This window comes from Paenibacillus sp. RC73, assembly GCF_044908085.1.
Classification (GTDB): Bacteria; Bacillota; Bacilli; order Paenibacillales; family Paenibacillaceae; genus Paenibacillus; species Paenibacillus terrae_A.
On sequence record NZ_JBIYCV010000005.1, the window covers coordinates 115,343 to 173,013 of the forward strand.

At 44.4% G+C, this 57,671-nt stretch carries 50 protein-coding genes and 3 pseudogenes (2 of these 53 running past the window's edge); 20 read left to right on the top strand and 33 right to left on the bottom strand.

What is annotated here, in order from left to right:
* The 8 genes from ABH897_RS13720 to katA all read left to right on the top strand — a co-directional run.
* A protein-coding gene (locus ABH897_RS13720) for a non-ribosomal peptide synthetase (RefSeq protein WP_404592216.1) crosses the window boundary here: on the top strand, nt 1-1,649 show its end. It extends 1,783 nt beyond the left edge of the window; only the last 1,649 of its 3,432 coding nucleotides appear in the window; its start codon lies off the left edge, out of view; the stop codon is at nt 1,647-1,649.
* Nucleotides 1,650-10,172, top strand: coding sequence for an amino acid adenylation domain-containing protein (locus ABH897_RS13725; RefSeq protein WP_404592218.1), 8,523 nt, complete (start codon nt 1,650-1,652; stop codon nt 10,170-10,172).
* A complete protein-coding gene (locus ABH897_RS13730) occupies nt 10,169-11,050 on the top strand; it encodes a glycosyltransferase family 17 protein (protein WP_404592219.1) in 882 nt (293 codons plus the stop codon). Before ABH897_RS13725 ends, ABH897_RS13730 begins: the two co-directional genes overlap by 4 nt.
* 234 nt (nt 11,051-11,284) lie before the next feature.
* The gene (locus ABH897_RS13735; protein WP_404580369.1) at nt 11,285-12,190 is read left to right on the top strand and encodes an NUDIX hydrolase; all 906 of its coding nucleotides are present in this window, start codon (nt 11,285-11,287) and stop codon (nt 12,188-12,190) included.
* A 29-nt stretch (nt 12,191-12,219) separates the two neighbouring features.
* A complete protein-coding gene (locus ABH897_RS13740; protein WP_404592221.1) occupies nt 12,220-12,711 on the top strand; it encodes a riboflavin biosynthesis intermediates N-glycosidase in 492 nt (163 codons plus the stop codon).
* Nucleotides 12,708-13,613, top strand: a complete 906-nt coding sequence (locus tag ABH897_RS13745) for a TIGR02452 family protein (RefSeq protein ID WP_404592223.1) — start codon at nt 12,708-12,710, stop codon at nt 13,611-13,613. Before ABH897_RS13740 ends, ABH897_RS13745 begins: the two co-directional genes overlap by 4 nt.
* Before the next feature lie 62 nt (nt 13,614-13,675).
* Nucleotides 13,676-14,278: an adenylyl-sulfate kinase gene (cysC, locus tag ABH897_RS13750; RefSeq protein ID WP_404592225.1), complete on the top strand. Its 603-nt coding sequence runs from the start codon at nt 13,676-13,678 to the stop codon at nt 14,276-14,278.
* A gap of 197 nt (nt 14,279-14,475) precedes the next feature.
* Entirely contained in the window at nt 14,476-15,933 is a 1,458-nt protein-coding gene (gene katA / locus ABH897_RS13755) for a catalase KatA (RefSeq protein ID WP_044647621.1), read from the top strand.
* A gap of 510 nt (nt 15,934-16,443) precedes the next feature.
* On the opposite strand, the gene ABH897_RS13760 is transcribed toward katA, so the two are convergent.
* The 7 genes from ABH897_RS13760 to ABH897_RS13790 form a co-directional block, all read right to left on the bottom strand.
* Nucleotides 16,444-17,754 (bottom strand): MATE family efflux transporter, encoded by a 1,311-nt coding sequence (locus tag ABH897_RS13760; RefSeq protein ID WP_404580363.1) that lies wholly within the window; start codon nt 17,752-17,754, stop codon nt 16,444-16,446.
* The gene (locus ABH897_RS13765; protein WP_283657949.1) at nt 17,721-18,563 is read right to left on the bottom strand and encodes an ABC transporter ATP-binding protein; all 843 of its coding nucleotides are present in this window, start codon (nt 18,561-18,563) and stop codon (nt 17,721-17,723) included. The genes ABH897_RS13760 and ABH897_RS13765 overlap by 34 nt, the downstream gene beginning before the upstream one ends.
* Nucleotides 18,556-19,389: an ABC transporter ATP-binding protein gene (locus tag ABH897_RS13770; RefSeq protein WP_404580361.1), complete on the bottom strand. Its 834-nt coding sequence runs from the start codon at nt 19,387-19,389 to the stop codon at nt 18,556-18,558. Before ABH897_RS13770 ends, ABH897_RS13765 begins: the two co-directional genes overlap by 8 nt.
* 7 nt (nt 19,390-19,396) lie before the next feature.
* On the bottom strand, nt 19,397-20,251 hold the full coding sequence (nikC, locus tag ABH897_RS13775; RefSeq protein WP_404580359.1) for a nickel transporter permease: 855 nt from the start codon (nt 20,249-20,251) through the stop codon (nt 19,397-19,399).
* A complete protein-coding gene (gene nikB, locus ABH897_RS13780; protein WP_283656084.1) occupies nt 20,248-21,192 on the bottom strand; it encodes a nickel ABC transporter permease in 945 nt (314 codons plus the stop codon). Before nikB ends, nikC begins: the two co-directional genes overlap by 4 nt.
* 1 nt (nt 21,193) lies before the next feature.
* Nucleotides 21,194-22,735, bottom strand: a complete 1,542-nt coding sequence (nikA, locus tag ABH897_RS13785) for a nickel ABC transporter substrate-binding protein (RefSeq protein WP_404592227.1) — start codon at nt 22,733-22,735, stop codon at nt 21,194-21,196.
* A gap of 206 nt (nt 22,736-22,941) precedes the next feature.
* Nucleotides 22,942-24,405, bottom strand: coding sequence for a DHA2 family efflux MFS transporter permease subunit (locus ABH897_RS13790; RefSeq protein WP_404580413.1), 1,464 nt, complete (start codon nt 24,403-24,405; stop codon nt 22,942-22,944).
* A gap of 128 nt (nt 24,406-24,533) precedes the next feature.
* Here ABH897_RS13790 and ABH897_RS13795 point away from each other — a divergent pair, with 128 nt between their 5' ends.
* Together ABH897_RS13795 and ABH897_RS13800 are read left to right on the top strand one after the other, a co-directional pair.
* Nucleotides 24,534-25,103 (top strand): TetR/AcrR family transcriptional regulator, encoded by a 570-nt coding sequence (locus ABH897_RS13795; RefSeq protein ID WP_283656082.1) that lies wholly within the window; start codon nt 24,534-24,536, stop codon nt 25,101-25,103.
* A gap of 183 nt (nt 25,104-25,286) precedes the next feature.
* Nucleotides 25,287-25,538, top strand: a complete 252-nt coding sequence (locus ABH897_RS13800; protein WP_014281611.1) for a YolD-like family protein — start codon at nt 25,287-25,289, stop codon at nt 25,536-25,538.
* 190 nt (nt 25,539-25,728) lie between these two features.
* Here ABH897_RS13800 and ABH897_RS13805 read toward each other — a convergent pair whose 3' ends face one another.
* Nucleotides 25,729-26,058, bottom strand: a complete 330-nt coding sequence (locus tag ABH897_RS13805) for a DUF3817 domain-containing protein (RefSeq protein WP_283656080.1) — start codon at nt 26,056-26,058, stop codon at nt 25,729-25,731.
* Between the two features lie 438 nt (nt 26,059-26,496).
* Here ABH897_RS13805 and ABH897_RS13810 point away from each other — a divergent pair, with 438 nt between their 5' ends.
* Both ABH897_RS13810 and ABH897_RS13815 read left to right on the top strand, forming a co-directional pair.
* Entirely contained in the window at nt 26,497-28,518 is a 2,022-nt protein-coding gene (locus tag ABH897_RS13810) for an NAD(P)/FAD-dependent oxidoreductase (protein ID WP_283656079.1), read from the top strand.
* Between the two features lie 178 nt (nt 28,519-28,696).
* Complete coding sequence (locus tag ABH897_RS13815) at nt 28,697-29,095, top strand: phosphotransferase (RefSeq protein WP_404580356.1); 399 nt, start codon at nt 28,697-28,699, stop codon at nt 29,093-29,095.
* 253 nt (nt 29,096-29,348) lie between these two features.
* Here ABH897_RS13815 and ABH897_RS13820 read toward each other — a convergent pair whose 3' ends face one another.
* Both ABH897_RS13820 and ABH897_RS13825 read right to left on the bottom strand, forming a co-directional pair.
* Nucleotides 29,349-29,777: a hypothetical protein gene (locus tag ABH897_RS13820; protein ID WP_404580355.1), complete on the bottom strand. Its 429-nt coding sequence runs from the start codon at nt 29,775-29,777 to the stop codon at nt 29,349-29,351.
* Between the two features lie 14 nt (nt 29,778-29,791).
* Nucleotides 29,792-30,235, bottom strand: coding sequence for a VOC family protein (locus ABH897_RS13825; protein WP_044647599.1), 444 nt, complete (start codon nt 30,233-30,235; stop codon nt 29,792-29,794).
* 183 nt (nt 30,236-30,418) lie between these two features.
* Here ABH897_RS13825 and ABH897_RS13830 point away from each other — a divergent pair.
* The 6 genes and pseudogenes from ABH897_RS13830 to ABH897_RS13855 all read left to right on the top strand — a co-directional run.
* Nucleotides 30,419-30,751 (top strand): annotated as a pseudogene (locus ABH897_RS13830) (hypothetical protein); the annotation flags it as partial.
* Nucleotides 30,752-30,822: 71 nt separating this feature from the next.
* Nucleotides 30,823-31,809, top strand: a complete 987-nt coding sequence (locus ABH897_RS13835; RefSeq protein ID WP_404580354.1) for an ABC transporter substrate-binding protein — start codon at nt 30,823-30,825, stop codon at nt 31,807-31,809.
* Nucleotides 31,810-31,843: 34 nt separating this feature from the next.
* Complete coding sequence (locus tag ABH897_RS13840; RefSeq protein WP_404592229.1) at nt 31,844-32,869, top strand: FecCD family ABC transporter permease; 1,026 nt, start codon at nt 31,844-31,846, stop codon at nt 32,867-32,869.
* Nucleotides 32,866-33,879: a FecCD family ABC transporter permease gene (locus tag ABH897_RS13845; protein WP_404592231.1), complete on the top strand. Its 1,014-nt coding sequence runs from the start codon at nt 32,866-32,868 to the stop codon at nt 33,877-33,879. The genes ABH897_RS13840 and ABH897_RS13845 overlap by 4 nt, the downstream gene beginning before the upstream one ends.
* Before the next feature lie 383 nt (nt 33,880-34,262).
* Nucleotides 34,263-34,457, top strand: coding sequence for a DUF3934 family protein (locus ABH897_RS13850; protein WP_044647596.1), 195 nt, complete (start codon nt 34,263-34,265; stop codon nt 34,455-34,457).
* Nucleotides 34,458-34,547: 90 nt separating this feature from the next.
* On the top strand, nt 34,548-35,240 hold the full coding sequence (locus tag ABH897_RS13855; RefSeq protein WP_283656071.1) for a pseudouridine synthase: 693 nt from the start codon (nt 34,548-34,550) through the stop codon (nt 35,238-35,240).
* A gap of 394 nt (nt 35,241-35,634) precedes the next feature.
* On the opposite strand, the gene ABH897_RS13860 is transcribed toward ABH897_RS13855, so the two are convergent.
* The 15 genes and pseudogenes from ABH897_RS13860 to ABH897_RS13930 form a co-directional block, all read right to left on the bottom strand.
* Nucleotides 35,635-36,081: an MFS transporter gene (locus ABH897_RS13860; RefSeq protein ID WP_404520136.1), complete on the bottom strand. Its 447-nt coding sequence runs from the start codon at nt 36,079-36,081 to the stop codon at nt 35,635-35,637.
* Between the two features lie 75 nt (nt 36,082-36,156).
* The gene (gene xerS, locus ABH897_RS13865; RefSeq protein ID WP_404592233.1) at nt 36,157-37,227 is read right to left on the bottom strand and encodes a tyrosine recombinase XerS; all 1,071 of its coding nucleotides are present in this window, start codon (nt 37,225-37,227) and stop codon (nt 36,157-36,159) included.
* A gap of 477 nt (nt 37,228-37,704) precedes the next feature.
* On the bottom strand, nt 37,705-37,800 hold the full coding sequence (locus tag ABH897_RS13870; protein WP_404580062.1) for a stalk domain-containing protein: 96 nt from the start codon (nt 37,798-37,800) through the stop codon (nt 37,705-37,707).
* A complete protein-coding gene (locus tag ABH897_RS13875) occupies nt 37,758-38,015 on the bottom strand; it encodes a hypothetical protein (RefSeq protein WP_404520133.1) in 258 nt (85 codons plus the stop codon). Before ABH897_RS13875 ends, ABH897_RS13870 begins: the two co-directional genes overlap by 43 nt.
* 49 nt (nt 38,016-38,064) lie before the next feature.
* A complete protein-coding gene (locus ABH897_RS13880) occupies nt 38,065-38,580 on the bottom strand; it encodes a flavodoxin (RefSeq protein WP_404592362.1) in 516 nt (171 codons plus the stop codon).
* Between the two features lie 248 nt (nt 38,581-38,828).
* On the bottom strand, nt 38,829-39,917 hold the full coding sequence (locus tag ABH897_RS13885; protein WP_404592363.1) for an MFS transporter: 1,089 nt from the start codon (nt 39,915-39,917) through the stop codon (nt 38,829-38,831).
* Nucleotides 39,905-40,042 (bottom strand): annotated as a pseudogene (locus tag ABH897_RS13890) (aldo/keto reductase); the annotation flags it as partial. The gene ABH897_RS13885 and the pseudogene ABH897_RS13890, both read right to left, overlap by 13 nt.
* Nucleotides 40,043-40,774: 732 nt before the next feature.
* On the bottom strand, nt 40,775-41,809 hold the full coding sequence (locus ABH897_RS13895) for a zinc-binding dehydrogenase (RefSeq protein WP_404520129.1): 1,035 nt from the start codon (nt 41,807-41,809) through the stop codon (nt 40,775-40,777).
* 66 nt (nt 41,810-41,875) lie between these two features.
* Nucleotides 41,876-42,865: an aldo/keto reductase gene (locus ABH897_RS13900; RefSeq protein ID WP_404592235.1), complete on the bottom strand. Its 990-nt coding sequence runs from the start codon at nt 42,863-42,865 to the stop codon at nt 41,876-41,878.
* A gap of 56 nt (nt 42,866-42,921) precedes the next feature.
* Nucleotides 42,922-43,779, bottom strand: coding sequence for an aldo/keto reductase (locus tag ABH897_RS13905; RefSeq protein ID WP_283656064.1), 858 nt, complete (start codon nt 43,777-43,779; stop codon nt 42,922-42,924).
* A 327-nt stretch (nt 43,780-44,106) separates the two neighbouring features.
* Nucleotides 44,107-44,514 carry a cupin domain-containing protein gene (locus ABH897_RS13910; RefSeq protein ID WP_404592237.1) on the bottom strand — a complete coding sequence of 136 codons (408 nt, stop codon included), beginning with the start codon at nt 44,512-44,514 and terminating at the stop codon, nt 44,107-44,109.
* A 40-nt stretch (nt 44,515-44,554) separates the two neighbouring features.
* Nucleotides 44,555-45,397 (bottom strand): SDR family oxidoreductase, encoded by an 843-nt coding sequence (locus tag ABH897_RS13915; protein ID WP_404592238.1) that lies wholly within the window; start codon nt 45,395-45,397, stop codon nt 44,555-44,557.
* A gap of 87 nt (nt 45,398-45,484) precedes the next feature.
* Nucleotides 45,485-46,243: a carboxymuconolactone decarboxylase family protein gene (locus ABH897_RS13920; protein WP_404592240.1), complete on the bottom strand. Its 759-nt coding sequence runs from the start codon at nt 46,241-46,243 to the stop codon at nt 45,485-45,487.
* A 21-nt stretch (nt 46,244-46,264) separates the two neighbouring features.
* Nucleotides 46,265-46,738 (bottom strand): NAD(P)H-binding protein, encoded by a 474-nt coding sequence (locus tag ABH897_RS13925; RefSeq protein ID WP_404559597.1) that lies wholly within the window; start codon nt 46,736-46,738, stop codon nt 46,265-46,267.
* A gap of 76 nt (nt 46,739-46,814) precedes the next feature.
* Nucleotides 46,815-47,873, bottom strand: a complete 1,059-nt coding sequence (locus tag ABH897_RS13930) for an NAD(P)-dependent alcohol dehydrogenase (protein ID WP_283656059.1) — start codon at nt 47,871-47,873, stop codon at nt 46,815-46,817.
* A 392-nt stretch (nt 47,874-48,265) separates the two neighbouring features.
* Here ABH897_RS13930 and ABH897_RS13935 point away from each other — a divergent pair, with 392 nt between their 5' ends.
* Nucleotides 48,266-48,814: a TetR/AcrR family transcriptional regulator gene (locus ABH897_RS13935; RefSeq protein WP_404520123.1), complete on the top strand. Its 549-nt coding sequence runs from the start codon at nt 48,266-48,268 to the stop codon at nt 48,812-48,814.
* Between the two features lie 24 nt (nt 48,815-48,838).
* Here the strand turns inward: ABH897_RS13935 and ABH897_RS13940 are convergent.
* From ABH897_RS13940 to ABH897_RS13970, 7 genes and pseudogenes are all read right to left on the bottom strand, one after another.
* Nucleotides 48,839-49,111, bottom strand: a pseudogene (locus ABH897_RS13940) (transposase); the annotation flags it as partial.
* 648 nt (nt 49,112-49,759) lie between these two features.
* Nucleotides 49,760-51,253, bottom strand: coding sequence for a glycoside hydrolase family 1 protein (locus tag ABH897_RS13945; protein WP_283656055.1), 1,494 nt, complete (start codon nt 51,251-51,253; stop codon nt 49,760-49,762).
* A complete protein-coding gene (locus ABH897_RS13950; RefSeq protein WP_283656054.1) occupies nt 51,240-52,541 on the bottom strand; it encodes a PTS sugar transporter subunit IIC in 1,302 nt (433 codons plus the stop codon). Before ABH897_RS13950 ends, ABH897_RS13945 begins: the two co-directional genes overlap by 14 nt.
* Nucleotides 52,542-52,558: 17 nt before the next feature.
* Entirely contained in the window at nt 52,559-52,849 is a 291-nt protein-coding gene (locus ABH897_RS13955) for a PTS sugar transporter subunit IIB (protein WP_283656267.1), read from the bottom strand.
* A gap of 2 nt (nt 52,850-52,851) precedes the next feature.
* Nucleotides 52,852-53,190 carry a PTS lactose/cellobiose transporter subunit IIA gene (locus ABH897_RS13960; protein ID WP_283656053.1) on the bottom strand — a complete coding sequence of 113 codons (339 nt, stop codon included), beginning with the start codon at nt 53,188-53,190 and terminating at the stop codon, nt 52,852-52,854.
* A 15-nt stretch (nt 53,191-53,205) separates the two neighbouring features.
* Nucleotides 53,206-55,071: a BglG family transcription antiterminator gene (locus ABH897_RS13965; RefSeq protein WP_404520121.1), complete on the bottom strand. Its 1,866-nt coding sequence runs from the start codon at nt 55,069-55,071 to the stop codon at nt 53,206-53,208.
* Between the two features lie 210 nt (nt 55,072-55,281).
* The gene (locus tag ABH897_RS13970; RefSeq protein WP_404580349.1) at nt 55,282-55,563 is read right to left on the bottom strand and encodes a hypothetical protein; all 282 of its coding nucleotides are present in this window, start codon (nt 55,561-55,563) and stop codon (nt 55,282-55,284) included.
* Nucleotides 55,564-55,626: 63 nt separating this feature from the next.
* Here ABH897_RS13970 and ABH897_RS13975 point away from each other — a divergent pair, with 63 nt between their 5' ends.
* Complete coding sequence (locus ABH897_RS13975) at nt 55,627-56,931, top strand: pectate lyase family protein (protein WP_283656051.1); 1,305 nt, start codon at nt 55,627-55,629, stop codon at nt 56,929-56,931.
* Between the two features lie 585 nt (nt 56,932-57,516).
* Here ABH897_RS13975 and ABH897_RS13980 read toward each other — a convergent pair.
* Nucleotides 57,517-57,671 carry the final stretch of a glycoside hydrolase family 3 C-terminal domain-containing protein gene (locus ABH897_RS13980; protein WP_283656050.1) on the bottom strand. It continues 2,152 nt past the right edge of the window, so the window shows 155 of its 2,307 coding nt (coding positions 2,153-2,307); its start codon lies off the right edge, out of view; the stop codon is at nt 57,517-57,519.

The following is a 57,671-nucleotide window of genomic DNA, read 5'->3' on the forward strand; positions in this document are numbered from 1 at the left end:
CCTTGAAGCAGCAGGGCACCATAGAAACCAAGCAAGAGTTGATTTCCTGGCTGCACCAAGAAACAGATGGTGTGTACGATCTGGTGAAGTATCAAGTGCGGGATTTTCTTCACGAAGTGAGAGATATTCGGGTGCTTTACTTCAACTCCGTGGACAACGTTAATCCTATCATGCGGATCATGAACGGGAAAGTCGCTAAAGAACTGCAGCCGCATTATATTGTACCACTGCATCAAAAAGTAAAAATGGATAATCAATACCAGGTCATCGATGAAGAGGAGTTTGTCCAGCGTCTGGGCTTGAAAACTATGGACACGGATCAGGCGGCGAGGTTACGCGAGCAACTAGAAGACGATTATTTAAAAAGAGATCAGTGGGTTAAAACGGGGCAAGTGGCACAAGAATATCCGCTAAGTGGAATTCAACAAATGCAAATTTCATTTCATACACCGCCGAGTATTGGCCTATTTAGGCTGGACGAGTATGTGAATTATGATTTCTTGAATCAGGCTTATGCTCAATTTGTACAAAGTCAAGGATTACTGAGAAGCATTCCTGTGCAAAGAGATGAATGGACGTATTGGAGGGAATACGTACTTCCCGACGCCGATTTGCCAACACTCACCATCCTCGACGTAACGGACTGCAATCCATATGGCCCCTTTATGGAAATGATAAACGATTACATGACAAATACCCGATACACGGGAGAGCGTACTTTGTTTCAGATGTTTGTGCTAAAACGAAATCTGCGTGAGCATGTTGTTATAACGCTTTACCATCATGCGATATGCGATCGGGTGACCTCTGAAGTGGCAGAACGACAGGTGCTTGCTTCCTATAGAAATCTGCTTCAAAACCAATCCCTTCCTACGGATAAAGTGAAGCCCTATATAGATTATGTAGAACAAATCCAAAGCGGACCCAGCGGAATCACTGAACAGGCATTGATATCCGACTTTCATCTGGAAGCGTTCCAGCAAAGCAAGCAGGACCTGTTACAAACTCCGAAGCTAAGAACGAGCACAGAAGCCTATCTGTTTAGCGTGAGCATCCCGGCTGAAAACCCATCCTTGGAGTTTGCGCTCTCTGTCTTTACAAGGGGCTTGCAAATTTATTTAAGTATGGACCAGTTGCCATTGTTATTTTTATATGATGGAAGAAGGTACGATGAGGCGACGTATTATAACACGGTCGGTGAGTTTATTGATTTTGTGCCTATGCTGATGGATATGGAGCAGAACCCGGATGAAATGCTGCTGTCTGTCAGAAGCAGGCTAGATTTATTAAAACGCCACACGATTAATTTTATGAATCTGCTTACAGGACCAGCCTACAAAAACAGGTGGGAACGTGCCAGAACACTTGTACAGTTTGGGAAGCAGTATGAGCAGCTAGATGTATTCATGTTCAACTATTTGGCCAATAGCGCAAAGGAAGGGTTGAAGTGTAGCCAATTTTACGATGATACGGTCATAAAGCAACCGAATCCGCTGCCGATCTATTCGCTGTTCAACTGCATCGCTTCCTCCTACACAGACGGTCTTATTTTTTCAATGCGGTGCAGTTACGAGATTGGGGTTGAGGACGTCAGGGCTGCTTTTTATCAGGCTGCCAGTATAGCATCTCAGAAAGGGGAGGTTCAATAAGTGATCCAACCTTACTTGCCTTTATTTTCCCATCGCAGAGGGGATGCCGGACAGACTGAAGACAAAGATCAAGTCCTTTACCATATTCGTTTGGAAACAAGACAGGTCAAAACGATCATGGAGTTTGTACAGCAGCATCAGTTGGGTATGCCTTCTTTTATCGCTGCCATATGGTCTGTGCTTTCATCCCATTACGCCAATCAATATACAGTACCTCTTTTATATTCCATGTTATCAGACAAAGAGGGGACACAATGTCGTCAGGACTATCCGCTTTTTATCCATATTCAGAAGGAAGATCATCTTTTCTCCTTGATACAAAGAATAAAGGCAAATTGGGATAAGCGAGATAGCAGCAGTGAGTGGAGTGAGGATCTTTCGCAGTACATGAAAGTGGATTCCCCACCAGAAATAGATGGAGATTTTTTCAATGTGGGCATCGTAGAAACTTGTGGTGATCTATCGCATTCAAGTTCGAGCACAAAAGCACTAGCTCCTCTATATGGTATAAATCCGCCAGAGATTGCGCTCTGCTACCGTTATGGTTCGGAAAGATTAGAATGCGCAATACACTATGATAGCAGGTATTTCGGTAAAAAGCAGATCGCTAATCTCGCAGGCCACTTTCAGATACTACTGGCAAATGCACTCCATCTTCCGGAGAAAGCGGTACTCCTTCACCCCATACTGACAACGAAAGAATACGAGCAGATACAACAATGGAATGATACGGAACAAGCATATCCTTTGGATAAAACCGTGGTTCAATTGATTGAGGAGCAGGCTGCCAGAACTCCCGATGCAATCGCATTGGAGTTTGAAGGGCAGAAGCTGACCTATTCGCAGTTAAATCAGCGGGCTAATCAAATCGGCCGCGTGATTCTAGAGTCGGTTTCCACAGGAGAGGATGGCGCTTTACAACCCGGCACGCTGATTGCCATCTTTATGGACAGAAGCGCAGATGTAATCCCGGCAATGCTAGGAGTTATGAAGGCAGGGGCCGCTTATCTTCCGGTCGATCCCCAATATCCTGGAGAACGGGTTCGATTTATTTTAGAAGATGCTCAGGCCAAAATGATTATCACGCACAGCCAACTGGTAAATAAGCTAAATCCATCTATGAATCAAATGAATATGAAAGCGAATTCGCTTATTTGTGTAGATGAATGCCTGGTGCAGCAGTATGATCATCCCGACGAGAATTTGAATATTCAGGTTAAACAGAACGACCTGGCCTATGTCATCTACACATCCGGCTCCACTGGAAATCCGAAGGGGACGCTTATTGAGCACGCCGGACTGGTTACGTTAATCCCTTACCTTGTTGAAAAGTTTCGTATTACCCCTGACTCCAGAGTTATGCAATTCGCTTCCATCAGTTTCGACGCTTCGGTCTACGAATGGATCGGAACGTTAACAGTAGGCGGGACACTTGTTGTGCTGTCGAATGAAGAACTGCCTCCTTATGCGGATATTTCAGATGTACTCGAAGAGAAAAATATCCACATTGCCATGCTGACGCCGTCTGTGCTGCGAACCATGAAACCAAGAGAACTGTCTGAACTGCATACAATCGTATCCGCGGGAGAACCCTGTACGCCTGATATTGTAAATTATTGGGGAAGAGGACGACTGTTTGTGAACGCTTACGGACCGACCGAAGTGACGATTTTATGTTCCACCTCGGTATGCAAACCAGAGGCAGAAATCACGATTGGCAAACCCGCCTATAACAAACGATTGTTTGTATTCAATCCATTTGGTAATTCTGTGCCGGTCGGTGTTCCCGGTGAATTATGGGTGGGTGGCGTAGGGCTTGCCAGAGGATACCTGAATCGTGAGGAGCTGACCCAGGAGCGTTTCGTTCACAAAGAGATGATCATCGGACAGCGAGAGCGGTTATATCGAACCGGAGACGTCGTGAAATGGACGCCAGATGGTGAACTGGTATTTATCGGCCGTAGTGATGAACAGATTAAAATCAGAGGCTACCGTATCGAACTGGGTGAAATAGAGCATCAGCTTCGCCAGCACCCTGACATCCGTCAATGTGTCGTTCGAGCCTGGAAGGATGAGTCCTTCCATAAACTGGTGGCTTACTATACTGCCTTAAAAAGGCTGACTGAGGCTGAATTGGCCCAGTATGCAGGCTCTATTTTACCTGCTTATATGGTTCCTGCTTATTTTTGTCAGTTGGATTCAATCCCCGTAAATACAAACGGGAAAGTTGATCGTCAAGCTCTTCCCGATCCGACCACATTATTTGTCTCTGCTGACAATGCTGCGGAAGCAGGGGAGGGCAGTTTCGAAAAGCGACTGCTTTGCATTTGGCGACAAATTTTAAAAAGAGGCGATATCGGTGTAAACGATCATTTTTACGCGGCCGGGGGAGATTCAATCCTGGCCATTCAGGTCGTCTCTATGGCCAGAGATCACGGTATGATGCTGACCCCAAGACAAGTTGCAGAGCATCCAACTATCAAGGAATTAGCTGCTGTGGTTACTTGGACAGAACGTGAGAAGAAGGAAGATAGTATGGTTGATTTGACAGGCGAATTTGGTCTGACGCCGATCCAGCACTGGTTTTTCGAGCAGCAGTTCAAAGAACCGCATTATTTCAATCAATCCCAGCTGTTTCTACTCCGTGATTGTGATCCCGTAAAGCTGGAAACGGCCATCCAACAATTGATCAGACTTCATCCAGAGCTTTCAATGGAGATTGTAGCTGGCAAGCATGGATATACGCAGCGCTACCGAACGGGTACCACCATTCAACTTGCCAGTCACACCATTCAGCAAATCGCTGATCCCGAATCTGAAATTTCAAGCATATGTGATGCATGGAACAGACAACTGAATTACGCGACAGGCCAGATGGTTTATGCAGGCGTAATCCAGGGTCACCCTGACGGTCAAGTCCGCTTATTTATAACGATTCATCATTTGGTTATTGATGGCGTGTCCTGGAGAATATTGGTTCAGGAATTGGATCAATTGTATCAAGGTACCGAGTTGTCTCCTGTTTCAAATCCGTACAAAAAGTGGCAGTCCGTAATGATGAATTATGCCAAAAATGAAGTTACTTTAAGTCATATAGATTACTGGAAAAAAGTGCAGCTCCAAAATGCAGCATTTGTGCTGCCGGTAGACCATTACGCGGATTATAAAATGAGCAGTGAGTCTTCGGAATTGGTTACAATGCTTACTACCAACGATACGCAGCTACTCTTGTACCATTGCTCCCAGGCATATCATACCGAGATCAACGACCTGCTGCTTACGGCCTGGTCGCTGGCGCTCTCCGTTTGGTCCGGACAGGAGACGGTTGTGTTTCGGCTGGAGGGGCATGGACGTGAACACTCTGTATCCGATATGGATCTGACAAGAACCATCGGTTGGTTCACCTCGATGTTTCCGGTATGCATCCGGGTTACGGACACTCACTCCTTGGGAGTTACGATCAAATCCGTTAAAGAGCAGTTACGTTCTATTCCTCATCGCGGCATGTCATACGGTGCTTTGAGATACTGCCATCCGAACGAAGAAGTCCGTTCCGAGCTAACAACTTCCGAGCCTCAGGCTCTATTCAATTATTTGGGTCAATTCGATCAGACAAATACGAGCGGGCTAGACCAGTGGTTAAGTTTTACACGTGACGCAGCACAGGACCATAGCTCACCGCTTAATCATGGAACAAGCCTGTTGGAACTTAACTGTTCCATCGTTCATGGACAACTGCATTTGTTCATGAAATATAGCAAACGCCACTATGAAGAAACGACCATTACTCAGTTGATAAATACTTTCATATCACGTTTGCTTTCTATCATCGAGCATTGCAGCCAAGCTAATTACGAAGAGTTTACACCAAGTGATTTTCAATCGGTGTCACTGGAGCAGCATTCGCTGGATCAGATCGTAAAGACCTATTCTAAGCAATATGGTCTCAATAAAATGATGCATTTAAGTCCGTTGCAGGAAGGTCTGCTATTCCATTATTTAGATCATCCATCTTCCGATCAATACTTCGTACAGGTTAGCTGGAAATATCACGGCAGGCTGGAGGTAAATCGTTACCAGGAAGCATGGAGCCACGTCATTGCTGAAAATGATTGCTTGCGGACATGTTACGTTTGGGATGAATTGGACAAGCCCATACAATGTGTCCTTCGAAAAGTAGAATTGGATTGGACTTTTTTGGATTTTAGAACAGAGTCTCCAGATCGGCAACAGAAGTATATCGAACAATGGGCAACGTCGGATCGTAATCGGCGTTTCGATCTGCATCAGCCTGCGTACCGTATAACACTGATTCAGACTACCCCAGAGGAATGGACAATGATCTGGAGTTACCATCATATTTTGCTGGACGGTTGGAGCCTGCCGCTGCTGCTGAATCGGGTTCATGAAATCTATGCTTGCAGCTTAAAAGGCATGGTGCCGCAGCATAGCCTGTCCCGCTCTTTTGAGACTTACATTCGTTGGCTGAACAATAAAGATCGAACAGAAGCTGAGTCATTCTGGAAAGATTATTTGTCCGACCTAACGGAGCCGACCCTCCTGCCGATGGGGAAGAGAGGCATGCTTTCTGATGTGCATCAACCGATTGAGAAGCAACAGATTGAGACCATTCATATCGATTCAAGCATGACCAAGCGCATGGCGGCATTTGTACAACAAGCGCAAATTTCACTAAACACCTTGGTGCAGTTCGCTTGGGGGAAAGTGCTGCAAGTCTATCATGATGCAGATGTAACCGTATTCGGCATGATCGTGTCCGGTAGAGGATCCGATCTGTCAAAAGCGGACCACATCACGGGCCTGTTGATCAATACGCTTCCTCTGGTTATGCATTGGAATGTGGAACAGACCATTACCGAATATGTTAAGGAGCTTCACCAAACGATTCAAAAGCTGAACGATTACTGCTATGTGAGCCTGAACGAACTGAAGGGCTGGAGTGCCATCCAAGGACATACATTTTTTCACAGCATCGTGGCCTTCGAGAATTATATGAACGACTACCGTCAGCCTGAACATGGGTTGGAGATGTCAGCTATGAAGGAACGAGAGAAAACCAATTACCCGATGACTATCACCATTGCCAATGACGGGGAACAGATCGCTCTCAAGTTGATTTACGATGCAGATCGCTTGAAGCAAGCAACGGTTTGTCGCCTAGCTGAGCATCTGCTAAATACATTGCAATATGCACTGCAATATCCGGATCGCGCGGTTGGAGACGTTTGTTTAATAGATAAGAACGAATATGATCGAGTCGTCTACGATTGGAACAATACGTATACAGAGTACCCTAGGGAGAGTTCCATTGTTGACTTGTTCCATGAACAAGCGAAGCTACGGCCTTCACAGCCCGCTGTAATTGAGCACAACCAGGTAATGTCTTACCACGCCCTCAACCAAATGTCCCAGTACATGGCCAATAAGCTAACGGATGATACCGACAGTCATGGGAAGTTTATCGGGGTTTACTTGCCGCGCTCTCTCGAATTCATTGTCTCCATCCTGGCGATCATGAAAGCGGGATGTGCCTATGTTCCCATAGATCTCGATTTTCCGGCAGAAAGAACGCGCGAATTGATCAAGGATGCCAGACTGGACACCATCATCACCTCACAGAAAGGGGCAGAAAGTATCTCGGAAGCCTGTAAGGGAATCCGTTTAAAACTGATTTATACGGAGCATATTGACCAGTCTGGAGTTGTACCACAAGAAGAGAAGGAGAACATGAATGCTCCAAGCGACCTTGCTTACCTGATGTATACATCAGGCTCGACGGGAAAACCCAAAGGCGTGATGGTAGAACATCGCAATGTCGTCCGCTTGGTCAAAAACACCAACTACTTCCCGTTTTCCTCTGACATCAGGTTGCTCTATACGGGTTCGCCTGTTTTTGACGCTTCTACGTTTGAAATTTGGGGAACATTGCTGAATGGAGGCCATCTGTATGTAGTTTCAAAAGATGATCTTCTAAATATCTATATGCTGGAGCATCGAATGAAGGAGTGGAAAATTAATACACTATGGCTAAGTTCCGCATTGTGCAATCAATGGATTGAAGAAAATGAAAAGATGTTTGCTGGGCTCAAATGGCTGGCTGTAGGTGGGGAAGCTTTATCGGTTAAACATATAAACCGTATCCGGCTTGCCTATCCAGAGCTTTCGATTCTCAATGTATATGGTCCAACGGAGAACACCACGTTTTCGACGAGCTACCGGATCGAAGAGCCTTTTGAGCAGGATATACCCATTGGCAGGCCCATTAGTAATTCAACTTGTTATATTCTGGACAAACGGGGCTGTGTCCAGCCTGTCGGAGCAGTCGGGGAATTATATGTGGGAGGAGACGGGGTTGCAAGGGGATATTGGCTGCAAAACCAGCTGACACAGCAAGCGTTTACTCCAAATCCATATACTTCTGCCAAAGATCGCGAAAGAGGAGTAAATCCAGTTCTCTACCGCACAGGAGATCGGGCGAGATGGTTGCCGGACGGTAATATCGAATATATTGGACGGGTTGACGATCAGGTGAAGCTGCGCGGCTATCGAATCGAACCCGGAGAAGTCGAGTTCCGTCTTGGCGGCTACCCTGTCGTAAAAGATTGTCTGGTCGTTGCCCGCGAGATTTACGGGGATATGCAGCTGATCGCTTACTATACAGCGGAAGAGGAAGAGCGGGAGGAGCAGCTTCATACTTTTATGGCTGACGGTCTTCCATCTTATATGCTACCCTCTCGTTACGTTTGGCTGAAGTCGTTCCCATTAACGGTCAACGGGAAAATCGATCGTAAAAAGCTTCCTTTGCCAGAAATCCATAGGGGCGATAAAAAATCAAATTCTGGACCAAAAACTGAATTGGAACAAATAATAGAAGAGATTTGGGGCAGGGTTCTGAAGCTTGATCACATCCGCAAGGATGAAGACTTTCACGCGTTGGGAGGACATTCGCTTTCTGCGCTGCGTATAGCGAGTCTACTGCAAAAAAATGGCTATCCGGTTACAGTCAACCGGATATTTCGCGAGCAGACCATCGAACGCTTGGCCCTTTCATTGAGCAGGGGAGTGACGGATACAGCCACTGTTCTTAGTCCGAATATGGATATCCCAACTATTCAGTCTACAACAAAAGTATACCCGGATGATGGATTTCCGCTGTCTGCCGTACAAAAACGTTTTTTTCAAAGAGATCTGGCGAATCGCAACATGTTTAATGTGCCTTACCTGGCTCTGCTCAAGAAATATATTCCCAGAGAATTGCTGAACGCTTCGCTGGAGGTACTATTGAACAAACATGCGGCCCTACGGCTGTCATTTGCTCAACTGGATCATGATGAATGGTACCAGTATGAGCAAAAAATGAGTGTGGAACAGGTTGTTTCTTACGTGCAGCTGCAAGCGATCCCAGGGTCACATGATACCTACATTTCGGAATACTGCGCGAAGGTTCAGCATGAATTTGACATCGAGGAGGGCCCTTTATGGAAGGTCGTGCTGTTTGATCACTATTGCGAAGAGAGACGGCAGGTGATATTGCTCCTGTTCCATCATTTAATTTTTGACGGCATATCCATAAACATTTTTTTAGAGGATTTGAAGCATCTTCTCTTGCCGGGGATGGGGAGTGATTTGGCGTTACATGGTGAGGAGGAAAGCAGTTATCGGGATTGGTGCATGGCGTTGACACAATATGCGGCGAAAGACGTTTCTTCTAAAGCATCAATCTACTGGAGAAAGGTTGTAGAAGGTGGTGAGTCTTTTCAGGTCGACAGGGATTCGGAGATCCAGCCTCTCCACCGCCACATGACAACAATAACGCAAGATTTGCTTGAAGGAGAGGAACATATTAGTCTTTTAAAAGAATTGGCTGTGAAGCAGCATACTACACCGCTTAGCATGATACTAACAGCATTGTCACAGGCTTGCTACCAATTGAAAAAGCAATCCGATTTGCTGCTGCATGTGATGTCTTATCAACGCGAGTCTTTTTTATCGGGGGTTGTGATTGATCGTACGATTGGTTTTTTTGCCGGAGCTTATCCCATTCTAATCCAGATTCCCGAAGAGGAGTCGTCAAAGAATTGGGGAATACTTCCTGAACATGTCAAACACACGTTGCAGCATATTCCATCTGAAGGACTGGATTACTTTATTTTACGATATATGATACAGGATACTTATCCCAATATGGAGCCACTAAAAGACGAAACACACATGCTTTTCCATTACCAATCAGAGGAAATAAATGGGCTAGCCGACGATTTTTATGAGCCTTTGGCTATTCCCTTCGGAAATACCAATGCGGCCGACAATCCCTCCGCCTACTGGTTAAATATGACGGCAAGCTTAAAACACGACAGATTAAGTTTAACCTGCTATTACAGTTCACTGCACTATGAAGACCAGACCATCGCCGAGCTTGTACGTTTAATTTCCGGGCATCTTTGTCGCAGCATCAATGTTCATCCGTACACTACGATAGTAGAGGGGAGCTTCCGGTTATGAAAATATACGAATTTTGTCCTTTTTTTAATGAAAATCGGATTGCAGATATTAAAATAAGAGAAAATGACCGCTGGATTGACGAGCTGCATGTGGTCGAAGCTAACAAGACTTTCAGTTATTTAGATAAGCCACGCAACTTCAATTCAAATTATCTTGGCCCGAAGGTGATTCATCATCCATTTCATGCTGATGATCTGTTTCGTGAACCCGTGAAGCATCAATTGTATTTTGATGTGACTACCTGTGGTGCGGATCACTTTGACCGTTGGTATTGGCGTCTGCTCAGCTACAACAGCGCATTTCATAACGAAGCTTGCCAAAGAAACCAAAGTGCCTCTATTTTGCGGGATAAGGTTGAGGACGATGATATAATCATTTTGGCTGATTTCGATGAGATCATTGATAGCCGGATGGCGGATCGTTTGGTTTCAGAAGTGAAGAAGCATGAGATTATTACGATAAAAATGCACTACTCTGTATTCTTTCTGAACCTTTTTTGCCAATCTAATCACGGTGCTCCTCATTGGAGCTATCGTGTGTTCGCGATGACGGGTCGTTACTTCAAAAGTATGCCTTTCTCATCGGACTATCTCAGGAAGAAGGGAATTGCCGAAGCCCTGTATCATGACATCTATTGCTTGGACGAACCAGCCGGATTCCATCATTCATGGCTTGAATATCGGAAAACCGCGCTTCCCAAGTTGCAGGCATTCGCCGCCAATGTAGAGGATAAAAGTATATTGAATGCAGATTATATTGATCAATGCTTAAACGATAAAAAACTGTACTATATCGATACCGAACTTTATGTTGACAACTCAAAATCGTTTTTGAGCAGTCTTCAAGAAGTTGAAACGAATGATCTTTGGTATGAATAAAGAAGGCTTTACTTAGCTTGTCGAGAAACCCAGTCTATACAAGACCAGGGTTTCTCTTTTTGTTTTTTGAGACATAGGATTGCTGTTGACGAAGCTGAAATTATATATTACTGTATTGATATTAACATTTTGTTTTTATCATTGAGTTAAAATAAAGGAATGCTACATAGGCTGTTTTCGCTGCTTGATTTAGAAAGCAACTATTACCCAAATATGAACAGGTAGGTGACGCAAGTGACAAATACATCGAAGCACAATCATAACGGTTTGACGGAGGAACAATTTTTGGCTGCATATGATGCCAATCAGTATGAGCGTCCATCAGTAACGGTGGATATGCTGCTTTTTACCGTGATGGATCAACTCCAGCACAATTACCGCAAGCTGCCGGAGAAGACACTCCAGCTACTTCTGATCCAGAGGGGAGAGCATCCGTTTCTGGGTCAATGGGCGTTGCCAGGCGGCTTTGTAGGGATGGATGAAAGCCTGGAGGAGGCTGCACGACGTGAGCTTAAGACTGAAACGAATGTAGACCGGATTTATATGGAGCAGCTATATACATGGGGAGATGTAGCACGTGATCCACGCACGCGGGTCATCAGCTGCGCTTACATGGCATTGGTAGACCACGATTCATTGGAGGTACAAGCTGGAGATGATGCTGCGGATGCCCAATGGTTTGAGCTGGACTACAGTGTGGCTCAGGAGACACGGACGAATCAGCCGGAAGGTTACAGATGGGAACAAAACATTGACATTACATTGAAGCATGGGGACATTCACCTGTCAGCCAAAGTAAAAGTGACTGAAATTCTCAAGGGAAAGACCATTGAGGTCAAGCGAGAAGTGCTGGAATCACAGGGGATTGCTTTTGACCATGCCCAAATTATTGTGTACGGCATCGAGCGTTTGCGCAGCAAAATAGAATATACAGATATTGCTTTTCACCTGATGCCATCCCTGTTTACATTGAGTGAGCTTCAACAGGTATATGAAATAATTCTGGGTAAGGAACTGTTGGCTGCAGCCTTCCGACGCAAAATAGCTGAACTTGTGGAAGAGACGAATGAATATAGAAAGGCGGCCGGACATCGTCCGTCCAAGTTATACCGCTTCAAGCCACGGTCGCGTTTTATGTAGCATGAAGTAATATGAAATGAGGAATTAACGTGGAAAAGTTTACATTTTTTTATCGCAGTCAGTCGCCATTTTCGCAATGGTATCCCTCTGTGTTTACCGTAAATGAATTGGAATTCAACTGCGCGGAGCAATTTATGATGTTTAAAAAAGCACAGCTTTTTGGAGATGAAGAGGCGGGCAGTGAAATTATGCAAGCCCCTACCCCTCGGGAGCAAAAAGCACGCGGCCGTAGTGTGCGCGGATTTGATCAATCCTTGTGGGAGGCGAATTGCCGACAATTTGTGTATGACGGTAACTACGCCAAATTTACACAAAATCCGAATTTACTTAAGCATCTGCTCAAAACGAAAGGAACTACACTGGTTGAGGCCAGTCCGACGGACACGATTTGGGGGGTAGGATTGGCTGAAAATGATGCCCGCATACGGAACCGCAAATCATGGCGAGGCACGAATTGGCTTGGGGAAATACTGACGAAACTACGTGAGGATGTACAGAAAAAGGAGGAATATCCATCATGAAACATACCATGAACACCCGGAGCAACCGGGATACTCGATCACATATGGCGCAGGAAACGTTATCTATTTTGGAGAATGGATATTATACGAATACCAAACAGGCACAAGTGAATATTGCACAAGAGGTAAGCAACGCCATCACAGGTTCGAAGCTATATGCACCGTCTCAGCTTGTGGCTGTAAAACAGGAGGCGGAGGAAAAGATTCTTCTATTAAAAGGAGTATCAGAGTCTTCTCAGCTGGCGCAACAGATGATTAATGAGAAGATGGAAGTTACGGGAGAAAGCACATTGGAAGCGGCTTACAGGCTTCAGGTGACGGAGAAGATGGATCACGTGGCGTGTCTGAATTTTGCATCAGCCAAAAATCCGGGTGGCGGATTTCTCGGAGGCAGTCAGGCACAGGAGGAAAGCCTGGCTCGTTCGTCTGCATTGTATCCTTGTATTTCACAAATGGAAGAGATGTATCAGCACAATCGGAAGCTGCGAAGCTGTTTTTATTCGGATTATATGATTTATTCGCCTGATGTGCCGATATTTCGGGATGATCAGGGAATGCTGCTGGAGAAGCCGTACCTAGTCGCTTTTCTGACCGCACCTGCTGTTAATGCTGGAGTCGTGCGAGAACGGGAGCCAGTGCTGGTAAATCGGATTGGCGAAGTGATGCTGGAGCGAATCCGTTACATACTCAGTTTGGCTGCGCAAAACGGGGTAGAGCGCCTTGTGCTGGGAGCCTATGGCTGTGGGGTATTCCGCAATAAGCCGGAAGAGGTTGCCGTCTGGTTCAAGCAAGTGCTTGTAGATGAAGGATATGGATTGTTGTTTGATCGAATTGTTTTTGCGGTACTGGATCACACAGCAGGGCAGCGTACCTTGAACGCCTTTAAACACGGTCTTTCCTAAAGCTGGGGGACGTGTTTCAAAAACCATATACAGTGATAAGTTATGAAAAAGGAGAGTGCTGAATGAATCCAAATCCAAACATCACCTGGCATGCGTCAGACGTTGACAAGCAAGCGCGCCAGCTTCTGAATGGGCATAAAAGCCCGGTACTTTGGTTTACGGGGCTGTCTGGCTCGGGAAAATCAACGGTATCCTCCACACTGGAAAAAGCATTATTTGCACGAGGCATACACACGTTTATTTTGGATGGGGATAATGTTCGGCATGGTTTAAATCGCAATCTGGGTTTCCTGCCCGCTGATCGCAAAGAAAACATCCGTCGTATTGCTGAAGTAGCGAAGCTGATGTCACATGCGGGGGTGTTGACGATTTGCGCTACGATCTCTCCTTATCGTGAGGATCGGGAAATGGTCAAGGATATTTTGCAGCAGGAAAGCTGTTATGAAATCTATATCCAGTGCAGTCTGGAGGAATGCGAACGACGTGATCCCAAAGGAATGTACAAGAAGGCGAGAGCCGGAGAAATACGTCATTTTACTGGTATTGATGCGCCTTATGAGGCACCTTTGGAGCCTGAGCTCATCGTACCCACTGAAGGCCGGGAGATTGGCCAGTCGGTTCAGGATATACTGGATTTTCTCGATAGGGAATCATTGTTGCTCTAATCTTCGTCAAACCTTTTTCAAATCTTCCTGAAATCTTCATTATCAAAAATGGAATTCATGTTTAAATAGAATAGACCTCTCGATCTTGAAGCCGTCTGAAATTTCCCCCTAGTTTTTTCAGATGTTCGGCGCCAGAGGCGGGAGGTTTTTTGTTTACAGCACATAGCCAACCAATTCATTCAAGAGGTGATTTAATGATGAATAAACAACCAACCAACCTGACTACCAGCTGGGGCGCTCCTGTCGGTGATAATCAAAATTCTATAACGGCTGGATCACGCGGACCTATATTGATTCAGGATGTGCATCTGCTGGAAAAGCTTGCGCATTTTAACCGGGAACGTGTGCCGGAGCGTGTGGTTCATGCCAAGGGCGCAGGAGCGCACGGCTATTTTGAAGTCACTAAGGATTTATCTGCCTATACAAAAGCAAGCTTTTTATCTGAGGTAGGCAAGCGCACACCGATGTTTATCCGTTTTTCTACGGTTGCCGGTGAGCAAGGCTCGTCTGATACGGTACGCGACCCGCGTGGTTTTGCGGTGAAGTTTTATACCGAGGAAGGCAACTACGATCTCGTAGGTAACAACACACCCGTATTTTTCATCCGGGATGCTATCAAATTTCCGGACTTTATTCATACGCAAAAACGTCACCCCCAAACGCATCTGAAAAACCCTAATGCCGTTTGGGATTTCTGGTCCTTATCTCCTGAATCGCTGCATCAAGTAAGTATTCTGATGTCCGATCGCGGCATTCCCGCTACACTCAGACATATGCATGGATTCGGTAGCCACACGTTCAAGTGGGTCAACGCCGAAGGGCAGGCGGTATGGGTGAAATATCATTTTAAAACAGAGCAAGGCGTTCAAAATCTCGATGTAGAACTGGCTGCCAAAATTGCCGGTGAACACCCGGATTATCATACCGAAGATCTGTTTAATGCCATTGACAAGGGTGATTTCCCTGCATGGAGGCTTCATGTGCAAATTATGCCTGTGGAGGATGCGGACACATACCGCTTTGATCCATTTGATGTGACGAAAGTATGGTCGCAAAAGGATTACCCGCTGATCGAGCTGGGACGCATGGTATTAAATCGCAATCCTGAGAACTATTTTGCAGAAGTAGAGCAAGCAACGTTCTCTCCGGGTTCGTTCGTTCCAGGTATTGAAGCATCTCCGGATAAAATGCTGCAAGGACGCCTGTTTGCCTACGGAGACGCACATCGCTACCGCGTAGGTGCAAATCACAATTCATTACCGATCAATCGACCACATGCGGAAGTACACAACTATCAACGTGATGGTGCATTGCGTAGTGACGACAATGGTGGCAGATCGGTCTATTATGAGCCTAATAGCCTCGGTGGGCCGAAAGAGTCTCCAGCGCACAACATCGCTCCTTTTGAAGTGAGTGGAGAAGCACAAAGTGTGGGTTATGATCATCATGATCACTATACTCAACCGGGCGATCTGTACCGCTTACTCAGCGAAGAAGAACGGGCGCGTCTGGTACAAAACATCGTGGGTGCGATGAAGCCGGTGGAAAGTGATGAAATCAAGCTGCGTCAGATTGGACATTTCTACAAGGCTGATCCTGAGTACGGACGCCGTGTAGCCGAAGGTTTGGGCTTGACCGTTCCTCAAGGCGAGTAGAGGTGTCCGCAACTCCCACACACAAATAACCTTAATTAATTAAAAGGATGTCCCAACGCCATCATATAGATGGTTGATGGGACATCCTTTGCTTTTGAGTACGATGTAAAGCGGGTGTTTGTGGTGGACGCTCCGCGAACGGAACGTTGCTCCAAACGCTGTTGTCTCCAGATTTATTGAATTACACTCAGCGGTGTAAATCTGGAGACAAAGGCGACCGCTGCCGCTTTTCCGCAATCGTTCCATCCTCTCCGCTGCTTTTAGTGTGGCCAGTTTATAAGCCGAAGGACAAGAATCAAAAATCAGAAAAGTCGCAAGCCTTCAATAATCACGAGGTTTTGTGACTTATTTAGGTGTGTTTTGTGTTTGAAAATATAATTGATGCAAGCAGCATAAAGCCAGCGGAGAGGACGGAATCGTTCTGTAGAAGCGCCAGCGATCGTAAGAATGATCCGTTCTCGTAGCGGTCATAGATCCACGAATGTACACATCCTCCAGCACTATAAATTGCTATATCTTCTGCAACCGAGGCAAATAGATCACAAGAAACAGCGACCGCCCTAAAGCAAATACGATGAACGAGAGCCAAAGCCCATGATTCCCATAGTGGGGAACGCACCAGAACAGCGCAATCAAAAAGAAGACCAGTGAAATGAGCATTGAATTACGGATTGGGTACGTCACCGTCATGCCTGTAAATACACCGTAGAAGACCAGACCCAGTCCAGCGGCCAGTGGAAAGGCGACTAGCCAAGCGTTATATGGATCCGTAAGGCTGATCACGGTAGCGTTATCGGTAAACAGACGGATAAGCGGCTCCTTCAGTGCAAAATACAGCCCACCCGTCAGCACGCTGGTTACAATCGTCCAGAACCAGGATAAATGAATAACTCTTTGCAGCATTTTTGGATCCCTTGCACCTCGGGCTTGACCCGTCATGATACTGCTGGCGTTGGCAAAACCGTCAAAAAAGTAAGCCATAAGGTAGTGGATTTGCAGCAAAATAGCGTTTGCTGCCAGTTGATCGGTTCCAAAACTGGCGCTGTTCGATGTAAACAGATTAAACATCGTCAGCAGACAGGCTGTCCGAATCATAAGGTCAAGGTTCGTTGCCATGACGCTTTTCAGCTCCGCAGCTCCAAACCATCCCCGCCAATCCCTCGGTCCACTGCGCTTCCATTCCCTCCAGACCGACGAACGAAGCACTAGCACAAAACCAAGCACACATGCGAGGACCTCAGCAATCAGAGTAGCGCCAGCCACACCAGCTACATCCCATTGCATGATTTGTGTGAATACAATAGCCAGCACCATATTGATAACATTCATGGAAATTTGCAAAAACAATGTAGCCTTTACGCGAGACAATCCCATTAGCCAGCCGAGCAGTACATAGTTCACCAGCGTGAGGGGAGCTCCCCAAATACGAATGTTAAAATAAATCGATGCCTGCGCCGCCACATCCTCAGCAGGATGGATAAGCTGGAGGGAGGCTAGCAGGATCGGCTTTTGCAGCAGAATGAACAACGCACCGATCACCAAAGCAATCCCCATCGGACGCATGAGGGCGGCTATACCCTGGTCGTTATTTTTAGCCCCGGCCGCCTGTGCCGTAAAAGCCGATGTGCTGACTCGCAGAAAGCCGAACAGCCAATATAAAGTATTAAAAATAAGAGTGCCTACTGCCACACCGCCCAAATAGGCAGAGTGGCTCAAATGACCGATTACCGCTGTATCCACCGCACCGAGTAGCGGGGTTGTAATCGTCGAGATAATTAAAGGAATGGCTAAAGCAAGATAGGCTCGGTGGGAAGGCAACATGTTGAAAAAACCTCCAGTAGCGATTGTGTATAGGAATGGCGATCTGAGTGAAATAAAGCTTCCTTGGAAAAATGCTCAAGGACACTGCCATCTTTCATAACCATGATCCGATCACTCATAAAGTGAACGGCTGCCAGGTCATGGGAAATAAATAGATATGCCAATCCCAGTTTATCCTGCAAATCCTTTAGCAGATTTAAAACGGTGGCCTGTGTGGTCACATCCAGACTGGCCGTCGGCTCATCCAGCACGATAAAATCCGGCTCGGTGCTGATGGCACGCGCAATGGTTACGCGTTGCTTTTCCCCGCCGCTGAGCTGATGGGGATACTTATCCAGATAGCTGGAGGGAAGCTTCACCATACCGAGCAAGTGCTCGGCAATGTCCCTACGTCCCGAAGGCATACCCGTCATATAGGAGGGAACATAGCCTTTGAGCTGATCCAGCGGTTCCATCAACGATTGCAGGATGGTCAGTCTGGAGTTCAAAGCCGCAGCGGGATGCTGAAACACGGCGCCAAGTCTGCTACGAATACGCTTTAATTCACTTCGCTTTAATCCCCGGACTGCACGCCCATCTAGCACCAGCTCGCCTTGATCCAACGGGTCCAGCGTCAAAATACAGCGAGCGAGCGTACTTTTTCCGCTGCCGCTTTCCCCGACGACACCCAGACATTCTCCGGTGGAAATCGACAGAGAGATATCTTGCAGCACAGTTTTGCCCCCTGCGTAAGCCTTCGTCAAACCAGAAACAGTGACAACAGGCTTGGAAATGCCAAGCCGCTGAGGAGGTAATGCTTCATTATCCAAGTGATCCGCTCCTATCTGGTGTGGTCTGTTCTTCGGTGCTGTAGGGCAAACGTGCGGGAGCGCCTGGAGACAATGGCGGAATGGCCGCCAGCAACCGACGTGTATACGGATGCGAAGGATGATCCAGCACGGCTTGCGTCTCTCCAGTCTCCACCAGTGAACCTGTACGCATCACCGCGATTCGGTCTGCATACTTGCGGACATGCCGTAGATCGTGAGTGATCCACAATACGGAAATCCCTGTTTCCATCCGTATCCGGTTGATGAGTTGGAGAACCCGGTGGGCTGTCAGTGTATCGAGCGCGGTTGTTGGCTCGTCGGCAATGAGCAGCTTTGGTTCCAGCAGCAGTGCAGCAGCAATAGCGGCTCGTTGCAACTGTCCGCCGCTGAGCTGGAACGGATAACTGCGATACACACGCTCCGCAGGAAGCTGTACCCGCTCCAGCACCTCCATACAGCGTTGTTTGCGCGCTTTACGATCCTGTCTGCCATGGGCACGTATCAGCTCGTCCAACTGGCTTCCAATACGAAGGAAGGGGGTGAATGCCCCGTGATAGTCTTGAAAAATATAAGAGATTTCATTGCCTAGCAAGGAACGCATTTGTTTGGCCGATAGGGCAAGTAAATTATTCTCCTTCCACGCAATGATCCCTTTGGCTGTAACGGAAGAGGGAAGAAGACCGCCGATGGCATACGCGGTCATGCTTTTTCCGCTACCACTTTCTCCGGCGAGAGCAAACCATTCCCCCGGACGAACGGTAAGCTCCAGCCGGTTTACGATCGTTTTTGCTTTGGTCTGAATCATTAGGTCTTTAATAGACAGCATAACTGGTTCACACCTCCGTCCGGGTTTTGACATCATATTGGTCACGAAGCTTGTCTCCCAGGACATTCGCCAGGAGTACCGTAAGTGAGACAGCAACCCCGGGAACTAGCATCAGGTGGGGAGCTATTTGAAAATATGCTCGCCCTTCATTCAGCATTGCGCCCCATTCGGGAATCGGTGGCTGTGGACCCAAGCCCAAAAAGGACAGAGAGGCAATCATCAAAATGATTTTGCCAATATCCAGCGTAGCCAGTACCAGTACATTCCCGATCGCGTGGGGCAGAATATGTCGCATGACAATTCGCAGGGAGGATGTACCCGCCAGTATGGATAATGAAATGTAATCCTTTTGCTTCTCAGCCAGAACGATACTGCGAACGAGCCGTGCATAACTAACCCATTTTACTGCGGTCACAGCGAAAATAAGATTCAATAAGCCCGGCCCGAGCAGGCCGCTCAGTACAATGGCAAAGATATAATCAGGTAATGTCATACAAGCATCAACCACCCGCTTGAACACGCGATCAATCCAGCCTCCAACAAACCCGGAGAGTAGTCCGAGTGGAACCCCAACAACCAGTGAAACGGTCAATATTAATAAACTGGTTCCGACAGTCGTCCGAAGTCCTGACATCACCCTTGACAGCATATCTCTGCCTAAATGGTCAGTTCCCAGCCAATGCATAGCACTGATCGGTTGGAGTCGATTCCCCATCTGGACACGGTACGGATCTTGCGGGGCAAGAAGGGGAAGCACTACAATTGCTGCAAGAATGAACAGGATGGAGAGCGTTACGCTCCACGGTTTGGACAGTCGCATCTTGATGAGCTGCCTGTTTTCGGCATGTATGGATTTTATCATGATAATCGTTTCTCCTTCAAAGCAATTTCAGGATTAACCCAACGGTAGGACAGTTCTACCAAAATATTGATGCATACGATAAACACAGCCATAAATAGCGTATAGCCCTGAATAATCGGGTAATCCCTCGCAGCAATGGCATCGACAATCCATTTGCCCAGCCCCGGATAGGCAAACAGCACCTCAATCACCACAGTACCTCCCATTAGGCTGCCTATGCTCTCACTGAACACCGTAATGAGTGGCACAAGACTGTGACGGAACATATGCCTGAAAAAGATGCGCACCGGACCGATTCCACGTGCTTGTGCTGCCTTAATAAAGTCCTGTCCCGAGCTTTCGATCAGACTAGCACGAATCATCCGTACATAGACAGCAGACATTGCCAACCCCAAGGTAAGGGAAGGGAGCACCAGATGAAAAACGGTTCCCTCTCCCATGGACGGTAAAATTCGCAGTTTAACCGCAAACCACTCCATAAACAAGAGACCCATCCAGAAGCTGGGGATCGAGGAGCCGATTAAGGCAAATACGCGACTGACGCTGTCAAACCAGCGATTTCGATACAACGCTGACAGGGTTCCCAATGGAAGAGCAATCAGCAGCATGATGAACAGGGAGGCTCCGGTAAGGAGGAGTGTATAAGGCAGCTTTTCCATGAACTCTGTGAATACCGGACGATGGGTTAAATAAGACTGTCCAAAATCAAACTGAAGTAATTGAATCAGCCACTTGCCATATTGCACAGGTAACGGTTGATCCAGTCCCAGTTGACTGCGCATATCCGCAATTTGCTGATTGGACACCGCGACATCATCTACCCGGAGAATGCTCCGGACGGGATCGCCCGGAACAAGCTTGAGCAGACAGAAGCTGACAAAGGAGAGAATAAGAAAGAACAATACAAGTTCGAAAAGCTTTTTGCCAATGGATTTGAGCATCTTAGTTCACATCCAGATCCTGAGTCAGCAGATAGTATTCACTTTGACTTGTCACCCAGTTATGTACGTAATTTCGATAGGCCACTACGTTATTCGGATGAACAAGGAAGGATTGCAGGTTTTCTTGATCAATTAGTATAACGGCTTCCAGCGCTAGCTTGTTACGTTGTTCCTCGTTCACTGTCATGTTCAGCTTCGTGATCAGAGCTTCCATTTCCGGTAAATGCACACGTCCATAATTCAACGCGCCCTCAGGCATGTAAGTCGCATTCAGGAAGTAACTTGCATCGCCACGCGGGGCTGTAATACTGCTATAAGTCGCCAAATCCCAATCCTGATTAGCCGCAAGGTATTCGTCGATATTATCAACCTGGCGGATATCAATCGTAATGCCCAACTCCTTGGCGTTAGCCTGAATCAGCTGTGAAATGAGTGGGAGCTCTGCTCTCGACTGGTAAGTCAGTAATGTAAGATGAAGCGGCTTGCCTTCGGGCGTTGTAACTTTACCATCCTGCACTTTGTATCCAGCCTGCTTGAAGCCTTCTCGCGCAGCAGTCAAATCAAACTTTTTCGTAGTATACTTTGGTGAAAAAGGAAAGTCAGACAAGAATGGACCTTGAGCAGGGGTTCCTTGACCGGACATAATACCGCTGGCAATCTCATCCCGATTAATCAGGCTATCGAATGCTTTACGCACCGTCGTTTTTTTCAGATCGTTGTTATTCATATTGTAAATGAGCTGATGCGTCCGCAGGCTGGGAATAGAGTCAACCTTAACGGTGGGATCGGCTTTCAGCAAATCAAGACTTTCAATCGGCGGGCGGTACACAATATCGGCATCCTTGGCTTGAAAGGCAAGCTGGCGTGCATTGGCGTCTTCGTTAAACATGAATTTGGCATGCTTCAGCTTCACTTCGCCATTCCAGTATTGCTCATTACGATCCAGATTCAGTTCACTTCCGGCGCGGAAGCTGGCGGCCTTGAACGGGCCTGTCCCTGATGGAAGATCACCTGTAAAGGTGGTATCTATCACCGCCGTATTCGGATGAATCAGCTCAGATACAAATTCTGGAAAAGGCTTGTCTGTCGTGATGTTTAAAATCTGACCATCTGCTTGAATATCACGGATATGCAGCGCATTTTTAACCGATGGATTGAGTTTTTGTGCTCTTTCCAGAGAGTCTTTGACAGCAGCGGCATCGACAGCTTTACCGCTATGGAAGATCACGCCTGAACGAATGTTGAAGGTCCAGTGTAGTCCGTCCTTACTGTCCCATTTCTCTGCAAGCCAAGCTTCCAGCTTGAGATCCTTGCTCACCTTGACAAGCGTTTCACTCACTCCGGCACGAACGGCTGTGTAATTCACATCCGTATGAGGATCTACAGAAAGGCTTTGCACATTGAACAATAGGGTAACACTTTTATCTTGTGGTACATTTGCAGCAGATGAAGAGGGTGAAGCTGATGGTGCTGAAGAGCACGCTGCCATCATCCCTGCCAGTACTGACAGTATGAAGAGTTTAAAATACTGATTCTTAAACAACAGATATTCCTCCTTGATCGTAATCGTAATTTTTACACTTTAGCTCATGAAGCATATCGTAACCAAATGAGGAAGGTTTGTAAATATGTAATTATATAAATATGTATATAGGATTATAAAGAAAAAGCTGCTTGACCATGGAGATAGGTCAGCAGCCTTTTCACTTTTAGGATATTTTTGAACATAGATAGCTATAAAATTATCTATTAATGCATGGGAGCTTGAGCAGCCCCTTTTTCTACATGAACTCTGCGAATGAAGAACGCAAGAATTAATCCAATTACACTGACGATCATGGCAAAGAAGAAAGAATTCTGTGATCCAAACGCCATAGCATTCGCCAATTCTTCTACAGATTTCGGCATGCTGGATTGACTCAAATAGCTTTCCATGCCCTTGGAGAGAATGCTGACCGCCACGGCTGTACCGATTGCACCGGCAACTTGCTGGAGCGTACTCATAATGGCTGTACCATCCGGGTACAGATCCATCGGCAACTGATTCAGACCGTTCGTCTGAGCAGGCATCATGATCATGGAAATGCCGATCATCAGGCAGCTATGCAGCACAATAATGAGTACGATAGCTGATGTCGTCGTAATGCCGGATAGGAAAAACAAGACAGCGGCAACGATCACAAGTCCCGGAATAACGAGCCATTTTGGACCGAATTTATCGAACAGGGAACCCATGATGGGTGACAACAGACCATTGATAATTCCGCCGGGCAGAAGCACCAATCCTGCGGACAGCGCGGACAGGGCCAGCCCTTTTTGCAAAAAGAGTGGGAGAATCAGCATTGTAGAAAGGATCGTCATCATACACAGGAAGACCATCACAACTCCGATAACAAACATCGGATATTTAAAGACGCGCAAATTCAACATAGGCTGCTTCATTTTTAACTGGCGTACAGAGAACAGAATCAAAGATACCAATCCGATGATCAGAGGGAGCAAAACAACCGGGCTAGCCCAGCCTTCGCCGCCTTCTCCGGATTTACTGAAACCGAACACAACACCACCGAAGCCAATGGAAGATAACAGGATAGATGGAATGTCAATTTTCGGCTTTGTAATCTCCGAAACATTTTGCATAAACAGGATACCGCAAATCAGCGAAAGAATCAGAAACGGAAGGGAAATCCAGAAAATCCAGTGCCAGGACAGATTTTGCAGCACCAGACCCGCAATCGTAGGTCCCACCGCAGGAGCAAACATAATAACCAATCCGATGATCCCCATAGCTGCGCCTCTCTTTTCAGCCGGGAAGATGATCAAGATGGTGTTAAACATCAACGGTAATAACAGCGCCGTACCGACGGCTTGAAGAATGCGTGCGATCAATAGCACTGAAAAGGTTGGTGCTAACGCAGCAACGAGACAGCCTGCAATAGAGAACAGCAGTGATGTGACGAAAAGCTGTCTTGTCGTAAAGGTTTGAAGCAGCAAACCCGATACAGGTACCAAAATACCGAGTGTCAGCAGAAAGGCCGTGGTCAGCCATTGGGCTGTTGCTGTTGTAATGTGCAAAATCTGCATCAAATCATTCAGCGCAATGTTCAACGCCGTTTCACTGAACATTCCGATAAAGCCGCTAAGCAGCAGGGCAATCATAATAGGCAGCACCTTGAACGTCTTGGGATCAGACGGAGGGCTTGTTTGACTCATTGTACTCATGTTGTTTTTGTTCCTCCAATAAAATTGATGGGTATTGAATTATAGTGATCGGTCTATATATAATAAACGTGAAGTTATTTTTTTGTCAAAAAAATTTAAATATTATAAGGATGCTGTATATGGCTGCTAAACCCGAATCATATGAAAATATTGTACAAACCGCTTCTAAGCTCTTTTTTCATCAGGGCTACCATGCTACCGGACTCAATCAGATTCTTGCGGAGAGTGGCTCACCGAAGGGCTCGCTTTATTATTATTTTCCGCGTGGCAAAGAGGAATTGGCTTTGGAGTGCATCAGAAGAGGGAATGAGTTTATTAAGAAAAAGTTGAAAGAAACGCTATCAGGGAAAGAGGACCCTGTGCTCGCCATACAGGATTTCATCCGCAATGCAGCTGAGGAAGCGGACCAAACGAACTTTAATGGCTTTATGCCTATGGGATTTTGGGCTGCTGCGGAAACTTCCTGCATCAGCGAATCTTTGCGGCGTGCCTGCGTGAATACGTTTACAGATTGGCAACATATCTATATGGAACGTCTTCAGACAGCGGGATGGACAGAGGAAAAGGCACATAGTCTGGCGGTACTTATTATTTCAATGCTGGAAGGTGCCTTAATTCTAGCTCTTACTCAGCAGAGCAGCGCACCTATTTATAATGTAGCGGATTACATTCCACAGCTGATCAAATAAAAAAGGATATGGAATCGCTTCCTGGCTGACCAGCTTTGAGAGCCGATTATCTTGTTCGTGAGAAATCGGCTCTTTTTTTATACGCAAGTGCCACGAATTAACTCAGATTACCAGCACCAAATGATGAAAAGTATGGTAAAATGGAATGAATTTGATTTTGCAGTAAAGGAAGGGTGAAAGCAAGTGGCAAAGGCGAAGGTGGCCAAACGGCCTACCCGGGATGAATTTGTTCTGGAGGAAATTGGGAACCAGCTTGCAGAAGCGCAGCAAGAGCAATCCGAAGTTGTGTTGACCGTATGGGGTCGCCAGGAGACAACCCGCGGGCAGATCGTTAAAATGGACCCGAGAACGGGCAGGGTGCATGTAGAGAGTAATGGTGAAACGGACAAAGTTCCTTTTATGGATATCATGAGTGTGAATTACCCAAGAGATTAAGCAGGGTTTATATACCATTTTACATAATAGGAAGCAATGAAATTGTCTGAAGCGATATATTATTGGCGCTGCTTCTTTGTTTGTTAACGTGAGCAAAAACACGGCCGTTCCGGGGTTATGTAACCTCGAAAAAGCCGTGTTTTTTGTGCTATAGAATCCTTATGTCAACAGAGTCTTTTCTTTGACTTCCCTATGTAGCTTTTACCGGAGTAGCACCATTATCGCGCGCTTCGGCTTTCTTCAGTACCTTACGGTCAAAAATGAAAGGCCCGAATGGCAGCAATGAGGCAATCAGGGCCACAAGCCCTTGCAGTACCGAAAGCTTTCGCAAAATCAGCATGACCACAATCGCAACTACATAAATCACGAACAGTATACCATGGATCATACCGACCCATCTTACCATTTGCGGCATCCCGGCTGCGTATTTAAGCGGCATAGCGATACATACGAGCAACAGATATGAAATCGCTTCAATATTACCAATGACGCCAAATGTCTTAAAAGCATTTTTGAACATGAATAAACCTCCCTTGTTACTATTACTTAAAATTTAATATAGCCTATAAAATGATTTTGTTAAACGGTAGAAAGTTACGATTTATTGAATATTACAGCTTTTTCTTCGTTTTTAAGGAAAAGGACTTGATCAAATGTGCAAGCTGTTCGACAGGGATGTGAGCGAAGGACGGATTGAGCGTGTACACTTCGGCTTCAAAAGAACAGGCCGGGAGGCAGGCACTGGAATAAAAACATGACTCGATCCATAGAATGAAACTATGATTTAGAACATGAAATAGCATTAGAATTTATAGATCAGATGATATAAAATCAAGTCATAAGGAACGGTCGTACTCAAAAGTACCTCCATGTTCCTAAAAGTGAAAAAAATCACATATGAGAATGCTTTGATGAAAACTTGAACATGAAATCTGCAAACTCGCAAGGAGGAAGAACAATGAACCACTATCCTGCTATTTTTGAACCTCTGACAATACGTCGTATGACGTTAAAAAACCGGATTGTTATGCCGCCGATGGGCACTAACTTTGCGGCTATGGATGGAAGCTTCGTTCAGGATCATATTGACTATTACGTGCAACGGGCCAAAGGTGGTACCGGCCTGATAACCGTAGAAAATGTTTGTCTGGATTTCCCAATGGGTACGAACGGAACGACCCAGTTGCGTATGGATAATGATCAGTTTATTCCCGGATTGTTTAGATTAACAGAAGCCCTGCACTCTTATGGAGCTTGTGTCTCTGTCCAAATTAACCACGCAGGTGCTTCCGCTTATGCTGGGAGATTGAATGGAGTTCAGCCTGTATCTTCTTCGAATATTCCTTCTAAAAAGGGTGGAGCGATTCCAAGACCTTTGCAAAAAGAAGAAATTTACGCCATTGTACGCAAATACGGAGAGGCAGCGGGAAGAGCGCAACGGGCCGGCTTTGACTGCGTGGAAATACATGCGGGTCATTCCTACTTGCTGAGTCAGTTCCTGTCCCCTATGTATAATAAACGTACGGATGAATTTGGTGGCAGCGCAGAAAACCGCACACGCTTTGCCAGATTGGTGATTGATGAAATTCGTTCGGTGGTTGGCCCATTCTTCCCGATCTGCTTACGCTTTAGTGCGGAAGAGTTCACAGAAGGCGGCAACACACTGGAAGATACCTTGGTATTGCTGGAGTATTTGAATGATGAGGTAGATATTCTGAACGTGTCTGCTGCTCTGAATGATTCCATCCAGTTCCAGATTGATGGAATGAACCTGCCGGATGGCTGGCGCTCTTATATGGCCAAAGCGGTAAAAGACAAATTCGGTAAGGTCACCATGACCTCAGGTAATATTCGGAGTCCGCAAGCTGCGCAGGATATTTTGGAGAGAGGCGACGCTGATCTTCTGGCTATGGGAAGAGGACTGATCGCAGAACCGAACTGGGTACTTAAAGTGCAGAATGGCCATGAAGAATTGCTTAGAAAATGTATTTCTTGCAACATCGGCTGTGCCGATCACCGTATTTCCAAGAGCAAACCGATTTGCTGTACGGTAAATCCTGACCTGTTCAGAGAAGCTGAATACCGGAAACAACACGTTAAGAATAACGTTCAAGTTGTTGTGATTGGTGGGGGTACCGCAGGGCTAGAAGCGGCATGTACAGCGGCAGAAGTAGGCTGCAAAGTAACCCTTTTTGAAGAAAAACCAGAATTGGGTGGCTTGGCTCGTGATATTGCACGATTGCCGGACAAAACGCGTATTAATGATTTCCCAGATTATCTGATTCAACGCACCAAACAACTGACCAATCTGGATATTATCACAGGAACCCAAGCGGATCTGCCGATGATTACGGCTTTAAATCCCGATATTATTGTAAATGCAACAGGTGCCAAACCACTGCTTCCGCCGATTGCGGGATTGCATGATCAATTGGGTAAACCGGGTGCCAAAGTATTCTCTATCTTTGATCTTTTGCACAATATGGAGAACTTCCAAGAGTTTGAAGGCAAACGTATTGCTGTAGTAGGTGGCGGAGCCGTGGGATTGGACGTTGTCGAATATTACGCAGAACGTGGTGCTCAAGAAGTTTCCATTATTGAAATGATGCCGTTACTGGGCAAAGACCTGGATATGATTACTCGTATTTCCATGATGAAAATGGTTGAGGAGCGGGAAGTGAACGTTCATACGGAAACTGCTTTGACAGAAGTATGCAGCGACCGTTTCAAAGTAAAACACGGAGAACAGGAGTTTGAGATTCCTTTTGATCTCGGTTTCGTATGCTTGGGAATGCGCTCATTCAGTCCGCTTATGGACAGCTTGCTCGAATACGGTAAGGAACATCAAGTGGAAGTCGTGAATATCGGGGACAGTAAACAAGCTCGTCGTATTATTGATGGTACCCGCGAAGGCCGGAATATTCTGCATATCATCCAACGGGTGGATGAATTCAAAAATGAGTTTTCTTATTCTTACTAAGTATTGACCTCCTTTGCTACTGACTTGGGCTTGAAATAAGCCTATCAGCGTAGCAGAGGGGGATTTTCTTTTTTTAGTGGCATTATCAGGGAAAGATTAGTAAACTATAAGGGCAAAATCATACATACTATAACCCTATTGCTTCAAGAGCCTATTGTCCCACAGGAGGTGTAACGAAATGATTAACATGTTTAGCGAAATACCGGATGCCTATACATGGAATACAGTAGAAGAAGTCCATAAAGGCTGGTCCAAAGATAAAAAATACGATATCAAAACAAAAGATAACAGGGAGCTACTACTTCGAGTGTCGGATGTATCCCAATATGAAAAGAAAAAATGGGAGTATGAATCTGTTAAAAAACTGGACTATCTAAAGGGCATTTTAATGTCCCGACCGCTTGATTTCGGGATTTGCAATCATGGCGAGTCTGTATATTCCTTATTTACCTGGATTGAGGGAGAAGATGCAGAGAAGATTATTCCCGCCTTAAATGCTAACGATCAGTATCAATTCGGTGTCCAGGCAGGTGAAATCCATTCACTGGGCCATTCCATTTGGTCAGGAAGAGGTTGACGATATGGTGCATCGCGCTGAGGTGGTGTTGGATGCCTATGATGAATTTCAAACGTACATACCCAAATGGTACTTTTCCAGCTACCCCCAATGACTTAAAGAAGCTATTGATATAAAATCCCTTATCCATAAGACAGATTGAAGAACATTACGGCCTGACTGAATAAAGTTATGCGTTGACTAATAAAGATTACAGGTTCTTTGTAAAAGCTAAGACCGCCGCTCTTAGAGTGACGGTCTGTTTTTAATTCTATTATTGCTTTTTGATCTTGTACGTGAATTCCCAAACCGCCTGATTACCCGAATAGCGTCCGCGGTTTTCGGTTACGATGACTCTTAGTCTGACAGTAGAACCTTTGGCGGAAATGGTGGAGACTTTTACATTTTTGCTGGCTTCGCCTTCGTCAGGGATTTTATCCGGCTCATCGGCATAAGCGTACAGCTTAATGCTGCCGCTCGGGCTGACCTTAACCTTCACGCTGCTGCCTTCATCAACTGATTTGCCCCCTACCTCGGCTGCAATGGCCCAATCGTTGCCTACATGGTCATTCGATACCAAGGTTGCTTGCTGGAACGTAACTACATAAGTTGATGCTGAAGCTGCGAGCGCGTACGTTCCGTTGAATAACAGGGATACCACTACCAATAGAATAGCCGATGCTTTCGTCCATACTCTATTCAATCTCCTGTTCCAAACTATTTTTCAGGAGCTTCCTCGTCTGTTTCTTCACTTTCACAATTCAACTGCCACTCAATTCCGAATTTGTCTTTAAGACTGCCATAGCATTTACTCCAAAATGTTTCTTGAAGTTCCATGCCTACTTCTCCACCTTCTTTCAGTTTATCAAATAGTGATTTAATTTTATCAATGTCCTTATTGACGAAGGAGAGGCTTATATTGTTCCCGACAACAAAAGGCATGCCAGGAAAAACATCAGAAAACATAACATTACTCCCATCGATATCAAGGCGTGTATGCATGACTAAATCTTTTGCTTCTTCTGGCAGCTGATATTCAGGGTTAGGCGGCGTTTGACCAAAGGTCATGATTTCTGGTTTATCCGTTTCAAATACTTCTGCGTAAAATTCCGCTGCTTCACGGCAGTTCCCATTAAAATTAAGGTAAACATCAATGGACATACGAATCACTCCTTCGGGTTAATTAGTTGAACAGACTGTGGTTTCAACATTTATTATTTACCTGTACATAAACAAAAATACTAACTTCGATAATAAGGAACAACATCTAAAATATACGAAAAGTATCCGAATGGAATTGGTATCTATCATGGATAATGCGTTTCGTGAGATCGGCGGTATCTATCCATCGATTTTCGATATATGACGTATCTGACCTGGGTAGATATTGCTACGAATAAATTATTCATTGTATATCCGTTCGAAGGACAGTGCATCGGCATAGAGGGAAGAATCACGCTGACCCAAAAAAAAGGGTACTTAGAAAACACGTTGCCCTTAAAAGGTAGCCTGTTTTGTTCTGCTTTACGTTCAAATGTTGAGCAAACTTATGCAAGAAACGGCAGATATGTTTATTGGATGATCAAAAACAGGACATATGTATTTTGTGATACAAAAGTAACAAATTCGAAGAAAGGGTTGACAAGTAGCAAGGAGAAATTTACAATTTTATATTAGTGATAATGATTATCAATATCACTAATTTTAAGTAAAGCTACAATGACTATATACTAAAGGGGTTTTAAAGAATGAATAGCAAGATGAACAAGAGGTTTTACATGTTTTTATGTGTATTTACTGTTTGGATCTTGGTTCTTTCGGGCTGCGGCAACGTTGGAGGTACCTCCGAGTCCTCTACCAAGCAGTCTGCGACCGACACGAAAAAGGAGGCAAGCACGGACTCTGGTACCCGTACCGTATCCACAGTCATGGGAGATGTTGAGGTACCTGCCAATCCTCAACGTGTGGTGGTCAACTGGTATATTGGGGACGTATTTACAGTGGGCCTGACACCGGCTGCGGTATCAGGCTGGTCGCAAAAAACCATGCCTTTTTTCGATAAGCTAAATGGAGTTCCAAATATTGAAAAGTGGGAATCCGAGGAAATCATGAAGTATGATCCTGACTTGATCATTACATATGACACAAAGGATTATGACAAGCTGTCCAAAATTGCGCCCGTCTTGGTGATGCCTGAAAATAAAATGACAGCACTTGAACGGGGCAAATTTTTGGGACAGGCCACAGGTCATGAGGCAGAAGCTGACAAGGCGATTGCTACCTTTGAAAGCAAGCTCAATGACGCTAAGGAAAAATTAAAATCCGACATTTTCAAAGACAAAACCTTTAGTATATTCGAGGATTGGGGTAGCGACTCCTACGGAGTATATTATGAAACAGGCTCACGCGGCGGAACGTTGCTGTATGACTATATCGGACTTCACAAACCGAAAAAACTCGAAAAGTTAGTAAAAGATTCAGGAGAGAGCAGAGGATCTTTATCCTATGAAGTGGCTGCTGAATATTTTGGCGACTATGTCCTCTGGTTCAAGCAGGAAGGCAAGGAATCTCAGTTTGCAAAAACGAAAATATGGAGCAGTATCCCGGCCGTAAAAAATGGGAATATCATCGAGATTCCAGCGGATTATGCAGGCCTGTTTTACTACTCTGACGTTTTGAGCATGACGGGGCAATTGGACTATATCACAAACAGATTGCTGGAAAAGACGAAGTAAGCAGAGCATAATTGACCCATTAAGGATGTAATGTATGTCTACTCACAAAGAGCAAAACAAAAAAGGAACACTTCATTTTATAGGATACATGATCTTAGGTCTGATCCTACTGCTGCTGGTAACCGCAGCTTCTATTACCTTTGGAGCCGCGGAAATGAGCCTGAAATTAGCATGGGGCGCTGTGTTTCAGTTTGATCCTGGTATTACAGAGCATCAGATTATTCACACTCTGCGTTTCCCGCGTACGGTGGCTGACATCATTGTAGGGTGCAGTCTGGCGGTTTGCGGGGCCATTATGCAGGGAACTACCCGTAACCCGCTGGCAGACTCTGGGCTCATTGGTATTAGCTCAGGATCGACATTTGCTATCGCGTTATGTATGGCCTTTTTACCCGGTCGCACCTATGCAGAAACCATGCTGTATTCCTGTCTGGGTGCGGCAGTGACTACTGGATTTACGTATTATATTGCATCTATAGGTAAACGGGGGATGACCCCTCAGCGTCTCGTGTTAGCTGGAATGTCCATCTCCATGCTTTTTGGTGCGTTTAGTTCTTTTATTGCTATTAAATATAAGATCGGCCAAGCACTTGATTATTGGACGGCAGGTGGTACAGCCAGCGCCCAGTGGAACGAATTGGCTATCATTGCGCCCTTATTCATATTGGGTGTGATCTGTGCCATTATTCTTTCTCCCTCCATCACGATCTTAAGCTTCGGAGAGGATGTAGCATCAGGCTTGGGTATTCATGCCAATAGAATCAAAGGCTTTTCGACCTTAATTGTCTTGGTGCTCACAGGGCTTTCTGTCATTGTGGTGGGTCCCATTGGTTTTGTGGGTCTGATTGTACCGCACATCATGCGTCATCTGATCGGAACGGATTATCGGTATATCATTCCGGCTTCAGCACTGTATGGTGGAGTTTTTTTAGTAGCAGCGGATTTGCTGGGAAGACTTATTAACCGCCCCCATGAAACACCGCTGGGTATTATCTTTGCATTGGTGGGTGTACCTTATTTTCTCTACCTTGTGCGTAAGCAAAGGAGGGAGTTTAGTTGAACCAGCCTCTCAATGCAACTGCCAGAAGTATAGGGATTATTGTATTATTAGTTGTGCTGACGATCCTGGTGGCGGTACTCAGTATGAATGTGGGCAAGATGAATCTGTCCCCTATGGAAGTATTCAAGGTTATCATTGGTGAAGGGACTCGCAAGCAGAATCTGATTGTATTTGATTTTCGCCTGCCGCGTATCGTTCTAGGTATATTGGTCGGCATTGGTATGGCTATTTCGGGTTGTATTATGCAAAGCTTACTTAAAAACGACATGGCCAGTCCTGGTACGCTGGGAATCAGTTCCGGCTCTGGCTTGTTCGTACTTTTGTATGTTACTGTATTCGCCAGTGAGGGATTGTTTTCGCCCATCGTCCTGCCGGGACTGGCCTTTGCAGGGGGCATTGTAGCCGCGATTCTTATTTTCTTGTTCGCCTATAGGCGGAGGAAAGAAATTTCGCCAACCGGCTTGATTTTAACAGGCGTTGCTATGGGCAGTGGTTACTCCGCATTGTCATTAATGATTACACTGAAGCTGGACGAGAAGCAATATGATTTTGCTTTGCGCTGGCAGGCTGGAAGCCTGTGGGGAGATGACTGGAGCTACATTATGGTACTGCTTCCTTGGGTGCTCATCATTAGTTTTTACGTCTTTTATAAGTCGTACACTCTTAATGCGTTGAACTTGGGGAACCAGACAGCATCGGGACTCGGTGTAGCGATCAAAGGGGAATTTATTGGTCTTACTATTGCTGCGGTGGCACTCGCCTCTGGTAGCGTAGCCCTTGGCGGGAACTTCTTTTTTGTAGGGATGGTTAGTCCACATCTGGCGCGCAAGCTGGTAGGGCCTAATCATAAGCTATTGCTGCCTACCACGGCATTGGTAGGGGCGCTGGTCATTCTGATCGCGGATACGATCACCCGCACGATCAGTTTTGGAGCAGATATCCCGACAGGCATCATTATCACGATCCTGGTGACTCCTTATTTCCTTTATTTGTTGTCGAAGGCCAGCTGATCCATATATAACCCAAAGGGCGTTAACCGATATGAGCTGTGAGCTTGCTTCGAGTTAACGCCTTTTTAATTTGAATGATAGAATAGTGAAATATCGGGAATAAATATGCTGCTAAGATGACATATTTATTTGAGCATTTTGCAACAATCCCAAGAGCGATTTCAAATCAGCAATATATAGATCGAAACGGTTTAGCTCGTCTATCTATTGTACTTCCAAGCGTTGGGAATCGAATGATGCAACATGCTGATATTATTAACGCCGGTTTTGCTAGAACTTTTTTGATTCACAGAGATATATTTTAAAAAACAAGCAGGCATTATATCCGAAGTAATGGTATGATAGCTTAGTTAAATCTGAACGACTACTATTGGAGTGATCACATGGGTGCAAAAAGTAAGGGCGGCGGAACCGGCAGAGGTACAGGTAGTAAGGGCTGGACACGTTGGAACAAAACAGCGAAGCCCACAAGGGTAAAAAACGCTTCTACAGGTGCGCCGGGAAGTAAAGCCGCAGGCAGCGCAAAAGGCGGCAGTACCAAACCAAGTGGTAATAAAAGCGGCGGCAGAAGTAAGTAAGCCGGGCAAGTATATCGTAGTTCAAAAAGGTGAACACCTGATTTGGCAAAAGCAATCAGGTGTTTTTAATTCGAAGTAAGCAGGTGAATAGTGCGAATTAATAAGTACATAAGCGGAACGGGGTTCTGCTCACGCAGGGAAACGAATAGATTGATTGCAGCCGGGCGAATCACGATTAATGGCACGGTTTGCGAAGCTGGAGCGAATGTAGAGCCGCAGGATTCCGTACTGATTGATGGGGAAACGATTCCGGTTAATAATAGCGAGCCTGTATATTTGGCCCTGAATAAGCCCATCGGCATTGTGTGTACGGCGGCGGAACAGGTTGCTGGCAATATTATTAGTTATGTAAACTTCCCTTCACGGATTTTTGCCATTGGCAGGCTGGATAAGGCATCGGAGGGGTTGATTTTACTAACGAATGACGGAGATATCGTTAATAAAATGATGCGTTCTGAGCATGGTCATGAGAAAGAATATGTGGTGACCGTGGACAAACCTGTTACAAGCGAGTTTACGCAGGCTATGTCCCGCGGTGTTGAAATATTAAACGTCATCACTAAACCATGTGACGTTTACCAGCAAGGTGAATATGAGTTTCGCATTATTTTGACCCAGGGCCTGAATCTGCAAATCCGCAGAATGTGCAAGGCTTTGGGGTTCAGGGTGCTGAAGCTGGAGCGTATCCGGATCATGAATATTTCCTTGAACGAGCTGGAACGGGGAGAATGGAGACATCTGGATGGGGAGGAGCTAAAGGTGCTTCTTTCTACGTTGAGATAACAATCAATGCTGTGGAAGGAATATCAGGAGAAGTTTGCGTTCAATTTATCGGTGAGGCTATGCAACTCCCTGAAAATTTTGACCGATTATTTACAAAGGGACTAAAGCCGCTGATTGGAATGAGGAACCGCCCAAACTTGAGGTACTACTTGAGATACTCGTAGAGCAACCCAAACACATTCAGGGTTCTTTGCAAAATCGCCTGGATCAATCCAGAAAAGCCTACAAAATCACATGTGAGTGGTTTTGTAGGCTCTTCTTATTTCAAAATTCAACACGGTCTGTCTCATTTGTATTTGTAAGGTACGGCACATATGTTTTCCCATTTTCCCAATAAACAAAAAGAGGAGTTTTGCAGCTTACTGCAGTTGAACAGAACATTCTTCCTAATTGTCTACATGACGTCATATTGTACTTGGCGATGATGTAGAACATAGTACAGAATAAGAGAAACGATCGCAATACCAGCAGCAGACATATACATTAAACTGTAGCTTGAGTAAGAAGCGATGATCCCCATAACATAGGTGCCCACGCCATACCCAAGATCAAATAGCAAAAAGAATGTACCGTTTGCAACCCCTGTGCGATCAGATGGAGATAGCTTTAGTATAGTAGCTTGTAGGCAAGAAAACAGCGCTCCATATCCTATACCGGAGAAAACACTTGCAATCATGACCCAAGAGCCCGTATGGGCCTGACTTAACAGAAATAATCCAAGTGCAAAGAAGATCATGCCCGGATAAAATAAAATATGCTCATTATACCTCTTACGAATGGAGAGTCCAACTTGACCTATCTGTTTACAGCCAAGGATGACGCTAAACAGGAGAAAGTTCAAAGTTCTATTACAGACATTTGATTAAAATACGGATTTTGTGCATATGTCTAAGAAAAACCGCGTAGTACCGCGGGTTTATCGATCCATGTTATTTACAGCATTACGCATCTCTTCGTCTGTTAAGTGAGTATAAATCATTGTTGTTTGAATAGATGAATGTCCTAATTGATTCTTTAATCTTGGTACATCGTTATTTTCGAGATGATATCGAGTTGCAAAGGAGTGTCTAAGCGAATGCACTGTTAAAGAGGGTTTTCCAAACCCAGTCGCATATTTTTCAATCAGCTTTTCAATTGAGCGTTGTGTTAAACGCCGGCTTTTTCCTTTACGGCCTACAGGAGCTGCAATGAATAAATAGTTTTCGTGTTTTTCTGGTATATATCTTGATTCTCTGACCTGCAAATAACTTTCCATATCCATTAAAGCTTGTTTGCTAAAGTACACGTATTGTTCTTTATCACCTTTGCGTATCACTCGGACTAAAGCTTTATTCATATCTAGGTCATCCATATTAATGCCTGCAACCTCGGATAATCTAAGCCCAGAACCCAATATCAACGAAACAATCGCAGTGTCACGTTCACGGTTAAATTGATGAAACGTAAAGATCCGTTTATTGTCTTTATGCTTTTCGCCAAAATCATAGGCTACAAATTGTCTGAACAATTCAAAATCATCATCTCTAAGGATCTTTCCTTCAATACGGTTTGCAATGGTTTCTTGGCTTTCTTTTACGGCATTCAAATCCATTTTGGCCATAACATTTCGTTGAATATAAGGCTTCAGGTCACTGGTTTCAGCCTTGTTCTGAAGGTAATCAAACAAAGATTTTAGCGAGGATAATTTACGATTAATCGTAAGCTTCTTGTTTCCAAGCTGATAATCCAGGAATGACAAAAAGTTTTCCGCTTCACGAATGGTTAATCGCTCCAGTGTTTCTAAGTGTATTTCTTTCCGAATTGATGAAGTTATATTCTCAGCGATAAGCCAATCAAAAAAGATAATGTAATCATGGCAATAATTAAGAAGTGTCGTTGGAGATAATTTGCGTTTTTTGCTATCTATATATTCTGTAACATACCAAGGTAAATCAGACAGTTTCTCATCAATTCGTTGCATGTAGTGAATTTTCATCTGTTTATCCATATATGTACGAACCTCCGTGAATCCAATATATCTCATTATTATTTATTCGTCAAATTATTATTTTACGTAATTATTATATCCAATTTCGTAGGATAACAGGAATATGTTCTTACAATTTAAACATTTCTCAATCAGGTAGAATAGATCATCTCAGTGCTTACAGAAAGAACATCGTCAACAATGACATATACGCGCTCTTAGATCAGTGGAAGCAACAAAAAGGAGATCCTCTTCTCTTTGGTTACGATTAACTCTGTTTGGACTAAAACTTAAGTATGCCTTGATGCCAGCCAAATAAAATTCCTGGAGTGCTAATTTCTCTGACTCACTTAGTCTGTTCCATTTAAGATTGGCTACCTTTGCTGATTTTTTATATCGTACTGTTTGGTTGCAATGAATTTGCCAACAATATTTTGCTCTATCCATTCAAGTCGTTGAAGTCCAATGGCCACCTTAAAATTTCTTTTCCGTTCACAACTACCTTTTTTGGTCTATCCACAGCTGGATATTCATTTCTGATGTCTCATATTTCACGGATTTCTCCTGCTGCAGCCACTGAACGTCAGCTCCCAACTGGGTTCCAATAAACCGGAGCGGTTGTTGCCTATTGATTTAGGTGCTGTAGCCAGCACGATTTCTGTGCCATTGATCTTAACCGAAGGATCGCCAGCCCGCAGAACGATCTCCTTCTGGTCAGCACCCTCTGCTTCCACATGATTCCATCCGAAGGTTAATGGAGAAGCCAGCAATAGAATTGTAACTACATAAGGTCTCCAATTTTCACGCATCATCTATCCCGCCTTTCGATTATTATTTACCGGAGTGCTCCGGATTAGTTCACACATCCATCCCGATTTCACGCAGCCACGCGGATACAGCTTCTTCTGCGTTTGAGACTTCAGTGCGCTCTATATCAAAGCCATCAAGAACAGTTGCCCCAGGAACAAGCGCTCTTATGGCTGAAACAGTCTGCCCCGGCCCATACCCCGCATGCGTGCAAAAGGGGATGATGGTTTTGCCCGAAAAATCATATTCCGATAAGAAAGAAACAATTGGCGCAGGGAGGCTCATTCCCCAGATGGGATGTCCCAGGTACACGACATCGTAGTCATCCATATTTTCCACTTTGGTTTTTAGCGGCGGCTTGTACCCTGCCGTTCTTTCTTCTGTCGCCTGCTTCACCGTTGCTTCATAATCTTCTGGATAAGGCGTTACTGTCTCAATCCGGAAAAGATCGCCGTCCACTGCTGCCTGCACCATACCAGCAATCACTTCTGTAGTTCCAGCTGTACTTGAATCACCGACTCTCAGACTTGCCGAGGATACCGCATCTGCATCTTCAGTTGAGGAGATAGTTCCTACTTTAGTGAAATAAACTACGAGAGCTTTACCGTGTCCACTGTCAGCCTGTCCCTCAGCAAACTTGCTTACTGTTGGAACAGGGAGTGGCTTTGGCTGGGTGCAGTATTCGGCAGTTCTTCGGCGCTGTTGTCAGTACATGCTGCAAGCAGTGTCATCGATAACGCAAGAACCAAAAGTAAGGAAATCGTTCTGCATTTTGTCAAATCGGCCGCTTCCTTCACTGTTTTCTCTTTGGGAAATTATCCTTGCGATTTTACAAATGAACGGCCCCGGCTTAGCGATAGAACTGCGATAGCGGCAGCAATTACTACCGAAATGGCACTGATCCAAGGGATATTCAATATTGAAAAGCTTCCAATTGCTATACCGCCTATTCCCGCTCCTGCTGCAAAGCCCAGCTGTACGAACGAGCTGTTTAAACTTAGAACAATACTGGAAGCCTCAGGAGCAAGCGATACGAGATTGAAATTCTGGGTTGGGCCGAACGTCCAGACGGCGATTTCCCAAACCATAAGGAACACTATGGTTGCGATTATCCATCCAGAGAAGGCGGATTGCAGCACCAAGGCAAGAGCCTGTACCGCCATCGAACAGAAAAGCGTACGAATAATGCCAATGCGATCCGCCAGGAAGCCGCCTAATCTGGATCCCATTAAGCTTCCTATCCCTAAGGTTAGCAGGATGACACTCATCTTACTTTCCATCGTTGGCATCACTGCAGCGAGAAAAGGTGTAATATAGGTATCTACCACTGAAAAGCCAACAAATACAAAGAAAGTCACACCCAGTGTGATGGCAATCCGCGGCTGCTTCAGGAAAGAGAGCCTCCGCGATAACGGCACAGAAGCTTCTCCTTCCATCGCCGGAATAAATTTTGCCACTAAAAAGACCGCCACCAGGCATAATAAGCCTATGCCCCAGAATATGGTCTTCCAATCAAAGGAGGCTGCGATGATACGGCCGATTGGAACTCCAAACACAAGTGAGGAGCTGAATCCCATAGCCACATTGGACATCGCAGAGCCCTGTTGTCCGGGAGAAGCCAGCTTTGAGGCCAGCGAATACGCTGTAACTACGAAAATTCCGGTCCCGAGTCCAAGGACAACACGAGATGCTATCAATAAAAAAAAACCTGAAAGAGAAAGGGTTGAAGCGATTCCGAGCAAGATGATTATAAGCGCCATTAATAATTGCTTGCGCTGGTTCATCTTCGCTGTAGCTATCATTACGATAGGTGTTCCTATTGCATTCCCGAGCGCGAATACAGTGATCAGCTGACCTGCAGTCGATACGGATACTCCGGCTGATGACGCTATTTTATCAAGAATGGTCTGCTTTCCTCTTCATTCAGCGACCATGGAGCGATTCCGCGTTCGGGTATCCCATAACTCATACAGCCAAGGCATAATCTTGAAACTTCCAAGCCGGTACGTCCAAGTTTGACATAGTCCATTATTCAACGCACTCCTTTTTTGTTAGTGGTCGGTACCTTTTACCGGTTACCGAAAGTCATAGTTCACAAATACAAATCGTTACCTATAATTCTGCTTTTCCAACCTAGCGAATTTTATCATGCTTCTCCACGTTAACTATAATTAAACATTAATACGCTATTGAACATTTGTTTATAATTATAAGTGAAAACAGGATACATGCAATTGTTAAAAGGATGAGATATGTTCATTAGTAAACCAATTATTTTAAAGTGTTAATTATTTTTCTGAAAATTTTGGTGTTCTTTACAATGTCTAATCGGACATACCTGTGGATTTTAGGTTCATGTATGAAACTCTTTGATTTTAATTTGACATCATATCTTATCCAATCATAAGTTAATTATTAGGAACAGGTAGTTTATATTTAAGATTATCTTATAGATGGAGTCAGATGTAATATCTCAATTGTGCTAATTTATTGCCTATTTCTCTTAAGCACGTTGCATTTGATCGTTAATGTCCCATACTGGCACTTGTCTGCCCTATTTTTGCATTTTGCTTGAAGTCCACATTATTCAGACCTAATGCTTCAAATCGGCATAGTACTATGTTCATGTCCTTTGCAACAAAGGGCTCAAGTTCTTTTCCTCAATTCGGGATAAGAACTTGAGCCCTTACAACATAAAAGCCGCTAAATTTATAAATCAGTACAAATTAAGCTCGCTTGCGATCTTGTCTCGAAGTATTTATTAAGGTCTAATTAATACTTTGAGTGCTTCACGGTTGTTCATGGCGCGATAACCCTCCGGAACACCGTCCAGATCAACCGTTACGTCAAATACACGGCCAGGTTTAACTGCTCCGTCAAGAATGTCCGGTAATAATTCTTCCATATATGCACGTGTTGGCGCAGGACCTCCCGTAAGCGTAATATTACGCCCGAAAAGACTTTCAAAACCAACGGCAGCTTCATCATACTGCGGAACCCCAACACGACTGATAACTCCGCCGGCCCGGACAATGCCAACACTCATATCATAAGCAGGCTTTAGCCCGACACATTCAAGAACGACATGTGTTCCTTCACCATTTGTCAGGTCTCGGACTTTCGTTACGCCTTCTTCTCCGCGTTCAGAAATAACATCTGTGGCGCCGAATTCAATACCTAGATCTGTCCGCTCTTTATGACGGCCCATAAGAATGATTTTCTTCGCGCCGAGTTTCTTTGCTGACAGGACAGCAAGAAGGCCAACAGCTCCATCACCAATAACTGTTACAGTCGTATTCTCATTCACGCGACCCATTACCGCCGCATGATAACCAGTGCCGTAGACGTCAGATAATGTTAACAGGGATGGCAATAAAGGGGAGTCTTCATCAATTTCGTCAGGCAACTTGAACATGCTTCCTTGTGCTTGAGGAACTCGAACAAATTCCGCTTGGCAGCCAGTCATAAAGCCCCCATGCTCACAAGAAGTCATCAATCCTTCTTGACAAAACGGACATGTGTTATCTCCATAAGCAAAAGGAACGACGACCAAATCGCCTTTCTTGAAACCAGAAACGTCTGAACCCATTTCTTCAATTTTTCCAATCACTTCATGCCCCATTGCTTCACCTTCGCCATGCTCATGAGGATGCATGCTGCGATAAGGATGCAGATCGCTTCCGCAAACGCAGGCAGCGACCACCTTCAAAATGACATCCGTTTGTTCTTGCAATCTCGGAACGGGCAATTCTTCTACGCGCACATCACCTGCAGCGTACATAATATTTGCTTTCATACCAATTCTCCACCTTTTATTAAAAAATTGCTTTACAGCGATCTTTTCTATTTCGTAATAGCTTGTTTATTTAGTGCGCCCGCCAAGGTATTCACCAGTTATCGTGAGTTCAGATAATGCCCCATTTATTCTGTTTAATTCCTCTGCAGAAAGGACGACTTCCGTTGCACCCGCGTTCTCGACCAAGCGTTCCGGTTTTCGGGTCCCTGGAATCGGCACGAGGTACGGCTTTTGAGCAAGCATCCATGCTAGCGAGATTTGTGCTGCGGTTGCTTCCTTTTCCTTCGCAAAGCGATTAATCAAATCGATCAGAGCTTGATTTGCATCCATGTTCTCTGGTTTAAACTGCGGTAAGAAACTTCTATAGTCGAGCCCTTTCTCTTCGCTGCTTTCAAAACGAGAGTTCTTATCATATTTTCCGGACAAATAACCGTTTGCCAATAGGCTAAAAGCAACAAAGCCAATTCCCAGTTCTTCTACCGTCGGGAAAGTATCCTCTTCCTTCTGGCGGCTCATCATGGAATATCTGCTTTGAACAGCGGTTACCGGGCATACAGCATGGGCTTTTCTAATTTCATCGGAATTCGCCTCCGACATTCCCCAATGTGTAATTTTTCCTTCCTTAATGAGCTCATCCATTATACCTGCAACTTCCTCCACAGGTACTTTTTTATCAACACGATGCTGGTAGTACAGATCAATATGATCTGTTCTCAACCGTCTGAGGGAACCTTCCACTGCTTTGCGGATGGTAGCTGGTCTGCTGTCCGTTAAGAGTGCACCACTCTGGCCATGTTCAAAGTGAACTCCAAACTTGGTGGCAATCAATACTTCATTCCGAACCTCTTTTAATGCTTCACCCACCAGTTCCTCATTTTCATAGGGACCATACACTTCTGCGGTATCGAAAAATGTGATACCGAGATCCAAAGCTTGGTGAATCAGTTTGATCATTTCGGTTTTATCAGCTGCCGGACCGTAAGCGTGACTCATACCCATGCAGCCGAGGCCGATGGCTGAAACCTCCAAGTCTTTACCAAGAATTCTTTTTTTCATGCCAAGTTCCTCCTCTCTTCCTGAAACAGCCTTCTTTCGGTTATGAAACCTTATACTTATTCCAAACCTTTTTTTCCGTAATCGGTTAAAAACTCTACAGTTTGCGGATCATAGTGGGAGAAAAATGCACTTTCTCCTGTATCCAGTACAGCTATTTTTTCCATATCCTCTGCCGTCAGTTTAAAATCAAATACGTTGAAGTTTTCTTCCATTCTATTTTTATTCACCGTTTTTGGAATCACCACCACGCCTCTCTGAATCAAGAAACGTAAAGCAACTTGGGCAATAGATTTGTTATATTGATCGCCCACTTCCTGTAAGGTTGCGTTGGAAAACAAATCGTTTTTTCCTTCTGCAAATGGACCCCAGGATTCGATCTGCGTGTTATATTTCTGCATAATTTCATGTGCTTTTACCTGCTGGTTGAAGACATGTGTTTCCACTTGGTTGACAGCCGGAACCACTTCACTAAACTGAACAAGGTCGATATATCTGTCCGGGTAGAAGTTGCTTACCCCGATCGCTTTGATTTTACCTACCTTATAGAGTTCTTCCATTGCACGATACGTACCATAATAATCATTAAATGGCTGATGGATGAGAAGTAAATCCAGATAATCCAGTTGAAGTTTTCTCAGTGATTCCTCAATAGAGGCTTTGGCTTTTTCATATCCTGCATTGGAAATCCAAACTTTAGTAGTGATGAATAACTCTTCTCTGGCTACTCCACTTTTCTTGATGGCACGACCTACAGCTTCTTCATTTTGGTAAGCCTGTGCAGTATCGATGGAACGATAGCCTGTATTTATAGCATCAAGTACGCATCTTTCGCATTCATCTTGATCGGAAATTTGGTAAACGCCATAGCCTAAAATAGGCATCTTTACTCCGTTATTTAAAGTTACATATTCCATTTCAATTCCTCCTCATTTTTAACTGCAGCAGATCTCCAATATTGGAAAGATGCCACCTCTATTCATCAAAAGTCAAAATTAATGGATTTCATTCCATTAATATTCCACTGATAAAAATTATATCCTAATTCATAAAATATGAAATTGTCAAAAATACATAATTTGTATAATAATGAACAAACTCAGATGAATATTCTATTATTCATCCCTTACTCAAAAAACAAACAGTCCGTTGTTAGGGACATTTGCAGTCAAAACTGCGTTTGAGAAAAATGGAAAAATTAATACCGAATTCAAGCGCTCTTTAAATGATTAGGGATTCAATGGTTAATTAAGATTGATTTGTTTTGTATAGTAATCATCATCGACCGCTTCAAACCATTCGGTTTCTCCTGGAGTCATGGCCAGATGTACAAACCAACTGTCTTTAGTCGCACCATGCCAATGTTTCACGTTAGGTGGAATATTGACCACATCACCCGTTTTGAGTAATCGGGCAAGTTTGCCTTCTTCCTGATACCAGCCTTTGCCGCCGGTAACTAACAGAACTTGCCCAACCTGATGAGCGTGCCAGTTATTGCGGGCCCCTGGAGCAAAGGTAACATTTCCGATCGCCGTATTAAGAGGCGCCGGATCTGTAAACACCATTTGCAGGTAGGCGTCACCCGTAAAGTTTGCTTGTACCTTTTCTCCTAACGGAAAAATGGTACTGTTGCTAAGTTGTTCATTTTCCATCCTGGACTCCTTCTTTCTATTCAAAGATTTTACGTTCCTCTTATTCTCCCGCAGGAAAATCAGTAGAAGCTGCCAGTTCAGTCTGCGTCTCGTAGTCGGCAACGCGGGCTTTAAGGGTCGAAATGGTATTTGTCAGCGCTTGAGAGCCGAGTACCATTCGCATCGGCGCTGGTTCTTGTTCGACACTCTCTATGATTCGGGACGCCATACGTACAGGGTCACCTGGAGCTAGTCCATTAGAAGCGTCCAGCATGTTCAAAAAGCCATGCGCCGGATTACCGTCGTACTCTGACATTAGATTCGCTACCTGTGCACTGCCATAGCGGAACTCGGTACGAGCACCGCCCGGCTCCACCAATGTAATACCGATGTTAAAAGGTGCGACCTCCTGAGCGACCGACTCACAAAATCCCTCCATGCCAAACTTGGTGGCATGGTACATCGAATTACCAGGGAAGGCCACCTGCCCACCATAGGAGGATATCTGAATAATGCGGCCGCCACCCTGCTTTCGCAGATGCGGCAGAGATGACCGGATAAGCTGGATAGATCCTGTCAGATTGGTAGCGATGATGTGACCAACCTCGGCGTCAGAGAGTTCCTCGGCGGCCCCAAAAAGGCCATAGCCAGCATTACTTACAATAACGTCGATCCGTCCAAATTGCTCAAAAGAGCCGTCAACCAGCTTATGAATAGCGGGAACATCAGTTACATCCAGAATTTCGCAAATGAAGGTAACTGGATACTTCTCAAGGAGCTCGGCGACTTTGTTTTTGTTACGTACTGTGCCGATAACCTTGTCCCCCTTCTCAAGTAGCTGTTTGGTCATCTCATAACCAAAGCCACTACTGACACCTGTAATAAGCCATGTACGATTACTCATCATAAATTCCTCCAAAAAGTATATTGGTTTAATGTGCAGGAGCGCGTTGTTCGCGTATTCGCGTATAAGAATAATTAGATCGCTTTTTTATTCCGATTTGGCCGCGGCTTCATTCACACACCGGAGAGCATTCAGGCTGCGCGGATAACCTATGAAAGGCAGGCATTGAGAGATAACCTTAATCAGAAACAACTTATCATTTCCAAGCCTCATATTGGCGGAAGCATGGCTGGTCAACTGAGGTTCACATCCACCCTGGGCCAAAAGAAAACAGAAGGTAATCATCTCTCTTTGTTTGTAGTCGAGCCCTTTTCGGGTATAGTAATCCCCAAAGCAGTTATCTGCCAGCCAGTGATTGATGTGCCGGCTCTCTTCCGGTCCTGATTTCCAAAAATCCCGCATGCTTTCTCCAAAAATGTTCACCTGCGCTTGAATCCCTGCTTCCAAACGGGTATCCGTGGTTGTAGTTGCCTGGCTCGGTAAAGGTAGTTCAACACCTCGTGAAGTCAATACTTCATTCACTGCATGCAGAAAAGGAAATACCCTTCCAATGCCAAGATAAGATACGGACTGATAGACAATTTCCTTTGCTTCCACAGGCGTAACGCCAAAATTCAGTGCTGCTGGAAGCATTGCTTTAAACTCGTCAATTCCTTGACATCCAATTAAAACGGACAAAATCGCCATCATACGTGTCCGATCATCCAAATCGTCCTGATTCACTACTTCATCAAACGCAAAGTTATCGAATAATTCAATAAACTCCGGATCTGTTTCCAAAAACTTAGATTCATAGCCTGGAAACATTCTTTCATGATACTTTTGTGCTGCTTCCGTAATTCTCATGGTTTACTCCTCCTATTGCATCTAATAAAAAGCTGGTTTATCGCGTGCTGTATTTGGTTTGCTAACCCCCCAACTGCGACGAATCCCCCACTCTTTTGATTCCGCTAATTTAACAACCAAGGCAGCAATACTTTTCCGAGAAATCTCCGTACCTTTCAAAGGTTCCCCCTTTTCGGTTAACTCGTAGTCAACTTCATTTTTGTTGGTGAACCAGGTACATCTTAATATCGTATAATCAAGATCGGATTCTTCAATCAATCTTGCTGATTTCCGCCAAGCATCCATGCCGCTACCCACCATCCGCTTATTCCATTCTCCAAATTTTCCAGGCACTTCATCATAAATTCCTAGAATATTGATAAATATTCCTCTTTTAACCTTCAAGGCGTTCATCGCCTCGATCATGTTCTGAGTTTTCTGAACAATATCAGAGCCACCCAAGTTAGCATATACAACATCTTGATCCTGACGGTAATGATTATGCAAAAGGAGCACTTTTAAAAATGGTTAAATAACACCATAAGTGCTAAAGAGTATCTAAGTAGATGTATTCCTTCATCAAAATAAACGATTACAATGTTGACATATCGATGACAAACCGATAACGCACATCACTGCTGAGGACACGTTCATATGCCTCGTCAACTTGGTCAGCCCGAATGACCTCGATCATAGGAGCGATACTGTGCTCAGCCGAAAAGTCGAGCATCTCTTGTGTTTCTCTGATACCGCCAACGTTGGATGCCGTAATACTCCGACGCCCAGCAAATAAGGAGAAAACATTATATTGATCTGGCTTGTTTGGCAGACCAAGATTTACTAGTGCCCCGTCCACATTAAGGATGGATAGAAAGGCATCAACGTCGATATTTGCAGACACTGTGTTTAAAATCAGATCAAATTGACCAGCCAACTCAGTGAACGTGGTGGGATCAGTGGTTACATAGTAGTGATTCGCGCCAAACGCAAGAGCTTCATCTTTTTTGTTCATACTTTGGCTCAGGACAGTTACTTCAGCACCCATCGTATGGGCAAACTGAACAGCCAGATGACCAAGTCCCCCCATTCCCAAAATAGCTACCTTCTTACCTGGTCCGGCGTTCCAGTGTTTCAGAGGCGAGTATGTCGTAATACCTGCACACAACAGCGGGCTTGCTACATCCAGTTCCAAGCCGTCCGGAATACGTACAACAAACTTATCCTTTACAACGATTTTCTGGCTATATCCACCGTATGTTAGGTCCCCGTCGTAACCAATTGAGTTAAATACGACGACCACACCTTTCCGACAAAACTGCTCTTCACCTCTACGGCAGAAGTCACATTCACCGCATGAGTCAACAAAGCAGCCTACGCCGACACGATCACCAACAGCGAATGTTGTCACATCCCTGCCTACAGCGGTAACAACACCTGCAATTTCATGCCCTGGAACCATCGGAAAAACTCCGCTGCCAAAATCATTATGAGCATTGTGAATATCAGAATGGCAGATACCGCAATATTTAATGTCGATTAAGACATCATCTGGCCGCAAATCTCTCCGTTCTATGGTAGTTTGTTCAAATGGTGCTTTCGCACTTGGAACACTTAGCACTTGAGTAGTTATGTTTTTATGATGGTTACACATGTTATACAACATCCCTTTCCTATAGAGTGAATGATTCGGATACGATTTTAGTCTCATCCTATTTGAAAATTAATATGCACAATTACTTTATTGTGCATATGTCTATTATTATAATCTTCTTAAAATTATTTCCTATTGTTAATTTGAAGCGATTTGTACATTAATGAATAGAAATATAAAAAACGTTCATTATCTATTGCGTTTTCCGGATATTAGCCTCTAGTTAAGTCGGTTTGACTCCATTTCGTTTATACATTGTGTTGATAAAATAATAAACATCTGTTTATAATTAAAAAAAAGTTCAGAAAATAAATCGTTATCCGTTGTTATGAGCGTGTTAATTTACGAACCCTTATTATATTTAGATAATAAAAGAAAGTTCGGTGAGCCAAATGTCTAAAGTCGATAGAAGAATCCTTAAAACACAGGAAGCATTAAAAACAGCAGTAATTGAACTAATGACTGAGAAAAATTTTGATGATATTACCATTCAAGATCTCTCAGATCAAGCAAATGTCAGCCGCGGAACGATTTATCTTCACTACATGGATAAATACGATTTGCTGGATAAACTAATTGAAACTCATATTAATGAACTCCGGGAAAGATGTGAAGCAGCTGCCGATTTGGATTTTGTTACAGGGTCCGTGATTTGGACAGAATATTTTGAGCGTAATTACGCATTTTTCTCCATGATGCTGGCAAGTAAAGGAGCACCTTTTTTCCGCAATCGATTCTTGAAATTTCTTATTGAAGAGTTTCAGGATGAAGTGGATAATACTAAGGGAATAAACGAAGGGTTAAATAAAGATCTTGTTGTTTATTTTCTGGCTTCTTCGTATGTTGGAGTAGTCGAATGGTGGTTTACGAACGACCGACCTGTAACCCATCTAGAATTAGCAGAACAGTTGGGAGCTTTGTTGGAAAGAGTTTGTGAGTAGGGATTAAACTTATAACTTCAATTTTTATAATGAAAAGCCACCTTTACTAGGTGGCTTCAGATTGCAGACAAACCTCCTTTGTTCCGAACGGAACTCCGGGGTTTGTCTTGTTATTTGGGCTATGAAATGCTGTAAAATGGAAAATCCTTGCTTTGAACCACCTGGGCGCCATAGCCAGGTGGCTAGTTTTTTGAGATTCATGCAAGCGAAAACGAGCATCGCCTGCATGGTCACCTTCTCTAGCCCTCGCAAGGTGGCCCACCGCATGCCATGCTTTTCTTTCATATCTGCAAACATCCCTAACAGTTCGGCTTGGAATTTCTCCATCTCATCGTTAAACATCCGGTTTTCCGTCGGGTTCACGTTAATATTGATGGATAAGGAATCATCGGTGAAAATAAGCTTGGTTCGACGCTCAAAAGGATATTTCATTGAGGCAAAGGACTCCGGCATTTCTACAAAAGACGAAGGAATACGAAGGCTTACGTTCTCGGGAATGACCTCCGTTTCGGTAAATACCAATTCTTCATGAGCAATTGTCCAGTTACACTATAATTAGATGATTATCTAATCATATGTGAATACAAGTTCTTGTCCTTCGACATCTTCACATGTCAGGTCCCGTTAAAACAAAAAAGCTGAGAATATCGCTGCTTTTCATGCGTATACTTCATTGTCCTGCGGCAGATCCCAAAATAGACGTTATCATGATTTATGACAAAGTCTTATGAGAGGATAACTTATATGTCCCTCCTTCTCCAGATGAGTTGTTTGCCGTTGGACTTCATACTCAATCTTACACGGCTCGCAGAATCTACGAAACGCAGATGTTTCCGTCGAGACCCTGTCGCCTATCTGAAACAGGTAGAAAATAAATTTGTTAGTTGATTAGACATCTGTAGAAAAAAAGCCGGAGCCCTCCCTAAGGAAGATCCCAGCCTTGAGTTACCAGTTGTGCAAATCTGCACCGTTGCTTTCAATAATCTGTTTGTACCAATAAAAGCTGTCTTTTGGATAACGATTTAGTGTTCCTTTGCCCTCATCATCTTTGTCCACATAAATAAAACCGTATCGTTTGGACATTTCGGAAGTCCCGGATGAAATAATATCCAGAGCAGACCAAGGCGTATATCCAATTAGCTCCACACCATCGATAATAGCTTCTTTCATTTGCTTGATGTGCTCTTTCAAGTAGCTTATGCGGTACGCATCATGAATCTTGTGATCATCTTCCAGAATATCCTCGGCACCCAACCCATTCTCTACAATAAACAATGGCTTCTGATAACGATCATAGATCGTATTTAAAGAATATCTAAGCCCTACAGGGTCAATCTGCCATCCCCAATCAGAAGCTATCAGATAAGGATTTTTTAATCCTCTGGTCAGATTCCCCTCTGTTTGCTGCAAGCTCTTCAATCTTTCCTTATCATTCGTAGTAATCGATGATACATAATAGCTCAAGCTGATGAAATCCACGATATTATTTCTTAGAATCGCATCATCTTCTTCGCCTTTAATAATCTCAATACTGTTCTCCAGGAAATAACGGTTCATATATGAAGGATAATAACCTCTAACCATCACATCCATATAGAAGAAGTTTCCATATTGGTCATCCAAGGTAGCCTGCATAATATCGTCGGGATGACAGGTGGCAGGATATGTCGTCAGACGGGCAATCATACAGCCAATCTTGCTCTCCGGAGCAATGTCATGACATAACTTTACCGCCAGAGCACTCGCTACAAATTGATGGTGAACGGCCTGATAGATATCCTGTAAGTAATTCTCCGTTCGATCCTCCACGATTCCGGTGGATTTAAAGGTAGCAAATCTGCCCGCATTAATCTCATTAAATGTTATCCAGTAGCGAACCCGATGTTTGTAACGGTTAAAAAGAACAGCAGCAAAGTTGGTGAACATCTCAATGACTTTACGATCCTTCCAGCCTCCATACTGATTGACAATATGAAGCGGAAGCTCAAAATGGGAGAGTGTAACCAGCGGCTCTATATGATGCTTCTCCAGCTCATCGAACACCCGGTCATAGAACTCTAGCCCTTTCAGATTCGGCTCTTGTTCATCTCCGTTAGGGAAGATCCGACTCCAAGCAATGGAGAAGCGGAACACTTTAAAGCCCATTTCCGCACATAAAGCAATATCTTCTGCATACCGATGATAGAAATCTACACCGTCTCTTTTAGGATAACCTTTCGTACTGTCAGCATTAAGCGCCTGTTCTATCAATTCCGAAGTGATATTGCTGTGCTTTGACAAATCTACACGGTCGGAGTGAGGATCATAAAATGATATATCGGATACAGACATGCCTTTATGATCCTCACCAAAACCACCCTCGGCCTGACAAGCTGCAATTGCCCCTCCCCACAAAAAATTCACCGGAAATCCTTGATGCCCTGAATTATACTGTGACATTGTCAGCCCCCTGAGTAATCGCGTTTTGTTCGTCTTCAATTGATTTTTTGTCGATAATTCTGAAGAAAGGATAGTAAATGATCACCTGCAATGCAATACACATTAATTGAAGTACAACTAACCTAATACCGCCATTGACAAATGAATTCAAGATAATCGGCGTTCCAGCCGGGAAATGAGTCCCGTTCGCTATTGGGAAAATACCTAAGTTCATCGACCAGTAAGCAAAGCTTGATACGATAATTGGTCCAAACACAAACGGTATGAACATGAATGGGTTGAGTACCAGCGGAATCCCGAAAATTATAGGTTCATTAATACTAAAGATGGATGCCGGAAAAGCAAGCCGCCCCAGAGTCTTGTATCTTTTGCTTTTCGCAAAGAAGGCCAGTAAAATGGCTAATCCAAGCGTAGCACCTGATCCGCCGATGACTACAAACGAGTTATAAAAACCTCCGCTAAGAATATTGGTATGTGCTTCTCCTCTACTGATCGCATCAAGGTTGGCCAATCCCAACGGCAACCATACACTGTAAAATATCGGGCTGACAACCATAAATCCATGAATCCCGAAAAACCACAATAGCTGAACAACAAATACAAAGATCACAAGCGACCAGTAACCTCCGCCAATATTCTGCAGTGGTGCCTGTATGGAAGTGTAAATCATCTGATGTAAACTCCCAAAATCCGTTAAGGAAGACAGATAGCTGATCATTGTAAAAACAATAACTATTATCGTACCTGGAATGAGGTTGGCGAACGTTTTGGCTACAGTCGGTGGTACCCCTTTAGGCATTTTAATAATCAAGTTTCTATTGATAATCATGACATATAATTTACCTACAACAAGTCCTACTATAATTGCTACAAATAAGCCTTGTGCTCCCAAATAATTGAAGGTGAACGCATTGACCTCATCTACTTTAGTAATCGGTGTCAAAATGAAAAAGGACATCAACCCGATGAGACCTGCACCTGCATTATCCGCCTTGGGATTCAAATTACTGACCAACCGATAAGCGATAAAAAACACTGCATAAATGGACAAAAGCGTGATTAATACACTGCCAGGGATTTGAAAAACCTGTTTCAGACCTGTACGTTGAATAAAGTTTTGGTAACTATCAATATTAAGATTAGCAAATAACGTAGCAAACGAGCCCAGCATCAAAACGGGCATGACAGAGGTTAATGCTTCGGATATTGAAGAAAGATATTTATTTTTACTTATTTTACTTGCTGTTGAAATGACCTTCTTTTTTATCACTTCTACGTTTAAGCCCACAGAGTAAGCCTCCTTATTTAAATATTACTCAAGGCCGTATTTAACACTTTTTCTCCATCCATCATGCCGTAATCCATCATATTAATGGTCAGTACCGGCATCGGAAGAATTGCTCTTAACTCATCCTCCATATGCCCGATTTGTGGTCCTAATAGGACGATATCCACATCACCAAATTTCTCTACCTCACTTTCAGCCGTTGCATCAATGAGAACCTCTATCCCTTGGGAGATCGCTGACTCCTTCATCTTTTCAACCAGCATACTTGTAGACATACCCGACGAACATACCAGCAATATTTTTTTCAACATTAGCTCACCGATCCTTTCAATTGTTGTTCCAATGCTTTACGCTCCTTAATCTCTTCAATCAGTTCGACAATTAATTCTCTGACTGTCAGAGCATTCATCAAATGATCCTGAGCGTGAATCAAAAGAATCGTAATTTCCGTTTTCTCTCCCCGGCCCTCCGCCTGAATCAACTGAGTTTGGACCTTATGCGCCTTGGTCAGACTTTCCTTCGCTTGCTTGATCAGATCACTTGCTTCGTCCAGCTTTCCTTGTCTGGCGGTTCTCACTGCTTTTAAGCTAAGGCTTCTCGCCTCTCCACTGCTGGCAATAATTTGCATAATGGTTTGTTCGTAATCCATATTGATTCTCCGCTCCTATAATAGATTCTCTATTTCTTTTATAAATTGGTTGTAGCTGTTGACCGCGAGCAGTCTGCTGCGGCTGTCGTCTCTCTCCATCAGGGTCAGCAGAAGCTTGCTTATTTCTTTATGAAGAAATAACTGGCCTGCACGCAAGTTGATAATAAAAATGAGCTGCACCGGTTTTCCTGTATACACAGTTGGTTTCTTTAATAATGTAATGCTGATGCAGTCTTTCAGAGCACTCATTCTCATGGGATGCGGACCGGCAACGCCATTTTTATAGATGGTCGTAAATTTAGCTTCTCGTAGCAGGACCTGTTCCGGAAAATCCTCCAGCGCATACCCTTTGCGCACAACTTCGCGGCAGCGCTCTTTCAGCAGTTCGGTGTAATCCTCAGGTCCGCTCAGGTGAAAGAGCTCCTCATGAAATAATTCCTTGAAATCCATAAGCTTATAAGAGGGCCGGAAGTGATCCATTTGCAAGGAGATCGACTCCCTGATCCGCTGCACTTCCTGGTCATCCAGCAGCTTCTTGATGTGTATAACCGGCTTATCCTGTATTTCGATCCCGAGCGGTACGGTAGTTAGGATTAAATCTACCGGCCTTGTGCTGATCTCTTCAAGCTCGGAGATGGAGGCGGTAATAACCGAGGCTTTAGGAAATACGGCTTCCAATTTAAGTCGAATCAGATGGGCGCTTCCCGCTCCGGTGGAACAAATGACGGCAATCCGCTTGAATTGCTCCAGATTATGCTGCCTCTTCCGTTCCAGATGTGTCGCAAAATGGAGCGCTACATAACCGGCTTCATCCCGGGACATTTTAAATCCATACTGCTCTTCAATAATCTCGGCAAAGCGGAAAGAAATCACGAACACGTTGGCATACTCGCTGTAGACATCCTCCACTAACGGATTATCGAGCTGAAGATTGTAATAGAGACGATTGAGCAGAGGAAACATATGCAGCAGGAGCGATTCCCGCAATTCCTCATCCTGATTAAAGCTGGTTAGGAATTCCTTATCCAGACGCTGCAATATCGCGCTTATTCCTTCACGCAATTGTGATTTCATTTCTGTAGTGATATTCTCGACAATTGTTTTCCCTGAAATATGAAGCGCCAGGTAATCAACCTCATCGGGAGGCAGCGAGATTTGGTAATGCTCTTCGACCCATTCAGCAATCCTCCATGCAATGTCATAGTATAATGGCTCCGGTGTCTTTAACATCGCTTGGCCACTTACAATGAAATTGCTTTTGGATATCCGGTACAGAAGGATGAATAAATGCGTGACAATGTTGTCTAAAAAGACATCCGAGATCTTGAGCTCCTTCTCTTTGAGCACCTGCAGCAGATAAGCCTTCAGCTTCCCGGCATCCAGCTCGCGCCGGAAGGTATTGAAATCCTTGCTATGCTCAACAACCTGACTGTTCTGTAAAATGTAGTGGGAGAAGGCCTGGCGGATATTTTTCTCGTCACCTTCAATCTTCACCCCATAGTGGGAGCGGCGCTGTAATTTGAGCTGGAACGCTTTAAATTGCAACTCCACTTCCTTCATATCAGAAATCAGAGTCGAGCGGCTGATCCCTAGTTCATCCGCTAGCTCATCTATAGGCCGGAACGTATCGCTTTGCAGCAAATAGTAAATGAGATGTTGCTGTCTGGCAGCTATATTATCCGAACCTACAATATCCCGTTTCAAAGATAAATGTTCCATATAGGCCAAAAATCGTGATTCATCTTCGGTTTCAAGCAGATATCCTTGATTACGGATCATCCGGATACAGAAGCCTTGCTTCTCCCCCGCTTTCTCCAAAGAGCGAACAACTCCCCTTACGGTTCTTTCGGACAACTCAACTTCAGCAACTAATTCACTCATTTTTACAGGAAGCTTCTTGGTGAATAAAATATTTAGAATTGTGTATTCTCGCATGCGATCCCTCATTTTTGATACTAGTATCGGTCAAGCAACTCAGCTGGTTATGAATACATGATACTTGGAAGCGCTATCTAAAGAACAGGTTATATTTTGCTATTTGAAACGGCAAAAAGAAACAGGTGCCCACTGATGATCTCCCCTTCTATATAGTTAAAATAATTTTAATTGTGATATTATCACTTCATCGGGAACGTCTGGAATACAGGTGAGCTCGGATGAAATTAAATCGGCAGTACAATTAACCTGTGAGAAATTTAACCCAGGTAAAACCAAACGAACAGATACGGAATCGCTATCCCCAGAAGATGTAGCAAAGGCGGCTGTTTCCACTTTTAGTTGATAGGGTATTTTTTGTTTTATAGAAAACTCAAAATCGACAATAGTTGCTGATTCACAATCTTTTTGCTCTAAAATAGTTGGAACTACTCTCAAAAAAAGTTATATTAGGATATATATATTATCTTTAGTATGAGAAAAAAAGGAGGAATATCCTAGATGGATGTACGAAGCTGTTTGCAACAAGGATGGAAGGCGGGCTTATGTATGTTGTTGTTGTGGGTATGGATGATGGGTGCTGTAACAGTTGGTCAAGCCGAAGCCCAAGCGGTGTTCCCGGGAGCCGTGGGATACGGGACTGACACTCCAGCAGGCCGGGGCGGAAAGGTAATCAAGGTGACCAATCTGAACAATGACGGCCCAGGCTCATTTCGTGCGGCATTAGAAACCAAGGGACCGCGGATTATTGTATTTGAAGTCGGTGGTGTCATAAATCTAGAAAAGGAGCGTCTTGAGCTGAGAGAGCCCTACGTGACCATCGCAGGTCAGACAGCCCCCTCCCCTGGCATTACATTCATCCGGGGAGGTTTGCAGATCAGAACGCATGATGTGTTAATGCAGCATGTCCGGTTTCGGATGGGCAACGGTGACAGCACTAAAGGTGCAGGATTTGAACCAGATGTATCCACTTACGGAGCCTCCGCTTATAACATTGTCATTGACCATTGCTCCTTTTCTTGGGGAGTGGATGAGAACATGTCCTTCTCAGGCCCTCGTACCAGTGGAACCAAGGCGACTACTCACCGTGTAACACTCAGCAATAGTATTATCGCCGAGGGCCTGTATAATTCCGTTCATGAGAAGGGTCCTCATTCCATGGGTACGCTCGTTCATGATTACGTGCAGGACGTGGCAGTCATCGGAAACCTTTATGCCCATAACATGGAACGTAATCCGTGGTTCAAAGCATTCTCGACGGGCGTAATTGTTAACAATGCCATTTATAATCCGGGAAAATGGGCTATTCGGCTCGGATTTGTGGAGAATGAATGGGCGGATACGGGGATCAAACCGGAAGGCCCTAGAGTCAGTATCGTCGGTAATTACATGCGGCATGGAGTAGATACGATTAAAGGGCTAGGAATTGTCGGAACGAACAGTAAAAGCGGCTGGGCTTATCTCAAAGATAATCTTGCTTATGACCGTAATGGCAAGTCAGTCCCACTGACTTTTGGCGGAATTAAGGAACTTGACAATCCACCTGTTTGGGTTGAAGGACTTGAAGCACTAGCAGCCTCGGCAGTAGTAAAGGAGGTCACTGAGCATGCAGGAGCAAGACCGGAGGACCGGGATGCTACAGATCAACGAATTATCTCCGATTTTCTGACTGGTCGAGGAAAGATAATTGATAGTCAGGAAGACGTAGGGGGATACCCGGATGTTCCAGCTACCTACCGTGCTTTAAATGTACCTGACAACAGCATTGATGAATGGTTGTATCAATTTTCAGTTGAGTTGGAGTAGTCCTTAATGCTGCTATTTTAAGACATTTCGTAAAAGTAATTAAGACATAACTCTGATGTCAATCGATTTATCACCCAGTTCTAGTTTAGTGTTGACAATCCACTCTTTCGGCAATAACGACTTGCATGACTACACTTTTAAATAAAAAAAGCACACGGATGCTATACCTACATCCGTGTGCTTCTCTGAAAATTTCATTTTCGTTTAGTTCAGTTGATCATATTATGGCTGAATCAAAAAAATAGTATGTTTTTATTCCCACAGTTTTATGTTTATAAGCACTATGGCCTGTACTACTTCTTTCTGCCCATAAACGATTTTGGTCTTGTTCTTTCACGCCTTTTCAACTTTATCTACTATTCCCGTGCTACCCTTCCTTTAAGCAGTATTTACAAATATCATCTTGGCCGTCGTGATCTTCCAAGCCTCGATACATACTTTTATTCATTCACTTATTTTAGATATATTAGAAGATTATTTCCTAATGTCTCTAAAACTTTCCATCAAGCATCCCAACTCCAAAAGCCTATTAAATCGTGTGATCGCCCTGCTGCTACCGACAGTCCGCAAAGTTGAAAATGTCCCCTAGTAGGTCCTCCAATCCTCCTTATTTATTTCTTCTAATACAGCAAGAAGATCTTCATCGGTGTAATCAGATATAACGAGACATAGAGTGTTTAGAGCCAGCGATAACAGTACTTGAATATTGCTGTCTGGTTCTTCTCCTGACAAACTAGAGT

Bases quoted from the DNA above. Each gene is read 5' to 3' on its own strand.
- ABH897_RS13915 (WP_404592238.1), bottom strand. From the start codon at position 45,397: ATGAGTAATCGTACATGGCTTATTACAGGTGTCAGTAGTGGCTTTGGT.
- katA (WP_044647621.1), top strand. From the start codon at position 14,476: ATGAATAAACAACCAACCAACCTGACTACCAGCTGGGGCGCTCCTGTC.
- ABH897_RS13930 (WP_283656059.1), bottom strand. From the start codon at position 47,873: ATGTGTAACCATCATAAAAACATAACTACTCAAGTGCTAAGTGTTCCA.
- ABH897_RS13730 (WP_404592219.1), top strand. From the start codon at position 10,169: ATGAAAATATACGAATTTTGTCCTTTTTTTAATGAAAATCGGATTGCA.
- ABH897_RS13825 (WP_044647599.1), bottom strand. From the start codon at position 30,235: ATGTCCATTGATGTTTACCTTAATTTTAATGGGAACTGCCGTGAAGCA.
- ABH897_RS13840 (WP_404592229.1), top strand. From the start codon at position 31,844: ATGTCTACTCACAAAGAGCAAAACAAAAAAGGAACACTTCATTTTATA.
- ABH897_RS13965 (WP_404520121.1), bottom strand. From the start codon at position 55,071: ATGAGTGAATTAGTTGCTGAAGTTGAGTTGTCCGAAAGAACCGTAAGG.
- ABH897_RS13850 (WP_044647596.1), top strand. From the start codon at position 34,263: ATGGGTGCAAAAAGTAAGGGCGGCGGAACCGGCAGAGGTACAGGTAGT.
- ABH897_RS13790 (WP_404580413.1), bottom strand. From the start codon at position 24,405: ATGAGTCAAACAAGCCCTCCGTCTGATCCCAAGACGTTCAAGGTGCTG.
- ABH897_RS13900 (WP_404592235.1), bottom strand. From the start codon at position 42,865: ATGAAAAAAAGAATTCTTGGTAAAGACTTGGAGGTTTCAGCCATCGGC.
- ABH897_RS13815 (WP_404580356.1), top strand. From the start codon at position 28,697: ATGATTAACATGTTTAGCGAAATACCGGATGCCTATACATGGAATACA.
- nikB (WP_283656084.1), bottom strand. From the start codon at position 21,192: ATGCTCAAATCCATTGGCAAAAAGCTTTTCGAACTTGTATTGTTCTTT.
- ABH897_RS13905 (WP_283656064.1), bottom strand. From the start codon at position 43,779: ATGGAATATGTAACTTTAAATAACGGAGTAAAGATGCCTATTTTAGGC.
- ABH897_RS13945 (WP_283656055.1), bottom strand. From the start codon at position 51,253: ATGTCACAGTATAATTCAGGGCATCAAGGATTTCCGGTGAATTTTTTG.
- ABH897_RS13975 (WP_283656051.1), top strand. From the start codon at position 55,627: ATGGATGTACGAAGCTGTTTGCAACAAGGATGGAAGGCGGGCTTATGT.
- nikC (WP_404580359.1), bottom strand. From the start codon at position 20,251: ATGATAAAATCCATACATGCCGAAAACAGGCAGCTCATCAAGATGCGA.
- xerS (WP_404592233.1), bottom strand. From the start codon at position 37,227: ATGGATAAACAGATGAAAATTCACTACATGCAACGAATTGATGAGAAA.
- ABH897_RS13895 (WP_404520129.1), bottom strand. From the start codon at position 41,809: ATGAAAGCAAATATTATGTACGCTGCAGGTGATGTGCGCGTAGAAGAA.
- ABH897_RS13960 (WP_283656053.1), bottom strand. From the start codon at position 53,190: ATGGATTACGAACAAACCATTATGCAAATTATTGCCAGCAGTGGAGAG.
- ABH897_RS13835 (WP_404580354.1), top strand. From the start codon at position 30,823: ATGAATAGCAAGATGAACAAGAGGTTTTACATGTTTTTATGTGTATTT.
- ABH897_RS13875 (WP_404520133.1), bottom strand. From the start codon at position 38,015: ATGCGTGAAAATTGGAGACCTTATGTAGTTACAATTCTATTGCTGGCT.
- ABH897_RS13805 (WP_283656080.1), bottom strand. From the start codon at position 26,058: ATGTTCAAAAATGCTTTTAAGACATTTGGCGTCATTGGTAATATTGAA.
- ABH897_RS13935 (WP_404520123.1), top strand. From the start codon at position 48,266: ATGTCTAAAGTCGATAGAAGAATCCTTAAAACACAGGAAGCATTAAAA.
- ABH897_RS13810 (WP_283656079.1), top strand. From the start codon at position 26,497: ATGAACCACTATCCTGCTATTTTTGAACCTCTGACAATACGTCGTATG.
- ABH897_RS13920 (WP_404592240.1), bottom strand. From the start codon at position 46,243: ATGAGAATTACGGAAGCAGCACAAAAGTATCATGAAAGAATGTTTCCA.
- ABH897_RS13910 (WP_404592237.1), bottom strand. From the start codon at position 44,514: ATGGAAAATGAACAACTTAGCAACAGTACCATTTTTCCGTTAGGAGAA.
- ABH897_RS13770 (WP_404580361.1), bottom strand. From the start codon at position 19,389: ATGCTGTCTATTAAAGACCTAATGATTCAGACCAAAGCAAAAACGATC.
- ABH897_RS13760 (WP_404580363.1), bottom strand. From the start codon at position 17,754: ATGTTGCCTTCCCACCGAGCCTATCTTGCTTTAGCCATTCCTTTAATT.
- ABH897_RS13745 (WP_404592223.1), top strand. From the start codon at position 12,708: ATGAAACATACCATGAACACCCGGAGCAACCGGGATACTCGATCACAT.
- cysC (WP_404592225.1), top strand. From the start codon at position 13,676: ATGAATCCAAATCCAAACATCACCTGGCATGCGTCAGACGTTGACAAG.
- ABH897_RS13795 (WP_283656082.1), top strand. From the start codon at position 24,534: ATGGCTGCTAAACCCGAATCATATGAAAATATTGTACAAACCGCTTCT.